This window comes from Lentzea sp. NPDC051208, assembly GCF_040682435.1.
GTDB lineage: Bacteria > Actinomycetota > Actinomycetes > Mycobacteriales > Pseudonocardiaceae > Lentzea > Lentzea kristufekii.
The window spans coordinates 1-51589 of sequence record NZ_JBFBAW010000038.1; the positions used below are offsets into that span (position 1 = coordinate 1).

Annotated in this window: 42 protein-coding genes; 16 read left to right on the plus strand and 26 right to left on the minus strand. The window is 69.7% G+C overall.

Annotation, left to right across the window (positions count from 1 at the left end; all coding sequences use genetic code 11):
- Window positions 1-90: 90 nt before the first annotated feature.
- From AB0M48_RS44690 to AB0M48_RS44750, 13 genes are all read right to left on the minus strand, one after another.
- A complete protein-coding gene (locus AB0M48_RS44690; RefSeq protein WP_363855189.1) occupies window positions 91-852 on the minus strand; it encodes an ABC transporter permease in 762 nt (253 codons plus the stop codon).
- Entirely contained in the window at window positions 852-1634 is a 783-nt protein-coding gene (locus AB0M48_RS44695; RefSeq protein WP_363855192.1) for an ATP-binding cassette domain-containing protein, read from the minus strand. Before AB0M48_RS44695 ends, AB0M48_RS44690 begins: the two co-directional genes overlap by 1 nt.
- A complete protein-coding gene (locus tag AB0M48_RS44700; RefSeq protein ID WP_363855195.1) occupies window positions 1631-2851 on the minus strand; it encodes a cytochrome P450 in 1221 nt (406 codons plus the stop codon). The genes AB0M48_RS44695 and AB0M48_RS44700 overlap by 4 nt, the downstream gene beginning before the upstream one ends.
- Before the next feature lie 102 nt (window positions 2852-2953).
- Entirely contained in the window at window positions 2954-6079 is a 3126-nt protein-coding gene (locus AB0M48_RS44705; protein WP_363855198.1) for a BTAD domain-containing putative transcriptional regulator, read from the minus strand.
- Between the two features lie 46 nt (window positions 6080-6125).
- Window positions 6126-6947 (minus strand): DUF4097 family beta strand repeat-containing protein, encoded by an 822-nt coding sequence (locus AB0M48_RS44710; protein ID WP_363855201.1) that lies wholly within the window; start codon window positions 6945-6947, stop codon window positions 6126-6128.
- Window positions 6948-7090: 143 nt separating this feature from the next.
- Window positions 7091-10393 (minus strand): discoidin domain-containing protein, encoded by a 3303-nt coding sequence (locus AB0M48_RS44715; RefSeq protein WP_363855204.1) that lies wholly within the window; start codon window positions 10391-10393, stop codon window positions 7091-7093.
- Window positions 10394-10418: 25 nt separating this feature from the next.
- Window positions 10419-11849 (minus strand): glycoside hydrolase family 43 protein, encoded by a 1431-nt coding sequence (locus AB0M48_RS44720; protein WP_363855207.1) that lies wholly within the window; start codon window positions 11847-11849, stop codon window positions 10419-10421.
- 26 nt (window positions 11850-11875) lie between these two features.
- Complete coding sequence (locus tag AB0M48_RS44725; RefSeq protein WP_363855210.1) at window positions 11876-14359, minus strand: beta-L-arabinofuranosidase domain-containing protein; 2484 nt, start codon at window positions 14357-14359, stop codon at window positions 11876-11878.
- Window positions 14360-14454: 95 nt separating this feature from the next.
- Window positions 14455-15291: a hypothetical protein gene (locus AB0M48_RS44730; RefSeq protein ID WP_363855213.1), complete on the minus strand. Its 837-nt coding sequence runs from the start codon at window positions 15289-15291 to the stop codon at window positions 14455-14457.
- A gap of 28 nt (window positions 15292-15319) precedes the next feature.
- The gene (locus AB0M48_RS44735) at window positions 15320-16129 is read right to left on the minus strand and encodes a carbohydrate ABC transporter permease (protein WP_363855216.1); all 810 of its coding nucleotides are present in this window, start codon (window positions 16127-16129) and stop codon (window positions 15320-15322) included.
- A 16-nt stretch (window positions 16130-16145) separates the two neighbouring features.
- The gene (locus AB0M48_RS44740) at window positions 16146-17105 is read right to left on the minus strand and encodes a sugar ABC transporter permease (RefSeq protein ID WP_363855219.1); all 960 of its coding nucleotides are present in this window, start codon (window positions 17103-17105) and stop codon (window positions 16146-16148) included.
- 5 nt (window positions 17106-17110) lie between these two features.
- Complete coding sequence (locus AB0M48_RS44745; protein ID WP_363855220.1) at window positions 17111-18385, minus strand: sugar ABC transporter substrate-binding protein; 1275 nt, start codon at window positions 18383-18385, stop codon at window positions 17111-17113.
- Window positions 18386-18413: 28 nt separating this feature from the next.
- On the minus strand, window positions 18414-20318 hold the full coding sequence (locus AB0M48_RS44750) for a beta-L-arabinofuranosidase domain-containing protein (RefSeq protein ID WP_363855222.1): 1905 nt from the start codon (window positions 20316-20318) through the stop codon (window positions 18414-18416).
- Window positions 20319-20507: 189 nt separating this feature from the next.
- Between AB0M48_RS44750 and AB0M48_RS44755 the strand changes: the two genes are divergently transcribed.
- The 3 genes from AB0M48_RS44755 (at window position 20508) to AB0M48_RS44765 (ending at window position 23693) form a co-directional block, all read left to right on the plus strand.
- Window positions 20508-21533 carry a LacI family DNA-binding transcriptional regulator gene (locus AB0M48_RS44755; protein ID WP_363855224.1) on the plus strand — a complete coding sequence of 342 codons (1026 nt, stop codon included), beginning with the start codon at window positions 20508-20510 and terminating at the stop codon, window positions 21531-21533.
- 261 nt (window positions 21534-21794) lie between these two features.
- Window positions 21795-23339 (plus strand): alpha/beta hydrolase, encoded by a 1545-nt coding sequence (locus AB0M48_RS44760; protein WP_363855227.1) that lies wholly within the window; start codon window positions 21795-21797, stop codon window positions 23337-23339.
- 90 nt (window positions 23340-23429) lie between these two features.
- Complete coding sequence (locus AB0M48_RS44765; RefSeq protein WP_319986272.1) at window positions 23430-23693, plus strand: GlsB/YeaQ/YmgE family stress response membrane protein; 264 nt, start codon at window positions 23430-23432, stop codon at window positions 23691-23693.
- A 119-nt stretch (window positions 23694-23812) separates the two neighbouring features.
- Here the strand turns inward: AB0M48_RS44765 and AB0M48_RS44770 are convergent, their stop codons facing one another.
- Window positions 23813-25132, minus strand: a complete 1320-nt coding sequence (locus AB0M48_RS44770) for an alpha-lytic protease prodomain-containing protein (protein ID WP_363855231.1) — start codon at window positions 25130-25132, stop codon at window positions 23813-23815.
- Between the two features lie 210 nt (window positions 25133-25342).
- Here AB0M48_RS44770 and AB0M48_RS44775 point away from each other — a divergent pair, with 210 nt between their 5' ends.
- The 5 genes from AB0M48_RS44775 (at window position 25343) to AB0M48_RS44795 (ending at window position 29440) form a co-directional block, all read left to right on the plus strand.
- A complete protein-coding gene (locus AB0M48_RS44775) occupies window positions 25343-26530 on the plus strand; it encodes a fumarylacetoacetate hydrolase family protein (protein WP_363855234.1) in 1188 nt (395 codons plus the stop codon).
- Between the two features lie 71 nt (window positions 26531-26601).
- Window positions 26602-26997, plus strand: coding sequence for a GntR family transcriptional regulator (locus tag AB0M48_RS44780; protein ID WP_363855237.1), 396 nt, complete (start codon window positions 26602-26604; stop codon window positions 26995-26997).
- Window positions 26994-27893: an ABC transporter ATP-binding protein gene (locus AB0M48_RS44785; protein WP_363855240.1), complete on the plus strand. Its 900-nt coding sequence runs from the start codon at window positions 26994-26996 to the stop codon at window positions 27891-27893. Before AB0M48_RS44780 ends, AB0M48_RS44785 begins: the two co-directional genes overlap by 4 nt.
- Complete coding sequence (locus AB0M48_RS44790) at window positions 27890-28855, plus strand: ABC transporter permease subunit (RefSeq protein WP_363855243.1); 966 nt, start codon at window positions 27890-27892, stop codon at window positions 28853-28855. Before AB0M48_RS44785 ends, AB0M48_RS44790 begins: the two co-directional genes overlap by 4 nt.
- Before the next feature lie 66 nt (window positions 28856-28921).
- On the plus strand, window positions 28922-29440 hold the full coding sequence (locus AB0M48_RS44795; protein ID WP_363855246.1) for a VanZ family protein: 519 nt from the start codon (window positions 28922-28924) through the stop codon (window positions 29438-29440).
- A gap of 76 nt (window positions 29441-29516) precedes the next feature.
- Here the strand turns inward: AB0M48_RS44795 and AB0M48_RS44800 are convergent, their stop codons facing one another.
- Together AB0M48_RS44800 and AB0M48_RS44805 are read right to left on the minus strand one after the other, a co-directional pair.
- Window positions 29517-29966 carry a hypothetical protein gene (locus AB0M48_RS44800; protein ID WP_363855250.1) on the minus strand — a complete coding sequence of 150 codons (450 nt, stop codon included), beginning with the start codon at window positions 29964-29966 and terminating at the stop codon, window positions 29517-29519.
- 87 nt (window positions 29967-30053) lie between these two features.
- On the minus strand, window positions 30054-33491 hold the full coding sequence (locus AB0M48_RS44805; protein WP_363855253.1) for a hypothetical protein: 3438 nt from the start codon (window positions 33489-33491) through the stop codon (window positions 30054-30056).
- Window positions 33492-33576: 85 nt separating this feature from the next.
- On the opposite strand from AB0M48_RS44805, the gene AB0M48_RS44810 reads away from it, so the two are divergent.
- Window positions 33577-34833: a hypothetical protein gene (locus AB0M48_RS44810; RefSeq protein ID WP_363855256.1), complete on the plus strand. Its 1257-nt coding sequence runs from the start codon at window positions 33577-33579 to the stop codon at window positions 34831-34833.
- Between the two features lie 67 nt (window positions 34834-34900).
- On the opposite strand, the gene AB0M48_RS44815 is transcribed toward AB0M48_RS44810, so the two are convergent.
- The 3 genes from AB0M48_RS44815 to AB0M48_RS44825 form a co-directional block, all read right to left on the minus strand.
- The gene (locus tag AB0M48_RS44815; protein ID WP_363855259.1) at window positions 34901-36178 is read right to left on the minus strand and encodes a glycosyltransferase; all 1278 of its coding nucleotides are present in this window, start codon (window positions 36176-36178) and stop codon (window positions 34901-34903) included.
- The gene (locus AB0M48_RS44820) at window positions 36175-38412 is read right to left on the minus strand and encodes a glycoside hydrolase domain-containing protein (RefSeq protein WP_363855304.1); all 2238 of its coding nucleotides are present in this window, start codon (window positions 38410-38412) and stop codon (window positions 36175-36177) included. Before AB0M48_RS44820 ends, AB0M48_RS44815 begins: the two co-directional genes overlap by 4 nt.
- An 86-nt stretch (window positions 38413-38498) precedes the next feature.
- Entirely contained in the window at window positions 38499-39068 is a 570-nt protein-coding gene (locus AB0M48_RS44825) for a TetR/AcrR family transcriptional regulator C-terminal domain-containing protein (RefSeq protein ID WP_363855262.1), read from the minus strand.
- Window positions 39069-39121: 53 nt separating this feature from the next.
- Between AB0M48_RS44825 and AB0M48_RS44830 the strand changes: the two genes are divergently transcribed.
- The gene (locus AB0M48_RS44830) at window positions 39122-40372 is read left to right on the plus strand and encodes an FAD-dependent monooxygenase (protein WP_363855265.1); all 1251 of its coding nucleotides are present in this window, start codon (window positions 39122-39124) and stop codon (window positions 40370-40372) included.
- A 35-nt stretch (window positions 40373-40407) separates the two neighbouring features.
- On the opposite strand, the gene AB0M48_RS44835 is transcribed toward AB0M48_RS44830, so the two are convergent.
- The gene (locus tag AB0M48_RS44835) at window positions 40408-41229 is read right to left on the minus strand and encodes a hypothetical protein (RefSeq protein ID WP_363855268.1); all 822 of its coding nucleotides are present in this window, start codon (window positions 41227-41229) and stop codon (window positions 40408-40410) included.
- A gap of 217 nt (window positions 41230-41446) precedes the next feature.
- On the opposite strand from AB0M48_RS44835, the gene AB0M48_RS44840 reads away from it, so the two are divergent.
- Entirely contained in the window at window positions 41447-41725 is a 279-nt protein-coding gene (locus tag AB0M48_RS44840) for a hypothetical protein (RefSeq protein WP_363855271.1), read from the plus strand.
- A gap of 45 nt (window positions 41726-41770) precedes the next feature.
- Here the strand turns inward: AB0M48_RS44840 and AB0M48_RS44845 are convergent, their stop codons facing one another.
- Window positions 41771-42391, minus strand: coding sequence for a CBS domain-containing protein (locus AB0M48_RS44845; protein ID WP_363855274.1), 621 nt, complete (start codon window positions 42389-42391; stop codon window positions 41771-41773).
- 8 nt (window positions 42392-42399) lie between these two features.
- Window positions 42400-43086, minus strand: coding sequence for a CBS domain-containing protein (locus AB0M48_RS44850; RefSeq protein WP_363855277.1), 687 nt, complete (start codon window positions 43084-43086; stop codon window positions 42400-42402).
- A gap of 160 nt (window positions 43087-43246) precedes the next feature.
- Here AB0M48_RS44850 and AB0M48_RS44855 point away from each other — a divergent pair, with 160 nt between their 5' ends.
- From AB0M48_RS44855 to AB0M48_RS44875, 5 genes are all read left to right on the plus strand, one after another.
- On the plus strand, window positions 43247-43666 hold the full coding sequence (locus tag AB0M48_RS44855) for a universal stress protein (protein WP_363855280.1): 420 nt from the start codon (window positions 43247-43249) through the stop codon (window positions 43664-43666).
- Window positions 43667-43764: 98 nt separating this feature from the next.
- Window positions 43765-44760 (plus strand): nitroreductase family protein, encoded by a 996-nt coding sequence (locus AB0M48_RS44860; RefSeq protein ID WP_363855283.1) that lies wholly within the window; start codon window positions 43765-43767, stop codon window positions 44758-44760.
- Entirely contained in the window at window positions 44757-47039 is a 2283-nt protein-coding gene (gene ppsA / locus AB0M48_RS44865) for a phosphoenolpyruvate synthase (protein WP_363855286.1), read from the plus strand. Before AB0M48_RS44860 ends, ppsA begins: the two co-directional genes overlap by 4 nt.
- A gap of 131 nt (window positions 47040-47170) precedes the next feature.
- Window positions 47171-48181, plus strand: a complete 1011-nt coding sequence (gap, locus tag AB0M48_RS44870) for a type I glyceraldehyde-3-phosphate dehydrogenase (protein ID WP_363855289.1) — start codon at window positions 47171-47173, stop codon at window positions 48179-48181.
- Window positions 48182-48250: 69 nt separating this feature from the next.
- Window positions 48251-48622 carry a Crp/Fnr family transcriptional regulator gene (locus tag AB0M48_RS44875; RefSeq protein WP_363855307.1) on the plus strand — a complete coding sequence of 124 codons (372 nt, stop codon included), beginning with the start codon at window positions 48251-48253 and terminating at the stop codon, window positions 48620-48622.
- Window positions 48623-48673: 51 nt separating this feature from the next.
- On the opposite strand, the gene AB0M48_RS44880 is transcribed toward AB0M48_RS44875, so the two are convergent.
- The 4 genes from AB0M48_RS44880 to AB0M48_RS44895 all read right to left on the minus strand — a co-directional run bounded on the left by AB0M48_RS44880 (window position 48674) and on the right by AB0M48_RS44895 (window position 51357).
- Window positions 48674-49198: a flavodoxin domain-containing protein gene (locus AB0M48_RS44880; protein WP_363855292.1), complete on the minus strand. Its 525-nt coding sequence runs from the start codon at window positions 49196-49198 to the stop codon at window positions 48674-48676.
- Window positions 49195-50550: a DUF4389 domain-containing protein gene (locus tag AB0M48_RS44885; RefSeq protein ID WP_363855295.1), complete on the minus strand. Its 1356-nt coding sequence runs from the start codon at window positions 50548-50550 to the stop codon at window positions 49195-49197. Before AB0M48_RS44885 ends, AB0M48_RS44880 begins: the two co-directional genes overlap by 4 nt.
- Window positions 50551-50938: 388 nt before the next feature.
- On the minus strand, window positions 50939-51232 hold the full coding sequence (locus AB0M48_RS44890) for an HPF/RaiA family ribosome-associated protein (RefSeq protein ID WP_363855298.1): 294 nt from the start codon (window positions 51230-51232) through the stop codon (window positions 50939-50941).
- Window positions 51232-51357: a hypothetical protein gene (locus AB0M48_RS44895; RefSeq protein WP_363855301.1), complete on the minus strand. Its 126-nt coding sequence runs from the start codon at window positions 51355-51357 to the stop codon at window positions 51232-51234. Before AB0M48_RS44895 ends, AB0M48_RS44890 begins: the two co-directional genes overlap by 1 nt.
- Window positions 51358-51589 lie beyond the last annotated feature (232 nt).

A 51589-nucleotide genomic window follows, 5' to 3' on the forward strand; every position in this document is an offset into this window, starting at 1 on the left:
CTTCGTCTGTCGCAAGAAGAAGAATCGACCAAGGGCTTCACCCATGATCACCCGGGGTCTCACCCAGCCACTCAGAGGTTAAAACTCAAGCTAGGAGATCTTGCGGCGGTAGGTGATCGTGGCGAGGACGTATCCGACGACGAGGATGCCGACGCACCAGGCGAGTGCGATCCAGATGTCGCTGCCGACCGGCTGCTCCATGTACAGGGCGCGGATGGCGTTGACGATGGACGTCACCGGCTGGTTCTCGGCGAAGGCGCGCACCGGGCCGGGCATGGTCTCGGTGGGCACGAACGCCGAGCTGAGGAACGGCAGGAAGATCAGCGGGTAGGAGAACGCGCTCGCGCCGTCCACGGACTTCGCCGTGAGACCGGGGATGACGGCGAGCCACGTCAACGCCAGGGTGAACAGGATCAGGATGCCGGTGACCGCGAGCCACGCCAGTGGTCCCGCCCCCGAGCGGAAGCCCATGAGCAGAGCGACGAGCACGACGACCACGAGCGAGAGCAGGTTGGCGACCAGGGAGGTCAGCACGTGCGCCCACAGCACCGACGACCGCGCGATCGGCATGGACTGGAACCGCTCGAAGATGCCGCTCTGCGTGTCCATGAAGAGCCGGAACGCGGTGTAGGCGATGCCGGACGCCACCGTGATGAGCAGGATGCCGGGCAGCAGGTAGTTCACGTACGAGGCGGAGCCGGTCTGGATCGCGCCGCCGAACACGTAGACGAACATCAGCATCATGGCGATCGGCGTGATGACGGTCGTGAGGATGGTGTCCAGGCTGCGCGTGATGTGACTCAGGGACCGTCCCAACAGGACGGTCGTGTCGACGAAGAAGTGCTTGGTCATCATCGCTCCTCACTCGGCGTCGTGTCCTTGCGGGCACCGACCAGCGCGAGGAAGACTTCTTCGAGGGTCGGTTGTTTCTCGACGTGCTCGAGCTTGGCGGGCGGGAGCAGCTGCTTGAGTTCGGTGAGGGTGCCGTTCACGATGATCCGGCCCTCGTGCAGGATCGCGATCCGGTCGGCGAGCTGTTCGGCCTCGTCCAGGTACTGCGTCGTGAGCAGCACCGTCGTGCCCTGGCCGGCGAGTTCGCGGACGGCCTGCCACACCTCGAGGCGTCCTTCGGGGTCGAGCCCGGTCGTCGGCTCGTCGAGGAAGATGACCGGCGGGTTCCCGACGAGGCTCATCGCGATGTCGAGGCGGCGGCGCATGCCGCCCGAGTAGGTCGACACCCTCCGCGCGCCCGCGTCGGTCAGCGAGAACCGGGCCAGCAGATCGTCCGCGATCTTGCCTGGACCTTGGAGGTGCCGCAGCCGCGCGACGAGCACGAGGTTCTCCCTGCCGCTGAGGATCTCGTCGACGGCGGCGAACTGCCCGGTGAGGCTGATGGACTCCCGCACGTTCGGGGCCTGCGTGGTGACGTCGAAGCCGTGGACGCGGGCGGTCCCCGCATCGGCTTTCAGCAGTGTGGAGAGGATCTTCACGACCGTGGTCTTGCCTGCGCCGTTCGAGCCGAGCAGCGCGAAGATGCTGCCCCGCGCCACGTCGAAGTCCACGCCGCGCAGCACGTTCAGCGTTTTGTAGGACTTCTCCAGGCCTTGCACGTGGATAGCGGGTGGTGTCGTCATCGGGCGCTCCAGGTGACCGGAAGTTCGTGGACGCCGTAGATGTGCATGTCGGTCTTGAGCTTCACGTCGCCGGCGGGAACGGCGAGCCGCAAGGTCGGGAAGCGGCGCAGCAGTCCCTCGAAGCCGGCGCGCATCTCGATGCGGGCCAGCTGCTGGCCGAGGCACTGGTGGATGCCGTGCCCGAAGGCGACCTGACCGCGGACCTTGCGGTGCACGTCCAGAACGTCCGGGTTCTCGAACCGGTGCGGGTCGCGGTTGGCGGCCAGCAGCGAGACGACGACGGTGGATCCGGCGGGGATGGTCTCGCCGCCGAGTTCGACGTCCTCCGTGGCGTAGCGGAAGAAGATGTCGGCCACGGACAGGTAGCGCATGAGCTCCTCGACGGCGTCGGGGAGCAGATCCTGGTTGTCGCGCAGCTCGTCCAGCTGTGCGGGGTGTTCCAGGAGCGCGAAGGTGCCGAGCGCCAGCATGTTCGCGGTGGTCTCGTGGCCCGCGAGCAGCAGCAGGAACGCCATCCCTGACAGCTCCTCGATGGTGAGGTCCTCGTCGCGGGCCAGGTCCGACAGGATGTCCTCACCGGGGTCGGCGCGCTTGCTCGTCACCAGTTCGGCGAGGTAGCCGAACATCGCGCCGACCGCGGCGATCTTGTCCTCCAGCGTCACGTTCCTCTCCATGAACTTCGAGGAGTTCGACTGGAAGGTCTCGCGGTCCGCGTAGGGGACGCCGAGCAGTTCGCAGATCACCAGCGACGGCACCGGCAGGGCGAACTCCTTCACCAGGTCGGCCGGCGGGGTCAGGCGAGCCAGTTCGTCCAGCTGCCGCTCGGTGATCGCGATGATGCCCTCTTCGAGCTGCTTCATCCGCTTGACCGTGAACGCGCCGGTGAGCTTGCGGCGCAGCCGGGTGTGGTCCGGCGGGTCCATGCTGACGAACAGGCCCGGTGTCTGCGGGGACGGTTCAGTGGCGACCGGCATACCAGGAGTCTCGTACGGCACGTGGATCACGCCGATGTCCTGGCGGTTGCTGAACCGGGTGTCGGCCATGACCTGACGCACCACGTCGTACCCGGTGACCAGCCAGCCCTCGTGACCGTCGGGGAACACCATGGGGCTGACGGGCCGGGCCGCGCGGACGGCGGTGATCCGGCTGGGCGGGTCGAACGGGCCGGCGTCGCGGTCCGTCGGCAGACCCTGCAGGGCAGAAGCCGTGTGGCTCATCGGATTCCCTTCGTGGTGGTTGATGCCACCACGGTCGCCGACCAGCCGGACACGGGACTGTCACGGCGCTGACACGGGCCGTGCCGGTGTCAGCCCGGCCTGTCAGGAATCGAGTGCGACCGCCGCCAGGTCGTTCCAGCTCGTCGTCGCACCCACCTGAGCCGCCGCGTCGAACGCCGCGTCTCCGAGGTGGCTTCGTGCTGCCCGCTCGATCCGGTCCACGTCGGGGTGGGAACGATCCGGAAGTCCTCGCACGGCGGTGCTCGCCGCGAGCAGCTGGGCGGCCTGCTCGTGCCGGCCGCGGCGCAGTGCCAGGTCCGCGACCGCGACGAGCACCTGCGCGATCGTCGGCGCGTACCCCACCTCGGCCGCCGCCTGGCAGGCGTCGGCGAGAAATTCCCCGGCCTCGCCGAGATCGTCGGTCAGGCAGCCGAGCAGCACGTGTGTCACGGCGCGAATGGTCACCTGCCTCGCGTCGGCGCCCCACACGGCGGTCGCGACACCGAGGTGTTCGTACGCCGCGTCGGCATCGCCGCTCCACCGGGCGAGGTCCGCCTTCGCGAGAGCCAGCATGGCGAGCGCGTCCGGCCAGGTGACGCCTTCCGCACAGCGCCCGGCCTCGGCCATGGCGGCCACGCTCGCGTCCTTGTCCCCCAGCAGCCAGTACAGCTGAGCCTGCCGCGCGCGCATCCGGATGACGTCGTCGATCGCACCGACCTCGACGACGATCGCGATCGCCTCCTCGTAGTGCTCACACGCCTCAGCGAACTCGCCGCGCGTCGCGATCCGCTCCGCCAGCTCGGTCAGGGCGAACGAGATCCCGAACCGTTCGCCGAGCACCCGGAACTCGACGAGCGCCTCCTCCAGGTACTCGTCCGCCTCCCGCCCGCCCTGGCCGACCGCGATCCGCATCTTCCCGAGGTGCAGCCTGCCCATCGCGCGTACCCAGGGATCCTCGCTGTCCAGCGACTCCTCCCACGCGGACGGAGCCGCGTCCGGCTCCCGCAGCATGCGTTCCAGCGGGGCGACCAGTCCCAGCAGCGGGTGGTGGTCCTGACCGGCCTGGTAGAGCTCGTAGGTCCTGTGGATCCACTCCTCCGCCTGGCGTTCGTCGCCCAGCCCGGAGCTCACGAACGTCACGACGAGGCCGTACACCCAGGCCCGGATCTCGTCGGGCACCTCGCCCGGCGTCTCGGTGGCCGCGAGGATCAGCTCCAGGCCCTCGGACTTGTGCCCGACGAGCCACCAGTACCAACCGGCGGCCGCCGCCAGCCGCATCGCCGCGTGCGCTTCACCGGCCGCGAGTGCGCCACGCATCGCGGCACTGATGTTGTCGTGCTCGGCGTTCAGCGTGGCGAGCCAGGTGAGCTGTTCGGCGCGGAGCAGGTGCGGGGCCGCTGTTTCGGCGAGTTCGGTGAAGCAGGCGAGGTGCGCCTGCCGCGCCGGCTCCGACTCCCCCGCCTCGGCGAGCCGGTGCGCGGCGTACTCCCTGATCGTGCCGAGCATCCGGTACCGCGGCGCGCCGTCGTCGCTGACGACCAGCAGCGACTTCTCCGCCAGCGAGGTGAGCAGGTCCAGGACCTCGTGCTCCTCGACCGCGCTCTGCCCACCGCCCACGCACACCCGCTCGGCCGCTTCCAGGCTCGCCCCGCCGGCGAACACCGCGAGCCTGCGCAGCACCACCCGTTCGGCGTTGGTCAGCAGCTCCCAGCTCCAGTCGACCATGGCGCGCAACGTCCGGTGGCGGGGCAACGCGGTGCGGCTGCCCCCGGTCAGCAGGCGGAACCGGTCGTCGAGCCGGGCGGCCAGCTGGTCGACGGACATGGTGCGCAACCTGGCCGCGGCCAGTTCGATCGCGAGCGGCATCCCGTCCAACGCCCGGCAGACGCGCGTCATCGTCGCCACCGTGCCGGCGTCAACCACGAGGTCGGTGCGCACGGCGGCCGCTCGTTCCCGCAGCAGTTGCACCGCCGCCGGCAGGTCCAGTGGCCCGACCGACCACAACGCCTCACCGGTGATGCCGAGCGGCTCCCTGCTGGTCGCCAGGATTCGCAGCCGCCGGCACTCCCCCAGCAGCCGATGAGCGAACGTCGCCGCCGACTCGATCACGTGCTCGCAGTTGTCCAGCACGAGCAGCGCCTCGCGCTCGCGGATCGCGGAGATGAGCCGCTCCAGCGGCTCCGCGCTCGTCGCCTCACCAAGCAGCGCGTCGCGAAGGCTGAGCGCGGCGAGCGCCGGCTGCGCCACGTCACTTCCAGGGCCGGCAGGGGCGAGCTCCACCAGCCACACCCCGTCCGGCAGGTCGCCGAGCAGCGTGCGCGCGGTCTCCGTGGCCAGCCTCGTCTTTCCCGAGCCTCCCGGTCCGATCAGGGTGGTGAGCCGATGGCCGGCGACCAGCTCGCGCACCGCGGTGACATCCGCGTCCTTGCCGATGTAGCTCGTCAACTCGGCGCGCAGGTTGGTCTTGCGGTTCTCCTCACCGCGCCCGACCTCGCCGCGCCCGACCTCGCCGCGCAGCAGCGCGACGTGCAGCGCGGACAGCTCCGGTGAGGGATCGACGCCCAGCTCGTCGGCCAGGGCTTCCCTCGTGCGCTGGTAGGCGTGCAGCGCCTCGCTGGTGCGGCCGGCCGCGACGAGTGCGCGCATCAGCGCGGCGACGAGTTTCTCCCGCACCGGATTCGCGGCCACCAGGTCGGTCAGTTCCGCGACCAGCTCCGCGCCCCGGCCGAGGTTGATCTCCGCGTCGAACCGGTCCTCCACGGCGGCCAGGCGCAGCCCTTCGAGCCGGGTGACCGCGGCGTCGAACGCCGCGCTCTCCTGCAGACCGACGTCCTGCAAGGCAGGGCCACGCCACAAATCGAGAGCGTCACGCAGCCGCTGGACTCGCAGCGATCCCTCGTCGGCACGAGCACGGGCGCCGAGGCGTTCGAACCGCACCGCGTCCACGGCATCGGGATCCACCGCCAGGCGGTACCCGTCCGTCATCCCTTCGACCAACGGGTCCGGCAGCGCCTTGCGCAGCCGGGAAACCAAGCGCTGCAAAGCATTCGCCGCGTCGGCAGGCGGGTTCTCGCCCCAGATCCAGTCGACGAGCGCCGCCTTCGGGACCACGCGACCCGGTTGGAGCGCGAGGGCGATCAGCAGCGCACGCAGCCGTGCACCAGGTACCTCCGCGAGAGTGCCGTCGTCCGCACGAACCTCGAACGGCCCCAGAATCCCGATCTGCACCTGCCCGATCCTGCCACGACCGGCTGACAGTGCCCTGACACCGGACTCAGGCGGCAACGCGGTGGATGACGATGTCGTCGAGCCGCGTGCGGGCATGGACCTCGACCTCGGGGTTGTCCTGCGTGAACACCGTGCTGCGCACCAGGCCCTTCGTGCTCTTCGCGTCGACCTCGGCGGAGGTGCCCTCGCTGACACCGATCTCGATGCCACCGGAGGCGTTCATCGCCTCCACCCGGCCACGCGTGACCCGTCCGATCCGGATAGGACAGCCGGCCGCCTTCGCGACGACGCCACCGTCGGCCCGGCCGATGTCGAAGCTGCCGTTCGAGCCGCCCAGATCGACGTCCGACCGGGCATGGCCGATCCAGACCTTCCCGGTCGTTCCCCGGTACCTGACGACGCCCTCGACCTCACCGATCCGCACACCGGCCGAACTGCCCTCGATCGCGGCGGATCCGCTGACGTGCCCGACCGCGAGCCCGCCCGCCCCGAGGTTGCCCCGCAGCGCGGCGACGCGGTCGAGCCGGACCTGCCCCGACCCGATGTTGACCTCGCAGTCGCCGAGCACTCCGTCCGCCCGCACCTCCGTCCACGCCGTGTTCAGGATCAGGCTCGATCCGGCCGGCAGTTCGATCGTGATGGCGACGGAGCCGTTCCGGTCACCCGACTTGGTCGTCTTGACCGCCAGCACGCCGCCGGCGAAGTCGACCTTGGTCTTCTCGGCGACCTTCACGTCCTTCGGGTTCGCGCTGTCGACAGGCTCGACCCGCACCACCGTGTCCGCCCGCTCACTAGCGGCGATCCGCACACGGGCACCTGCGGTGGTCAGCGTGGCGGTGATCGGGTTCGGCGTGGTGAACGTGGACATGTCGTGTCTCCCGTTGTCGGCTTCCGTGGTTGTTGTTCCACGTTCGCCGACAGGCCGGACACAGAGCTGTCACGGCCCTGACACCGGCGACACCACCGATGTCAGGGCCGTTGGACCGCGGTGATCAGCGGTCCTGACGCCGGTCAGCCGAAGGCCTTCACCTCCAGCACGCCGACCGAGTTCGCGCCGCTCTGGAGCACCGCCCGCAGCCGGGTGGTGCTGACCCCGCTGAAGGTGACCTGGTTGTACCGGTCGATCGTGGCCGGATAGCCGCTCGCTCCCGGCACGTCCGCGTAGGCGGTGCCGGTCCAGTACTGGAGCTTCCACGACGCCGGCAGGCGCACTCCCCCGTTGTCGTCGAAGAAGTAGACCTGCGCGGACTTCACGGTCTGCGCCGTCGCCCAGGTCAGCTCACCCCACTGCTCCCCGGTGTTGGGCCACGTTCCCCACCGCGGGTTGACCGTGTCGTTGGAGGAGGGCGGGTCGATCCCGTCGTTCAAGGCGGTCACGCTCTCCCACGCCGACGTGTAGGACGCCGAAGGGGTCGCGGTCAGCGCCAGGTTCGCCGGCCCAGGCCCCGGATCGGTTCCCCCGCCCCGGTTGTAGACCTTCACCTCGGTCAGCGCCGTCTTGAAACCCGGGGCATGGGTCATCTGCACCCGAATCCGCTGCGCACCCACCGGGGTGAAGCGGACGACGTTGTAGTTGGCCTTCGGGGTGCCGGGCGATCTCGACTGGGCGGCGGCGTCGACCCACGTGCGTCCGTTCCAGTACTGGACGTTGTACGAGGCCGGGGCCCGGTAGCGGTTGCCCGCGCGGTCGTCCCGGAAGTACAGCCGCACCTCGTCGACCGTGCGGGACTGCCGGAGGTCGAGCTCGTAGGAGTCCGTGCCGTTGGGCGAGCCGGAACTCCCCCAGACGGGATCGTTGATCGGGAACCCGTCCACCGCGGCCCCGGCCGAGGTGCCTGAAGCCGTGTACGAGGCGGTCACGGCTGCGCCCTGGGCCAGGTTGGGCGTCGTCGACGTGAGGTCGGCGCCCGCCTTGGCGAACACGTCGACGATGCGGCTGCTGTTCTGCACGACGTTCTGCGGCGCCTGCGCCCCGGAGATCGCCGTGCTGTAGTTGACCACGCCCGCCCCGGACGGGAACGTGACCGAGCCCGTGGCCGGGTTGTAGAGCACCTTGGTGAGGCGGTCGACGGTGAAGGCGCGCGTTCCGTTGAGGTACACCGAATATCCCTGGGGAACGCCCGCGTAGCGGGTGACGCCGTCGGCCGGGTCGTCCCACACGACGCTGAGGTCCATGTTGCGCCAGCGCAGGTTGTTCACCGCGAACTGCGACCAGCCGATGGTGATCGGCGACAGCTCCACCTGGGCGTCGTTGCGCGGACGCAGACCGGCGACGTCCTCGATGATGGTCCAGTTGCTGCTGCCGAGGATGTTGTGGTGGATCCACGACCGGTAGTCGATGGTGCGCGAGCCGGCGTTCCAGTCCGCCCAGAACTCGTTGGCGTCAGGCCACTGCGTGTTGCCGCCGACGTACTGGGACCAGGCGTTCCAGTAGAGCAGCTTCTTGTAGTCCTCGTTCGACATCCACTGGTTCGGGTAGTTGCGCAGCACCGAGGAGTACAACCGGAACTGCACCGTGGAGTTGATCGTGGAGAAGTTGTTGCTGCCGGGGAAACCCGCGGCCGCGGCGGCGGCCTTGTCGCGCTGGTTCGCGGTGTAGAACGGGTAGACCGGGTACTCGGCCGGGTCGTCGAACAGCCGCAGGGCCTCGCGGTACTGCTCGGTGTTGGGCATCAGGCCCACCGAGTACGGGTAGTAGTTGTTGATCTCCTTCCACGGCACGTGGGTGTCGGTGGCGACGTGCTTGTGCTCCAGCAGCCTCCGGCCGGGGTTCCACAGGGTGGAGATCACGCCGTTGCGGATGCGGTCGGCCAGTGCCTGCATCTCGGCGGCCTTGGCGGTGTTGCCGACGGTCGCGTAGGCCTGCTGCGCGGCCACCGCGCCGCTCCAGACGTACGCGGTCTCGGCGCGGTCGAGCTTCCCGGGGCGCCAGTCGAAGGAGACCGCGTCCGCGTCGTTGCCGGTCAAGGCGCCCCAGTCGTACTCGATGACGCCGTTGTTGTTGGAGTCGTAATAGGACAGCTGGCCTTTGGCGTCGCCTTCGGCATATCTGGCCAGGGTGCCCGCGATCACGGGTTGACCCCCGTGGACCTGGTAGCTGCGCCACGCGGCTTCGGAGATGTACTGGGTGTAGGAGTTGGACCAGTTCTCCGGGTCGCCGGGGTTGTCCATGAACCGGCCGCCCCTGGACGTCTGGCCCGCCGACAGCCACGGGCCGTAGGAGTAGACCGGGTCGCGCAGGTACTTCAGGTCGTCGATGTGCATCGGCTGGGTCAGGGCGATCGCGTTGTTGTAGCCGGTGACGCCCTCGATCGACACCGGGAACTGGTAGTCCTGGCCGGGGATGTCGACGTCGAGGTGGTTGTACCGCATCAGCCACCAGCGGTAGTAGATGCTCTTCTTGATGGCCGGGTCGGGCACGTCGATGTAGGGGATGTTGTCGGCCCACCAGCGGTTGTAGGCCCGCACGTGGGTCGCGAACGCCGTCGCGGGCGTGTAGCCGCGGTAGGCGTTGTACTCCGTCGCCGACTCGGGGATCTCGTCGGTGAGGAACCCCATCACGACCTTGGTCGTCGCGGTCTGCCCCGCGGGGACGGTGATCGAACGGTCCAGACCGCCGCTCGCGACGGTGAACCCGTCACCGGACAGGCGCGGGCGGATGGTGGTCAGGTTGTTCTTCACGAGCCTGCTGCCGGTCAGTTCGGAACCGGAGGCGGTGGTCGCGTACGGCGAGGTCGCCCGCAGTTGGAGCGTGGAGGACGCGCTGCCGTTGTTGGTGATCGTCAGGTTCGTGACGGCGACGTTGTTGTGGGTGATGAACTTCGCCATGTCGACCCGCAGCGATCCGCTGGTGAACACCCCTTTCCAGTGGCTGGGCATCTGGACGCGGCCGCTGGTCTGCTCCGCGAACGTCCCGGGCGAGATCGTGACGGCGTAGGCGTTCTGGCCGCTGATGTTGTCCCAGTAGGCGGCGTTGCCGCCGAAGCCGATGACGCCGGGGTTGTGGGTGTTCATGTACAGGCCGCGGCCGCGGGTCATCAGCCACGTGCCCGCCGGGTCGTTGCCGGGCCGGGCGAGCAGCCGGTCCATCCAGAAGTCGGTTCCGGCGCTTTCCGCGTCGTAGATGGCTTTCATGGTGCTGCCGGTGCTGTAGCCGACGGGGGCGGCGGGGATGGCGGGTCCGGAGAACGTGGGGTAGCCGATGGTCTGCGCCGCGTGAGCGGTGGTCAGGGGAACCGTGGCGCCCGCCAGGACGAGGATCGCGGCAGGCACCGCCACCCACCTCGCCCGCTTGGCGCGTCTGATGAGGGTCATGTCGTGCACCTCCGAGGATGAGCGGTCAGGCCTGGAACGCTTGCCATTCCAGGACTCCGGTGGAGTGGTCCGGTGCGGAGGTGATGCTCAGCCTCAGCCGGGTGGTGGTGACGGCGGTGAACGTGGTGGTGTTGAAGGTGTTCCCCGCCACCCCGCAGCCCGACTGGCCGGGCACCGGCACGTAGGAGGTGCCGTTCCAGTACTGGACCTGGCAGGAGGCGGGCAGGTCGATGCCCTGGCCGTCGTCGAACCAGTAGGTGGCGACCTTGTTGATCGACCGGCTCGAAGGCCACGTGTACTCGACCCACTGCGTGCCCCGCTCCGGCCAGTTGCCGTACGCGAGGTTGCCCCGGTCCGCCGAGTTCGCGGGCACACCGCCGTTGTTGATCGCCGCCAGGTTCTCCCAGGCCGAGACGAAGGAGGTGGACCGGGTCGCCGACGGCGCGAGGTTGGTGCCCGGCCCGGTTCCCGTGCCGGGGTTGGGCGGTGGCCCGGTGGTGGTCTGCGTGACCCGTTGCATCGTGCCGTCGGCGTTGAAGTTCAGCAGGTCCACCGCGACGGACCGGCGGAAGTTGCCGCCGCCCGGCGCGTTCGCGTTGTGGTAGACCATGTACCACTGCCCGTTGAACTGGACGACGCCCGCGTGGTTCGTGGTCGAGGAGACCTGGCCGAGCACGACGCCGCGGTGCCTCCACGGGCCGAGAGGACTGGTCGCGGTGGCGTACCGCTGGCACGCGTAGCTCGACGACGTCACGCAGCCGTTGGTGTCGTTGGCGGCGTAGATCATGTAGTAGAGGCCGTTGCGCTTGAACATCCACGGCGCTTCCCAGTAGTCCGTCAGCCCCGTGGGCGTGACGACCGGGCCGTCCAGCTCGATCATGTTCGGCTTGAGCTTCGCCGCGCGGACGCCCCAGTAGCCGCCCCAGTACAGGTAGGCCTGGCCGTCGTCGTCGGTGAACACCGTGGGATCGATGTTGAGGCCCGACGAGTTCGGGGTGCTGTCGCTGACCAGCGGCCCGCCCTTGGCGTCGGTGAACGGTCCGAGCGGACTGTCGCCGACGGCGACGCCGATGTCCATCCACCCGGCGCCGTTGCCGTTGACCGAGGTGTACCAGTAGTACCTGCCGTTGCGGGGTTCCACCTCGCTGGCCCACGCGTCCGCGCCGGCCCACTTGAACGTGCCGATGTTCGCCTTGGCGCCGTGGTCGGTCCACGAGGCGGCGTCGGTCGAAGACAGCACCCGCCACTCGCGCATCAGGAAGTTGTTGCCTCCCGGGGCGGCTTCATCGCGGCCCGCGTAGATGTACAAGGTGTTGCCGACGACGAGTGGCGCAGGGTCGGCGGTGTAGTAGGAGGTGACGATCGGGTTCGACGCGTCTGCGGAAGGCGTGACGAGCGCACTGGTCGCGAGTGCGATCGCGGCGCCCAGCTTCACCGCCCTGTGCCGGAACGGCATGGCTTCTCCTTCAGCTGGAGGACGAGCTACTGGCCGGTCGCGTGCAGGTCCGCGACCTCGGTCGCGGACAGGGCGCGGCTGTACACGCGGAAGCCGTCGACCGCGCCGTCGAGGTAGGGGTCGCCCGCGTACTGCGAGCGGCCGATCCAGTTCTGACCCGTGCCACCGAGCGCCGCCGGGCGCACCGTCATCGCGGAGTTGCGCGCGACCTCGGCGCCGTTCACGTGCAGGACGCCCAGATCCCCCTGCTGCGTCACGGCCACGTGCGTCCACACCCCGGCCGGTAGCGGGGACGCGGAGTTGATCTGCTGCTCCCCCGCGGCGCCGGTGCCGGTGATGGCGAACCTCGCGCCACCGGCGGAACTGCGCGGGGTGAGGAACAGGTACGCGCCGGTGCCCGCCCCGAGGTCGAACACCCGCGCCCACGTGGTGACCGCGTCGAGCCTCACCCAGGCCGCCACGCTGAACGCGGTCGCGCCGGCCAGCAACCCGGCGGGCAGCACGACGTGCGCACTGGAGCCGTTGAGGTCGGCAGCGCCCCCGGAGCGCCCGGTGGTCCAACCGGCGCCGCCTGCCAGGGTGGCGGTGCGGCCGTTGCCCGTGGCGTCCGCGGCGGTGGTGCCCGATCCCGCGTCGAAGGGGTAGTGCGCCACGAACGGCGGCGGTGGGGGTGTCTCCCCGACGTTCCAGTAGACGGTGTACCGCTGGCCGTGCAGCCGGTGGAACGGCGAGAGCGTGACCGGGCCGGTGCTCGCGGTCGCGGTGTACTGCAACGGAGTCTGGGTCGCCCGGAGCGTCGACGGCTGAAGGGTGGGCATCGACGTGAGGTTGGTGGTGCCGTACGCGCCCGCGAGCACGATCGGACCGTGCCTCACCGCCTGCACGGCCGGGTTGTCGGGGGTGCTCTCCCTGGTGAGGGTCATCGGCAGGGTGAGCTCGACGACGTCCCCGCTCGACCACGTCCGGTCGATCCGCGCGTAGGTGCCGGGTGTGGTGGCGGCCTGCGCCGCACCGTTGACGCGAAGCTGGGCGCCCGTGGTCCACGACGGGATCCGGACGCGCAGGTCGATCGCTCCCGCGCCGGTGATGGTCAGCCTCGTGGACGCCGCGTCGGGGAACGTGGTGTCCTGCCGGACGGTGATGCCGCGTCCGGGCCAGGTGAGCACGGAGGGGATGAAGAGGTTGACGTAAAGGGTGTTGCCGGACTGGAAGTAGATGCTGTCGGCGTGCTTGGTGTTGGTCTCCATCCCGGTGCCGTGGCAGCAGGTGAAGTCGTTGTAGTCGTTGCTGTAGGTGCGGATGCCGCCAGGGCGCAACGGCACGTAGTAGCTGTGGTGCCCGTGCTGGGAGTTCGGGTTCTGGCCTCCGAGCAGGTGGTTGTAGAGCGCCTTCTCGTGGAGGTCGAAGAGGTCCGCGCGGCCGGGTTCGGTGCGGAACAGCTGCCGGGTCAGCTTGAGCATGTTGTAGGAGTTGCAGCACTCGCAGGTGCTGTCCGACAGTTCGGAGGCGATCCGGCCGGGGGCTTTGAAGTACTCGCCGTTGGAGTTGCCGCCGATGGCGTACGTGTGTCCGCCTGTGACGATGTTCCAGAAGTTCGAGGCGATGTCGCGGTATCGGACGATCCCGGTGGCGTGGTACTCGCGAAGGGCACCGATCGCCTTGGGGATCTGGGTGTTGGCGTGGTACCCGTTGAGCGCGTCGGTGTTCGCGGCGAGCGGGTCGAAGATCTCCGCGTGGTCGAAGTACTGGGCGCTCGTGAGGTGGTTCGGGTCGCCGGTGACCTGGTAGAGGTTGGTCAGGACCTCGTTCATGCCACCGAACTCCGTCTGCAGCATCGCCTGGCGCCGGGCGTAGGTCAGGGCGCTGTTGCGGGTCCGCACCCAGCCCGCCATGCGGGTGAGCACGGTGAGGGCTTGGGCGTTGCCCACGAGCAGGTGGACGTCCAGCAGGCCGGCCATGATCTTGTGCAGCGTGTAGTAGGGCGCCCACACCGGTTCGCGGGCCTCCACGCGGGCGATGAAGCTCTCGGGGAACGCGGCCAGGTAGCCGGGGGTGAAACCCGCGGTCTGGGCCCGGTCCTGGCAGGTGGCGAGCTGGGTGACGAGGTGGTTCGCCTTGGTGGAGAACGCCGTGTCACCCGTGCTCGCGTAGGCCTGCGCCAGCGCGGTGAGCACGTGGCCGGTGGAGTGGCCGCGCAGTTCGGTGGTGGGTGACTCCCATCCTCCACAAGGGACGGCCGAAGAGGACAGACCGACGTTGAGCCGGAACGTGCGCAGCAGCCGGTCCGGGTCGAGGAACTTCAGGTAGGAGTGGGTGCGAGCGATGTTGGACTGGAACGGGCCCGCGAGCAGCGCCACCGCGCCGAGTGGGAAGGGATCCGCCGACACGCCGGCATCCGGGCGGGCCGCAGCGGCGGTGGCCACCGCGCCGGGGAACGTGCCCGCGGCCGTTGCGGCGACGAGCACCCCCGCCCGCAAAACCGAACGACGACTGGGAGTGGGCAGGGTCATGCGCGTCACCTTTCAGGGGGATGACACGGAAACGGGCAGGGCGAGGCCACCGTCCCGTGACGCGGCAGGGATCACGGGACGGTCGCGCGGGTGGATCAGAGGCCGTAGCGGTTCTTCAGGTGACGCCACCAGTCGCGCAGCATCCACTTGTCGAACTCGGTGATGGTGGCGGAACTGCCCGCCTTCATGATGAAGTTGCTGACGCCGGACGGCGTCCAGTCGTAGAAGTCGTCCAGCCCGAACGTGTGGCCGACCTCGTGCAGGAAGATCGTCACGCTGTCCGCGTCGAGGTTGTTCAGGAAGTACTCGCTGCCCATCCGCTGGCCCCAGTCACCTCCCGCTCCCCCGCCCATCCCGGCGGTCAGCCAGAGCGACTGGTCGTAGTGGCGGGCCACGCCGCCGGGGCAGTTGCGGTACTGGCCGTCGCGGACGAAGAACCGGCCGCACGGCTCGGCGCACTGCGGCGCGTTCTCCCGGATGTTGTTGACGTAGATGTCGACCGAGTTGTCCGTCCACTGCAGCTGCGCGCGGTCGCGCACCGCCCAGCCGACGACCTTGATCGGCACGGTGGCGTAGGGCCAGTTGTTGTGGCCCGCCATGACGTCCATCCACTTCTTGTACTGGCGGGCGAGCTGGGCGTGGATCTGGTCGCGCTGGGCGGCGGAGACCTTGGCGGGCGAGTCCCACCGCACGCAGAAGTTCAGGTAGCCGCCGTTGGCGAAGACCTGGTCCCAGCCGTAGTTGCGGAAGCCGTACAGGTTGCCGTAGGTGCTTTCCTGGTGCGACCACACCTGATTGAGCGGTGTGACCAGGTCGGCGGGTGGGTTCCAGGTGTCCGCCGCCGTGACCGGGGCGGGACCGGCCTGGGCCACACCGGCGCCGCTCGCGACGAGGACGCAGGCGAGGAGGAGCTCTTTCCACAGTCGTATCACCGTTGGTACTCCTTGTAGTAGCAGGGATTCAGCCTTTCAGTGCACCGGAGGTGAACCCGCGCACGTAGCTGCGCTGCATGAAGGCGAACAGCACCAGGCAGGGCACGGCCATGAAGACGACGCCCGCCTCCAGCGCGGCGTAGTCGATGGAGCCGTGGCTCGCGGTGCGCAGGTTGACCACGGCGAGCGTGGTGGTGAACTTGTCGGTCGAGTTGAGCAGGATCAGCGGTGCGAAGAACTCGCTCCACGACGTCAGGAACGCGAAGAGCCCCACCGTGATCAACCCCGGCCGGACGGCCGGCAGCATGATCCGCACCAGCGTGCCGAAGGTGTTGCAGCCGTCGACCCTCGCGGCCTCCTCCAGTTCCAACGGGACGGCCTCGAAGGAGTTGCGCATCATGAAGATCGAGAACGGCAGCTGGAACATGATCAGCACCAGGCTCAGCCCGATCAGCGAGTCCTCCAGCCCGAACCAGCCCAGCAGCACGTACAGCGCGATCAGGATCGTCGCGTACGGGACCATCAGGATCGCCAGGGTGAGCAGGAACAACGCGTCACGGCCGGGGAAGCGGAACCGCCCGAACGCGTAGCCGCCCAGCGTCGCGACGACCAGCGTGCCGCCGACGGTCAACGCGCTGACCGCGAGGCTGTTGAGGACGTGGTGAGGCCGGATGCCGTTGTCGGAGGTGAAGAGCCGGTCGTAGTTCTCCAGCCCGAACCCGGTGTCGGTGCGCACCGACGCCCACCCGCTCCACAGCAGCGGGAACAGGAACAGGATCGCGAGTGCCGCGCCGGTGACGTAGTAGCCCCACCGCGAGGCGGTGCTGGATCCGGGCATGGATTCGGAGCCTCTCTCACTCGGAGCGACGGCGCAGCACGCCGAACTGGACTGCGTTGAACACGAGGAGCACGGCCAGCAGCAACACCGAGATGCCCGCGGCCGAACCGAGGTCGAGGCGGATGAACGCCTCCCGGTAGATCACCATCACCAGCGACGTGGTGCTGTTGTCCGGGCCGCCGCGGGTGAGGATCCAGAACTGGTCGAACGCGAGCAGCGACCCGGTCGACATCAGCGTGAGGACCAGGGCGATCGTCGGCCGCATCAACGGCAGGGTGATCCGGCGGAACGTCTGCCAGCGCGACGCCCCGTCGATGCGGGCGGCCTCGTAGACGTCCACCGGGATGGCCTGCAGACCGGTCAGCAGGATCAGCATGTTGAACCCCGCGAACCGCCACAGCACCAGCACGACCGCCGAGCCGAGCGCGGACCCGGCGCTGCCGCTGGTCCACGAGACGTAGCCGTCGACGACGCCGAGCCAGGACAGCAGATCGTTGACCGGGCCGATCTCGTCGCTGAGCAGGCCGAGGAACAGCAGCGACGCGCTGGCGAAGCCGACGGCCATCGGCAGGAAGAACGCCGCCCGCAGGAACCCGACGCCGGGCCGGCGGTGCTGGACCAGCAGTGCCAGGCCGAACGCCACCACGAACAGCAGCACGGTCATGATGGCGGTGTACTTGAGCGTGAACCAGGCCGCCGACACGACCAGTTCGTTGTCGGCGATGCCCGCGTAGTTGTCCGGCGCGTTGAGCGTCGGCTTGCCCAGCAACGGCCAGCGGTGCAACGACATCCAGCCGACGAGCCCGAGCGGCACCAGGAAGAACACGCCCACCATCACCGCTGTCGGCGCGGCGTACGCGACGCCGGCCAGCGCGCGCCACCGCCTGCCGCTCATCGAACGGCGGGTCGCGCGAGGTGTGGGCCGGCGCCCCGGCTCCAGCCGTTCCCGCGGTGGTGACGTCGTCGTCACGGCCATGGGACTCAGCCCTGCTGGAGCGACTTGGTTATGGCGGAGTTGCCTTCGGTGAGCGCCTTGTCCGCGTCGCCGAACAGCGCACCCCGGACGGTCCTGAGCCACGGGCTCTGCGAGTCGTTGAAGGAGGCGTTGAAGTTCTGCGCGTACGGCGTCCTACCCTTCGACACCAGGCTGTTGATCGTCACGAGCCGCGGATCGACCGAGGAGTACTTGTTGGACGCCAGGTCGGTGCGCGTGGGTACGCCCTTGTTCTTCGCGACGACCTCGACCTGCGCCTCGTCCGACATCGTCCAGGCCAGGAAGTCCCACGCCTGCGGGGTTCTCCCGCTCGTGGCGCCGATGCCGATCGTGTCGCCGCCGACGAACGTCGACTCACCACCGGTGATCCCGGTGATCGGCGCGACCCCGACCTTCACGCCCTTGCCCTCCATCGCCCCGAGCCACGCGGACGGACCGGGCGCGATGCCGACCTTCCCGCCCTGCAATGCCCCCAGCCAGGTCGGACCCGCCTCGTCCTTCGACGCGGGCGCCGCCACGCCGTCCTCGTACAGCGAGCGGTAGAGCGCGAACACCTCGGCCATTTCAGGCGAGTCGACCTTCGCGTTCCTGCCGTCCCCGTCGAGCACCTCGCCGCCGGCCGCCCACACCGACGGCCACAGCGTGAACTCGACGCAGCCGCCGCAGTTGCCGCCGAAGTAGGTGCCGTTGACCTCCCCGCCGAGCTGATCGATCTTCCGCGCGTGGTCGGCGAACTCCCGCAGCGTGGCCGGCGGCTTCTCCGGGTCGAGGCCCGCCTTCGCGTACAGGTCCTTGTCGTAGAGCATCACCGACATGTCGATGGTGTGCGGCACCGCGAAGTTGCGTCCGTCCCAGGTGGCCGCCTTCACGTGCGAGGGCGCTACGCTTCCCTTGGCGGGGAAGGCCGCGAACCGCTCTGTCAGGTCGGTCCACAGGCCCTGGGAGGCGTACTGGGCGGCGAACACCACGTCGGCGGCGAACAGGTCCGGCAGGGCTTTCGCGCCCGCGGCCGAGGCGAGTTTCGCCGGGTACTCCTCGTTCGGGTACGCGGTCACCTCGACCTTGTTGCGATGCGTCGCGTTGTAGGCCTCGGCCAGGGCCTTCGACACCGGCTCGGTCGCGGCGCGGGTCCACAGGGTCAGGGTCGACCCGTCGTCGGCGCTCGCGGCGGTGGAGTCCGTCGCGGTGCCGTCGCCGCAGGCCGTCAGGGCGAGCAGGCCCGCCGTCACGGCGGCGGCCAGTCGAAGACCTCTCAAGTTCACCGGTGTCCCCTTTGCGTCGGCGGGTGGATCAGGTGGTCGGGAGCCACACGCGCATGGTCGACGGACCTCTGCGGGCCCAGCGGTGGTACGGCACCAGGTGCAGCGACGTCGTGCCGGTGCCCGGGGTCGGTCCGGTTGCCCCGTACGGCCACGGCGCCTCGTCGGGGACGTCGAACCGCGCTCGCACCGCGACTCCCCCGTCGGTGTCGGCGGGCTCGACGGTGACCTCGACTCGCAGGGTGTCGAGGTCACCGCTCTGGCCGTCGACCGATTCGGCGCAGAGCACGATCGGCCCCCGTTCGACGGCGACGCAGCCGCGCACCGCGTCGATGCGCGGGTCGGGACGGGTGAAGCGCGGCCGCATCGGCAGTTCCAGGCGGACCTCCTCCCCTGCCACGAAGTCCCGGCGCACGACCAGGTCGCCGGCCGGGACGGTGCGGCGTCCCTCCGCCGTCACGAGCACCGCGCCGTCCGCCCACTGCGGCACCCGCAGGGTCAGTGGCCACAGCCCGCCGTCGGTCCGGGTGATCCGCACGGTCACCGCGCCGTCGTCGGGGTAGTCCGTGCGCATCGTCAGCGCCACCCTGCGTCCGTCCGCGAGTGCCGTGTCGATCTCGGCGTCGGCGTACTGGTGCACGCGCAGGCCGGCGTCGTCGGCCGTGACCAGGTAGGTCGACAGGCTCGCCAGGAGGCGGGCGATGTTGGGCAGGCAGCAGGACACCTCGAACCACGGGGCTCTCGGCCCGCCGCCGAATCCCAGCTGCTCCTCGTCGTCGGGCAGCGTCGCCGTGGGGACGCGCTGGTGCAGCGTGTTGGCGTAGAAGAAGGAGCGGCCGTCGTCATCGATGGCCGTGGCGACGACGTTGTAGAGGACCCGTTCGATGAAGTCGCCGTAGCGCCCCTCGCCGGTCGCGAGCAGGAGTCGCCAGGCGAGCATGGTCGCGGCGACTCCGGCGCAGGTCTCGGAGTAGGCGCGGTCGGCGGGCAGGACGAAGTCGTCGCCGAACGCCTCGTCCTCGTGCCGCGACCCCATCCCGCCGGTCAGGTAGGTGCGCCGGGCGAGGGTGCGGTCGAACTGCTCGGCGACGGCGGCCAGCAGTTCGTCGTCGCCGTTCTCGACCGCGACGTCGACCGCGCCGCACGCCAGGTACAGCGACCGCACGGCGTGTCCACGCAGGACGGTCGCGGTCAGCACGGGGACGTCGTCGTTGGAGTAGGCCCAGCCGAAGTGGTGGGGCGGCAAGGTCCGGTGACCACGCCGTTCGACGAACAGCGCGGCCTGGTCGAGGTAGCGCTGCTCACCGGTCAGCCGCGCCAGTTCCACCAGCGCCACCTCGATCTCCGGATGACCGCACAGCCCCCACACCCCGTCCGGCCCGAACGTCCGGCACACGTGGTCGGCGGCGCGGCGGGCGACGTCGAGCAGCGGAGTCCCGACGTCGGTCCGCGCCGCGGCCACGGCCGCCTGGAGCAGGTGGCCGGTGCAGTACAGCTCGTGCCCCGACGCCAGGTCGCTGTACCGCGGCCGCTGACCTTCGCGGCCGAACGCCGTGTTGAGGTAGCCGTCCGGTGACTGCGCCGAGGCGATGGCGGCGGTCAGCTCCTCGATGTCGGCGACCATGTCGCGGTCGCCGGTGCGGGCGACCTCCCAGGCCATGGCCTCGACCAGCTTGTAGACCTCCGAGTCGGAGAACTCCCGGCCCCGCCGGTCGGGCGATCCGAGCCCGCCGGTGGTGAAGTTGCCGATCCACCCGAGCCGGTCCATCCACGACCGGGCGTGGCGCATCGTGGCGTCACCGTTGACCTGCTGGCGCGCGGCCCAGAACCCTCCGGTGATCCGCACCTCGCCGAGCCCCAGCGGGCGCAGGGCCCCGCGGGACGGCACGACCGGCCGGCCACCGACGAGATCGGCGTTCCGCGACGTCACAGTCATCCGGGATCCTCCTGCCACCTCGTGCTGGGAACGTTCCCAACCGTCGTGCTGCAGTCACCATGGCGACCGAAATCGTTTTCGGCAATCTGCCATTCGTGTCACGGGAATGTCACCCGCTGCGCTCTCTACACAGGTAGTCCGGCATGACTACAGTCGAATCAGTGGTCGAAAACGTTCGAAAGGTTTTCGGTGAAGAAGAGACGATCCGACGTGGTGACCCTCGGCGACGTGGCCAAACTGGCCGGTGTCTCGATCGCCACCGCCTCCAAGGCGCTCAACGCCCGTGCCCAGGTCGCCCCGGCCACCCGCGAGCGCGTGCTGCGCTCGGCGGCCGAGCTCTCGTTCCAGCCCAACGCGCTCGCCAAGGGGCTGATCTCCGGACGCACCCGCACCATCGGGCTGCTCACCGACGAGCTCGCCGGGCGGTTCTCCATCCCGATCCTGCTCGGCGCGGAGAACGCGCTGGCGAACGAGCAGATGTCGGTGCTGCTCTGCGACGCCCGCGGCGACGCCATCCGCCGCCAGCACTACATCCGCACCCTGCTCGCCCGTCAGGTCGACGGGTTCATCATCCTGGGCGACAGCAACGACCTCCGCCCCTCGCTCACCCGTGACATCCCGGTGCCGGTCGTCTACGTCTACGGCGAGTCCACCGACCCCGGCGACTTCTCCGTGCTCGCCGACGACGAGGGCGGCGCGAGACTGGCCGCCGAGCACCTGGTGTCGTTGCGGCGCAAGCACATCGCCCACATCACCGGCCCCGAGTCCTATCGGGCCGCGCGCGACCGGGTCACCGGCCTGACCGACGTGCTGGCCGAATACGGCCTCACCCTCGCCGGCGGCGCGCCGCTGCACGGCGAGTGGTCCCAGCGCTGGGGCAGGCAAGCCGCCCGGATGCTCCTGGCCACCAGCCCGGAGGTCGACGCGATCTTCTGCGGCAACGACCAGATCGCGACCGGCGTCGCCGACACCCTCACCGACCTCGGCCGGCACATCCCCGACGACGTCGCCGTCGTCGGCTACGACAACTGGGAGATCTTCGCCGCCGACTGCAGGCCCCCACTGACCACGGTGGACCTCAACCTGGAGCGACTGGGCACGACGGCGGCCACCCACCTGTTCGCCGCGCTGGACGGGCAGGCCCGCTCCGGCGTGATCCGCCAGCCGTGCAGGCTCGTCGTCCGCGAGTCCACCGCACCACTGCCCGCCCGGTGATCCTCCCGGCACCGCAACGGCCGTCGCGCGATGGTGAGGGTCCGGGTGCGCAGAGAGCGCTCTCATCCGTCTGGATCGGCAGGCCGCTGTCCCCCGTGAGGACTACAGAAAGGTGTCCACCCCAAGGGGATTCGTGGCGCCGCGGTCTTTCATAGGTTTCGTTGCGACGGCGTCAGTGCGTCGCAACGAAACTGGAGGGCAAGGGCGTTGAAGACCATGCAGCGGTCAGCAGGAACCGGTATCCCCCGGAGAGTCACCAGGATGGTGATCGCGGTGGCCCTCACCGCCGCCGCGGTGGCGGCCTGCGACGCCGGCGCGGCGGAGAACGCGCCGGGCGAGGACGCACCACCGGTCGTCGGCGAGGCGGCCGCCACGCCGCGCATCGCCTGGGGCACATGCCCGGCGTTGGCCGAGGGCGCCAGTCGCGACCCCCGGCTCACCTGCGGGACGGTGAAGGTGCCGCTCGACTACCGCGACCCCGATGGGGAGAAGATCGAGGTGGCCGTCTCGAAGCTGCCGGCGGCGAAGTCCCGCGACCGCCGCGGTGTCCTGCTGCTGAACCCCGGCGGCCCGGCGCTGCCCGGCCTCGACGCGCCGAGAGCCGTGGCGCCGACCCTGCCGCAGTCGGTGCTGGCGGCCTACGACCTGATCGGCTTCGACCCGCGCGGGGTCCAGCACAGCACCCCGCAGAGCTGCCGCCTCGACGACCCGTCTCTCGTCGGCCTCTTCCCGTACCCGGCCGCGGACGGCTCGATCACCGCGAACGTCGACCGCGCCCGCACCGCCGCCGAACGGTGCGCGACGAACGCCGGCAAGAAGCTCCGGCACTTCACCACCGCCAACACGGCCCGCGACATCGACCGCATCCGCACGGCGCTCGGTGAGGAGAAGATCTCCTACTGGGGCCAGTCCTACGGCACGTACCTCGGCACCGTCTACGAGTCGCTGTTCCCGGAGCGCGCCGATCGGGTGATCCTCGAAGGCAACGTCGACCCCACGAAGGTCTGGGCTCACGCGAAGGACAACTGGGGCAGGGCCATGTCGGAACGCTTCCCCGACGCCGCAAGGGTCGCCGCGGCGCAGCACGCCACGCTCGGACTGGGCGGCACCGTCGACGAGGTGACCCGGAGGTACCTCGCACTCGCCGACCGCCTCGACCGCACCCCCGCGCCCGTGCCCGGCACTCCGCTGGCCCTGACGGGTTCGATGCTGCGCACCGTCACCTACAGCCTCCTGCTGGACAACAAGACCCTCCCGGTGCTCGCGCAGTTCTGGAAGGCCGCCGTCGCGCTGGCCGACGGCACGCTCACCGAGGCGGACAACCAGGTGCTGCAACAGGTGTTCGCCACGCCGCCGCCGACCCCTGGCGTGCCGGCCGACAACCAGGCCACCATGTTCCTGGCGTTAACCTGTGGTGACGCGCGGTGGTCCGGCGACATCGGCGAGTACGCCCGCCGCACCGCCGAGGACCGCGCGGCCTGGCCGCTCACCGCGGGGATGCCCGCCAACATCTGGGCGTGCGCGTTCTGGCCGAAGCCGATCGAAGAGCCCGTCCGCGTGACGGGCAAGGGACCGCGCAACACGCTGATCCTGCAGAACCGCAGGGACAACGCCACACCGTGGGAGGACGGCCTTGGGCTGTACAAGGCCCTCGGCAGGCGAGCGGCTTTCGTCGGCGCGGACAACGGCGGGCACTACGTCTACCACCAGGGCTCCACGTGCGTGGACGAGGCGACGGTGACGTTCCTGACCACCGGCCGGCTGCCGGACGAGAAAGTCCACTGCACCGACGTCGCCCCGCGGTGACGCTGGACAACATCACCTCGGCGAGCGGTTGAACGATGATCCGGTCGGGTAGCCGAATCGAGCAAGGCAATCGACCACCAGGAGGCTGACGTGATCGGGTTCATCGTCGCCGGCCTGATCATCGGTGCACTCGCCCGACTGATCAAGCCCGGCAAGCAGAACCTCGGCATCGTAGCGACGCTGTTGCTGGGGCTGGTTGGCTCCGTCATCGGCGGAACCATCGCCAACCTGCTCGGCACCGGGGACATCTTCGAGCTCAACGTGCTGGGCTTCATCGTCGCCGTGATCGCCTCCGTGCTGCTGATCGGCGTCGCAGAGGCCGTCGTCGGCCGCAACCGCACGAGCGTGCGGTAACGCCGGACTGACCCCCACGGCCCCGGTCACCGCACAGGTGACCGGGGCCGTTCCCTGCCCGCACAAGAAGCCGCCCCCGGCGGCTGCAGCCGTCGGGGGGCGGTGGGAGCGCGTTGCCGTCAGAGCCGCTGCCAGAGGGCAGGGGTGTTCGGCGGCTCCCATCCGGGGACGGACGTGTGCGGCTGGATGACGCGGTAGGACGCGCCGCCGTAGGTGACCTGGGCGCCGTCGCCGTAGTTGGTGTACGGGGCCCACGAGCCGCCACCGCCGGGAGGCGTGGTCGTCGTGGTGGTCGTGCCGGTCGGCTGGGTGGTCGTGGTGGGGCCGGCGGAGGTCACCAGACGCAGGTTGTAGACCTGCAGGATCTCGGTCAGCGGCTGGAAGTAGATGGTGCCGCCGGACTGGCAGTTGCCGGACCCGCCGGAGGTGACGCCCTGGGCCTGGTCGCCGGTCAGCCACGAGCCGCCGGAGTCACCGGGCTCGGCGCAGGCGTTGGTGCGGGTCAGGCCGGTGATGGTGCCCTCGGGGTAGGTGACCGAGGCGTTCTTCTGCTGGATGGTGCCGCAGCGCCAGCCGGTGGTGGAGCCGGAGCGGCAGACCGAAGCGCCGACCGGAGCCTCCTGGGAGCCCGCGACCGGGACGGTGCCCGGGTAGCGGTTGACCAGGGCGCGCGGGGTGTTGCCCGCGTCGGTGCGGACCCAGGCGTAGTCGTTGCCGGGGAAGCTGCTGCCCTGGATGGTGCCGCCGGGGTTGGAAGTGCGGCCGCCGGTGGATCCGCAGTGGCCCGCGGTGACGAAGCCGCCCTCCACGGCGAAGCCGATGGAGCAGCGGCCGCCGCCGGGAACGCCGTAGGGGTTGCCGCCGATGACGTCGATCAGCGGCTTGGGGTCCTCGGTGCTGGCCTCGAAGGCGACGATGTCGCCGCGCAGACCTGCCTCGGCCGTCCACGCCTTGGCCTGCGCCTCGCCGCCGGCGCGGGCGAGCACCACGATCTTGTTGGTGCGCACGTCGACGTACCAGCCGGGGACGGCGTCGGGTGCGGTGGTGGCCTTGGCGTCCAGCTTGATCTTCGCGCTGTCCAGGGCGGACGCACTGTGCTTCGCCGTGGTGGCGACGGCGCCGCGCGAGCGCACCGCGTTCGCCAGCGCCGGGTCGGTGACCGCGACGGTGAGCGTGCGGCCGGTGCCGTCCAGCCAGGACCCGGCGTACGCCGGGCCGAGGCGCGACTTCAGCGCGGCGTCGGTCTGGCCTGCGACCTTCTCGGCGTCGAGGCGCTCACGCGCCTGCTCAGAGGAGATGCCGAGGTCTCGGGCCATCGCGGCCAACATGGCGGGATCAGCCGTGTCGGCCGCGGTGGCGCTGGTTGTCAGCGCCACCGCGATGGTCAGCCCGGCCGCCGTGACCGCCGCTGTGGCGGCGGCGATGAGCTTGCGGTTCATGTCGCTCCTTGCATGCAGGGTGATTGCGCGCACACCGTACGACGGGGATCGGGTAAGTGGTACATACCAATTGGCCATAAGGGCGGGGCGCGCTCACGACCCCTGCGGGGTTCCACTCGCCGATAGCGTGGGGACCTGCAACCGGGCTCTGCGACCGGGCGGCTCCGGTCCCCAGGCGACCGGACATCGGTGCGAGCAGGAAGGATTTCCATGGGGATCTCGCTCGACACCGTGACCGTTCTTCCGCAGGACGCGGCGACCGCAACTCTTGTCGCGCGGGTCTTCGACCCGTCTGCGGGCGGCGCTTCCGTCGTGACGATCCGCGGCGAGGAGGTCGTCGACCTGTCGCCGCTGGCAGCGACCGTGTCGTCACTGCTCGAGCGCCCGGACGCGCTGGAGATCGTCGGGAACCACCCTGGCGGCACGTCGTGGCCACTCGCGGAGGTGCTGGCCGCTACGACGAACCCGGCCGGTGCCGTTCCCCGGTTCCTGGCACCGGTCGACCTGCAGGTGCTCAAGGCCGCCGGCGTGACCTTCGTCCGCAGCATGCTCGAGCGGGTCATCGAAGAGCGCGCCGACGGGGATCCCACGCGGGCCGAGGAAGTCCGCCAGAAGGTCGGCGCGATCGTCCAGGGCCACATCTCCCACCTGAAGCCGGGGTCCGCGGAGGCCGCGGAGGTGAAGAGGGTTCTCCAGGCCGAGGGCCTGTGGTCGCAGTACCTCGAGGTCGGTATCGGCCCGGACCCGGAGATCTTCACCAAGGCCCCGGTGCTCTCGGCGGTGGGACTGGGAGCCGACATCGGCGTTCTCGCCCGCTCAGCCTGGAACAACCCCGAGCCCGAGCTCGTCCTGGTGGTGGACTCGCGCGGGAAGCCGGTCGGCGCGACGCTCGGCAACGACGTCAACCTGCGCGACTTCGAGGGCCGCAGTGCTCTTCTGCTCACCGAAGCGAAGGACAACAACGCTTCCTGCGCCATCGGACCGTTCCTCCGGCTGTTCGACGACGGGTTCACCCTGGCGGACGCCAAAGCCACCGAGATATCCCTGGAGGTCACCGGCCCCGACGGCTTCGAGCTGCACGGCGTGAACCCGGTCTCCGAGATCAGCCGGGAGCTCGAGGACCTCGTGTCCCACGCTTTCGGCGCCCACCACCGCTATCCCGACGGCTTCGTGCTGTTCACCGGCACGATGTTCGCTCCGACCGAGGACCGGGACCAGCCCGGCGAAGGGTTCACCCACAAGGTCGGGGACGTCGTACGCATCTCTTCGCCTCGACTGGGCGCGTTGACGAACGTCGTGAACACCGCCGAGGACGCGGAGGACTGGACTTTCGGCATCACCGCGCTGATGGAGAACCTCGCCACCCGCGGCCTGCTGGGCTCACGCACACAGGCGTGAAGCCGCTTCTCCGGCTCGACCGCCTCTTTGCTGCTTTACTATGGCACTAGTAAAGCAGCAAAGGGGCTACCGTGTTCGTCTTCCGGCTCGACACCCACTCCGGCGTGCCGCCGTACCTGCAACTCGTCCAGCAGGTCCGCCAGGCGGTGCTGCTGGGCTTCCTCCAGCCCGGTGACCGCCTCCCGCTCATCCGCGAGGTGGTCGAGGACCTGGCGATCAACCCGAACACCGTCGCCAAGGCGTACCGGCAGATGGAGCAGGAGAACCTGGTCACCGGCCGGCCCGGCCAGGGCACGTTCGTCGACGAACAGCAGTCGGCCGCGATGTCCGCATCGACGTACACGTCGCTGCACCGCGGCCTGGCGACCTGGTTGCGCCGCGCCTACGCGGCCGGCCTCGACGAGCAGGCGGTCAACGCGCTCTTCACCTCCGTCCACCAGCAGACGAGGAACGAGGGCGTGGCGTGACGGCGACCGGGTTCGCGCTGCGCACCGACGGTGTGGGCAAGCGGTACCGGAAGGGCTGGGCGCTGCGCGACTGCACCCTGGCCCTGCCGGCGGGCGGCGTGATCGCCCTGGTCGGGCCGAACGGCGCGGGCAAGACCACGCTGCTGCGCCTGGTCGTCGGGTTGCTGGCACCGAGCACCGGCACGGTGGAGGTCCTCGGCCACGACGTCACCGCCAGCACCCCGCACACCCTGTCCCGGATCGGGTTCCTGGCCCAGGACCACCCGCTGTACAAGCGCTTCACCGTCGCCGAGATGCTCCGCTTCGGCCGGGCCTGCAACCTGCGGTTCGACCAGGGGCTCGCCGAGCGCCGGCTGGCGAAGCTGGGCATCCCGCTCGACCGCAGGGCCGGCACGCTCTCCGGTGGGCAGCAGGCCCAGGTCGCGTTGGCCCTTGCCCTGGCGAAGCGGCCGGACCTGCTCGTCCTCGACGAGCCGGTGGCCAGCCTCGACCCGCTGGCCCGGCACGAGTTCCTGCAGGTCCTCATGGGCGCGGTGGCCGAAGGCGGGGTCACCGTCCTGTTCTCCTCCCACGTCGTGCACGAGCTGGAGCGCGTCTGCGACCACTTGATCGTGCTCAACCAAGGCCGGGTCACGCTCACCGGTGACATCGACACGCTCCTCGCCGAACACCGGCTGCTCGTCGGCCCGCGCACGGCCACCGACGTCGACCGGGCCGGTGCCGTCGTGGAGGCCGTCCACAGCGACCGGCACACCACCCTGCTGGTGCGCGACGGCGGGATCCCGGCCGCGCCGGGGTGGCAGGCCGAGCCGGTCTCGCTGGAGGACCTGGTGCTGGCGTACCTGCGCCGGCCGTCCGAGCCGAGCACCGCGGTCACGTCGGAGGTGCCGGCGTGACGTGGTTGATCTGGCGCCAGCACCGGACCGAGGTCTGCGTCCTGGGCCTGCTCGTCGGCTTGTTCGCCATCGCCCTGCTCGTGCTCGGGACGCAGGCCCACGACCTGTTCCCCGGCGGTCCCGCCCGGTGTGCGGGAGAGGCCGGTGCCGACGAGGCCTGCACGGCCTCCTTCCGCCGGCTCGACGAGAGGTACGGGTTCGTCGAGAACCTCCTGGCGGCCTTCTACCTGGTCCCCGTCGTCATCGGTGCGTTCCTCGGCGCGCCGCTGCTCGCGCGCGAACTGGAGGACGGCACCTGGCAGCTCGCCTGGACGCAGGCCGTGCCGCGGATGCGCTGGCTGGCGGCCAAGCTCGCGGCACTGGCCGGCGTCACCGTCGCGCTCACCGGGATGTTCACCGCGGTGCTCACCTGGTTCCGTCGGCCGTTCGACGCGTGGGAGGGGCGGTTCCAGTACGACGCCTTCGACCTGGAGGGACTTGTCCCGGTGGCGTACGCGCTGTTCGCGTTCGGCGTCGCCACCGCCGCGGGGGCGGTCCTGCGGCGCAGCCTGCCCGCGTTCGGCGTCGCGTTCGGGGCGTTCCTCGCCGCCCGGATGTCGGTGGCGCTGCTGGCCCGTCCCGCGTACGCCACGCCGCTCACCACCACGGAGCCGATCCCCGTCGGCGGCTCGAAGGGCCAGGCGGGACACCGCTCCGCTGACTGGGTGATCGAACACGGCTACGCGGACGCCACCGGGCGCAGGCTGAGCTCGACCGAGTACTACGAGCTGGAGGGCGCCGCCGACCGGGCCGGCACCAACCTCGACCAGTTCCTGCACGCGCAGGGCATCCAGCAGTTCCGGGTCCACCACCCGGCCGACCGGTTCTGGACGTTCCAGCTCATCGAGGCGGCCCTGTTCATCGCCGTCGCGGCGGTCCTGATCGGTGTGGTGGTGTGGCGGGTACGGCGCCGTGTGATCTAGTGCGCCGACCCGCCGCCAGTAGGCTTCCAAGTTCGGATTCCGTTGTGGGGCGAGGGGTTCTGAACTGTGCTGGATCAGGTGCGGTGGGCACTGGACGCCGTCGTCTTCGTGCTCTCGGATCCGCTGACCGCGGGCGGTGTGGTGGTCGGAGCGGTGGTGCTGGGCACGAGCGCGTGGTTCGCGGCGCGGAGGTCCGGGTGGCGGCCGGTTCCCTCCGTGTTCGCGGGGATCTTCCTCGGCCTGGTGCTCGCCCTGACGTTCTCGCGGTCCCAGCCGAGCTGGGCGTTGGTCGGCACGCAGTTCTGCCTCCTCAACGGCTTCTCGCTGAACGGGGTGTCTGAGCTCTTCAACGCGCTGCTGTTCGTGCCGCTGGTGTGGTGCGCGGTGCTCGCGACGCGACGGCCGCTCGCGGTGCTGATCGCGGCGGTGGCGTCGAGCGCGCTGATCGAGGTCCTGCAGCCGCTCGTCGGGCGCGGTCTGTGCGAGACGCAGGACTTGTTCAACAACAGCGCCGGAGCCGTGGTGGCGGCTGCTCTTGCGGCCGGTTACGTGGCGTTGCGCGACCGCACGGCGGTACACCGATGAACGGGCCTGGACGAGGTTCCCGGCTGACCACCCTCGTGGGTGTTCCCGGCGAGGGAACACCCACGAGGGGTTCGTGTCAGGACTCGCCGAACGCCCTGCCGGAACAGATCGGCGTCTCGCCGGACTTCACCAGGCAGACCCGGATGGCCACCGGGGTGTTCTCCCCGATGTTGCCGCTCGCCCAGCCACTGCAGTAGGGCGACGCGTGGCCGCGGGTGTTGACGACGCGGTCGGTGTCCCAGGTCGCGCCGGGGTTGATGTCCAGCTGGGTCTCGATGCCCCAGCCGTCCGCCAGCGTGTCGCAGGCGCGGATCGCGTCGCCGGGCACGCTGCCGTCCGGGTCGGCGTTGAAGTCGCCGTACCCCGCCAGGGCCGATCCCGCGTAGATGTTGATCCCGGCGTCCGCCGACTGGATGCCGAGCTCGAATCTCACCTGCGACTCCGGGGCCGCGCTGGCCTGACCGCCCACCAGCACCAGGCCCATCGTGCTGGCCAGGACCGCGAGTGCCGTGAAGGTGCGCTTCATCCGTTTTCCTTCCGTCGAACGGGTTTGTGCACCGCCATTCGTAGGGGGTCGCGGTGTTGTCCAGCAGCAGGTCACCGCCCTGGCCAATCAACAGCGGCCAACGCGGGCCCCGCAGATGCGGGCGATCACGGCGTCCGGGTCGAGGTCCCACCTGATCACGCGGGGGTCGGCGCCGGTGGACGCCAGCGTGTCGCCGTGGAACGCGACGGAGTTGACCGGACCGGTGTGGCCGGTCAGCGTGGCCACCTGCTCGCGGGTTCCGGTGTCCCACAACGTGATCACCGTGTCGCTGCCGGCGACCGCGAGGCGCGTTCCGGTGCCGTTGAGCGCGAGTTCCCGCACCGCGCCGCGTTGACCGGGCAGGGTCGCGCTCTGCCGGCGGGCCGCGACGTCCCAGAAGATCACCGCGCCACTGGCGTCCCCGGTGATCAGCGTCCGGCCGTCGGGCGTGAACGCGATGTCCCGCAACGCGTTCCCGAGCTCACCGAGCACCGCGAGCTCACGGGAGTGCTCGACGTCCCAGAGCACGATCCGGCCGTCGTTGCCCCCGGAGGCCAGCACCGCGCCGTCCGGGCTGAAGTCCAACGCCTCCACCGCGGCCGTGTGCGCGACCGGGAGGTTGCGCGGCGGCGCGCCGGAAGCCGGGTCCACCAGCCTGATCGTGCGATCGGCGCCGCCGGAGGCGACCAGGTTCCCGGCCAGCACCAGGCTGGTCACCGGACCGTCGTGCCCGGCGATGGTGCGCACCGGCTTTCGCGACTCCAGGTCCCACGCGGTGACCGCGCCGTCCTCCCCTGCCGACACCAGGGTTCCGCCGGGGTGGAACGCGACCGACTTCACCGTCGCGGGCGCGTCGAGCTCGGTGATCAGCGTCCCGGACGGGTCCCAGACCTTGATGGACCTGTCCGCGCCCCCGGTCGCGATCCGCCCGTCGGCCGCCGTGGACACACCGAACGGCGGAGCCGCATGTCCGGTGAACGCGGGCAAAGCGACCTGCCACACGCTCACGCTGTCGTCGCCGCCCGCCGCCAGCTTCGTCCCGTCAGGGCTCAGCCCCGCTGCGAAGAACGCACCCGTGCGCGAGATCAGCCCGGTCAGCCAGCCGCCGTCGGGCACCGACCACCACCGCACGCTGCCGTCGTCGGCCGCGGACATCAGCATCCGGCCGTCCGGTCCGAACCTGACGGACCTGATCCCCGCGGTGTGCCGCCGCAGGAAACTCGGCTCTCCCCCGGCCCGCAACACGACCTGGCTGTCCGCGCCACCACTGGCCAGCGCACCGCCATCCCTGCTCAACACCACCGCGAGCACCGGTCCGCGATGGTCCTGGTGGACCTGCTGCGCGCCCGTGGCCCGGTTGTGCACGAGCACACCGTTCCTCCCGGCCAGCGCGACCAGGTCACCGCCCAGCGCCACGTCGTGGACCTCTTCGAGGGAATGCGGGATCCGCACCACCTCCCGGGCGCCTTCCCACACGATGACCGTGCCGTCCTGCGACGCGGACGCCATCAGCCGGCCGTCCTCGCTGTAGGAGATGCTGTTGATCCGGCCGTGCGCCACGGGAAGGACGTGCGCGGCGACCTTCTTGTTCAGGTCCCACAACACGATCTGCTCGTCCTCACCACCAGAGGCGAGCGCCGGAGCGGAGGGGTGGAACGCCAGCGCGCGCACCGGCTTCGAGTGCTGGGTCAACGCGATCGGCGCAGCGGTCCCGGAAGGCGAGCGGACCAGCACGGATCGATCGTCCCCCGCGGACGCCAGCAGCGTGCCGTCCTGGTTGAACGCAACCGCCCGCACCGCACCGCGGTGGTCCTTCAGCAACACCCGCGGTGGTTTGTAGGCGGCGGTGCTCAGCAACGCACCGCGCGCCTCGACCGTCGGTGACGTGCGGAAAGCCTGCACGGCAAGGGCTTGGGCCGCGTCCGGCCACGACCCGCTGAGGTCCTGCGCCTGCAACGCGAGCTGCCGGGACAACGCGACCTTCTCCCCGGCGACGGCGGCACGGCGCTGCACGACCGCGACACCCGTGATCACCAGGCACGCCACCAGCAACACGGCCAGGGACTTGACGAGGGTGCGCAACCGCCGCGACTGCCGCCGGACACCGGCGCGTTCGGCGGTCTCGTGCGCCTCGCTCGCCGCGACGAACTCCCGTTCCAGCTGCGACAACGCGACCGGCGAGTCCGCGGCCAGCGACCGCGCGACCTCCAGCCGCACACCTCGGTACAGGGCACCGGAATCGCGGTCGACGGCGTCCCAGGCGTGCGCGGCCGTCGTGAGGTCCTGGTGCTGCTGAAGGCGTTCGCGGTCTTCCTCGAGCCACGTCCGCAGCCGCGGCCAGGCCCTGGTCAACGCCTCGTGCGCCAGCTCCACGCTGCCGTTCGCCACGACCACGAGCCGCGCGGTGACCAGGGCGTTCAACGCCGGCCCCATCACCTCGTCCAGCGCGACCCGCCGCCGCAGGTCGCAGGCGCCCTGACCGGGCTGCACCAGCCTCAGCAGCAACGATCGAGCCGCGGCCTGATCAGCGGGACCCAGCTCCGTGAACGCCTGCTCGGCGGTGGCCGCGATCGCACCGGACACCCCGCCGCTCGCCCGGTACCCGGCCAGGGTGAGCCTGTTGTTCTCCCGTCTTCGCCACGTCTCCAGCAAAGCGTGGGACAGCAACGGCAAGGCACCCGGCTGACCGTGCGCGTCGATCACCGCCGCCGACACCATGTCCGGTTCGACCTTCAGGCCGGCGGAGGTGGCGGGCTCGACGACGACCCGCCGCAACTCCTCCGGCGTCATCGGCCCGACCAGCACCTGCGCGTCCCGCAGCGCGGTCACCAGCGCGGGGATCGCCGCGCACCGGTCCAGGAAGTCGATCCGGCAGCCGATGACCACCTTGGCGTCACACGACAACAACGCCGCGACGAACGCGTCGCGCTCGTCCGGGTCGGCGCACAGCGTGAACATTTCCTCGAACTGGTCCACGACGACCAGTCCCGGCTTGTCCGCGGTCTTGGCCGTCAGCTCCCGCACCGGGTGGGCGGTGGGCGTCAGCACGGCCGACGACAACGACAGCGAGGGCACCAGACCGGCCCTCAGCAACGACGACTTCCCCGATCCGGACGCCCCGAACACCCCCAGGAACGACCGCTTCCCCACCTCCCCCGCGAGATGCTCGACGAGCTCCTCACGCCCCCGGAACAGCGACGCGTCCTCGGGCTGGAACGCCGCGAGGCCGAGATAGGGAGCGCTCTCGTCACCGGGCCCGAGGACCTCGGCGACCACCTCCCGCCACTGCCGTTCCCAGTACTCCGCATCCCCCTCGCAGGCTTCGACGTACCCGAGCGTCACGGCCAGCGTCGGCAGCTGCGTGCCACCCGCCGCCTCGGACAACGCCGTGGACGAGAAATGAGCCCTTCTGGACAACTCCCGGTAGCTCGGAGATCCGGCCTTCTCGCGCAGCCGGCGCAACTCCCACGCGAAACGCTGGACCGGGCCTTCGTTCGGGTCGAGCGGACGTTCTGGCCGTCCCACCCGCACCTCCTCTGTTCGACTACGAATGATTGTCCAGGCCCATCAACCGTTGCTGGACAACTCCCACCGCATGAACGTGGACGCCGTGAAACGACTCGGGTTCATCATCGCGGTGTTGTTGCTGGCAGCGGGCACGCCGGCCACGGCAGCGCCCAACCAGATCACGGAACGGGACGGTTCCGCGTTCTCGCTGACGCCGGACTGGTCATTGGACGCGCAGGCCGCGGGGCTCGCCTCCACGCTGGGTTCCCGCCTGCCGGTGTCGGACGTGCTGGCGGCGGCCAACCGGTCCACGAACGACTGCTCCGCCAGTCGCAAGCAGGCTCAGCCGGAGTACTACGACCGCACGGACATCCCGTTGCAAGCAAACCAGATCCTGCGCAGCAGCGACCGGTTCTGCTGGGACGACAGCGACAGCAAGGTGTCCTACTGGGTGCCCCAGGGCGTGACCGGATCGTCCGACGCGGACGACGACGGCCAGTGGGGACCGAACAAGGTCATGGCCGTGAGTTGGCACTACGACACCGCGAAGGCCGGGACGCCGACGGACCACGGGGCACGGCTGTCCCTGGTGGACCGGGTGAGCGGCAGGTACCGGCACGTGCTGCTCGTGGAGCCGACCAGCTCGTCGAACTTCCGCGCGGTGCCGATCCACGCGGGCGGACTGGCGTGGCTGGGGCAGTACCTCTACGTCGCGGACACCTCGCGCGGCCTGCGGGTGTTCGACATGGAACGCGTGCTGGAGGTGGCCACCGACCAGGACGACGTGATCGGCAAGAGCGGCAGCAAGTACTACGCCTACGGCTACCGCTACGTCCTACCGCAGGTGGCGACGTACCGGCAGGCGATCACGCCGCCGTCTCCGTGCGTGCCCCAGCCCAACGCGCTGTGCTACTCCTCGCTGGGGCTGGACCGCAGCACGACGCCGGACACGCTGGTCGTCGGTGAGTACCGGGACGGCCGCAGCACCGACCTGTCCGTCGACGGCGGCCGCGTCGTGCACTACGACGTCGACGCGTCGACCCGCAAGCTCGCGGTGTCCTCGGGCAAGGCCGTGCCGAGCAGGGCGGTGACCACGCCGAAGAGCAACGTCCAGGGCGTGCAGACGTGGCAGGGCGACTACTACCTGGGCCGCAGCTCAGCCGACAAGCACAGCTTCCTGTTCGCCGGGTCCGCGGACATGAACACCTACAGCTGGGCGGTCGGCGGCGAGGACCTCTATTACGAGCACGGCAGCGGTCTGCTGTGGACGGCCACCGAGCACGCCTTCAACGCCGCGGGCACGTTGATCGACAAGCGGGTCGTGTTCGCCGTCCCGCTCGCCGGGATCACCCCGCGATGAGCGTTCGGGCTCCCGTGTCCTGGGGGCACGGGAGCCCGAACGCTCGGTTCACCGCGGACACACGGGGTCATCCCGTCAGGACGACAGCCGGGCCGGACGTGGCGAAAAGGCTGTCGAACACCTGGGCGCGGTCGAAGGACAGGGCGTGCTCGCGTGCCCGGTCCGCCATGAGTCGCCGTTCCCCGGTTGACATGTCGAACACCACCCGGTCGATCGCGGCGGCGATGTGGGTGGCGTTCCCGGCCTCGACGAGAACGGCCGTGCTGCCCACCGCTTCGCCGACGCCTCCGGTGGTGGTCGTGATCACCGGCCCGCCGCCCGCGAGCATCTTCTCGGTCAGCGCGATGCCGAAGGTCTCGACGAAGTCCGGTTCGGGCTTGGTCGGCAGCGCGTACACGGCGCAGCCGTTCATCAGCAGCGGCTTCTCCTCGTCCTCCACGTCGGTGAGCAAGAGGATCCGGTCGTCGTGCCGGGTGATCGCCCGGAGGTGCTCCAGCTCGGGGCCGTTGCCGGCGATCACGAGCTTCAGCCGTGACCTCGCCCGGCACCGGGCGAACGCGTCCACCAGGTCGTAGATGCCTTTGGCCCGTGTCAGCCGGGACAGGAACAACACGTACCCGTCGCGTTCCAGGCCGCGTCGCTTCAGGGCGGCGTCCACGACCGCCGGATCGAGCCCGAGGTACGCCGACGTGTCGATCGGCGGGTAGCTGACCGATATCCGGCGCACGCACTGGTGGGCGAACCGGGTGCCGCAGTGCGCGTCGACGGCCTCCGCGCAGGCGATGATCTCCTGCCTGGTGTACTCCGACACGGCGATCACCTCGTCGTTGGCGAGGAACCGGGTGAACAGGACCACGGCTGCCCCGAACCGCTTCTCGGACAGGCACGAGCGGATCACGTTGGTGACGTCCGAGCCGACCGCCTTCGCGATGGTGTGGACGTCAGGTGCGTAGCCGGCCGCGCGTGCCGCGTCGACGGCGTCTCGCACCACGGCGTCGTGGGGAGCGAGGTACATCGACACGCAGGTGGTCGGGACCGGCTCGGCGAGCAGTTCGACCAGGCGTCCCGTCAGCCCGGCCAGGTACCGGCCGTCGGGCACCCGGTAGTCGCCGACCGGCTCGGGCCGCTCCACGGTGATGCCCTCGCTGTAGGGCAGGATCCCGTCCAGCGGCTTGAGCGGCAGACCTGCCGCCTGCAGCACGGGTATCGGCCAGGTCAGCAGCCGGACGTCGTCGAAGCCGCGGGTGAGCGCGACCTCGGCGAGGTTGCGGGCTTCTCCGGAGTGACCGCAGATGACTGGGTCGGCCCGGACCACGATGACGAGACGGCGGCTTGGCCTGCTCATGTGCGAGTCCCCCTTCCGAGCGGATCGGACATTGATGGCGGCAGGATCCTGCGTCCCCACTCCGAGGGGTGCGGGCCGAGTTCGAGCAGCAGCCGGCCGCCGGCGTGGACGTCGGACGCGCGCAGGTGCGCCGCGTCCAGTGGTTTGCCGTCCAGCCGGGCGGACTGCACGTACTGCGGCGGCGGGTCCGCCTCCAGCCCGTCGGAACTGATGGACGTCTCGCGGTGTCCACGCGTCTCGATGACGAAGTCGCGGTCCCCGAGGTGCAGGGTGGCGTGGCTGAAGGCGGGCGCGTTGACGAGGAACAGGTTCTGCCCGGCGACCGGGAACAGGCCGAGCGAGGCCCACACGTACCAGGAACTCAGCCCGCCCGAGTCGTCGTTGCCCGGCAGGCCGCCGGGACCGGTGCCGAACTGCCAGGTCAGTGCCGCGTGCACGATCTCGGCCGTGCGGTCCGGCCGAGCCGCGTAGTGGTAGGACCACGGCGCTTCCATGTCCGGCTCGTTGTTCAGCCCCTCGAACCGGTTCAGCAGGTATCCGGCCGCCATCTCCGCCGGGTCGGGCCGCTTGCCGGGCTGCGCCACACGCGGGGCGCCGTAGCCGAAGAAAGCGTCGAGCGTGCTGACGAAAGCCTCGTTCCCGCCGACCATCGCGATTCTCGCGGCCATGTCGTGCAGCAGCCGGAACGAGTAGTTCCACTTGCCGCCCTCGTAGAACGAGGAGTCGAGGAGCAGGCCGGTGTCCGGGTCGAACGCGTTGGACCACAGGCGGCTGCGCGCGTCGAGGTCGTCGGCGAGCTGGACGTCGTTCAGGGCCCTGGCCACGCCGGCGGTGCAGTGGCAGGCGTAGGCGAGGTCGAGCGTGTGCGAGATCGGGTGCACGACGCCGTGCTCGTAGAAGTCCTCGCCGTACATCCGGCGCAGGTCGTCGTACATGTGCACCAGCGCCCAGGTCCAGTCCAGGTCGCCGAGGCCGAGGGCGTGCACGTCGGCCAGCGCGGTGTGGACCAGCGCGCTCGCTTGCCGGAAGAACCTGTCCGCGCCGCGAGCCATCCGGTATCCGATGGGGAAGTTGCCTTCCTCCTCGCAGACCCGGATCAGCGACTCCAGGAGATCCACCGACCGGTCCGGGCAGAGGGCCATGAGCAACGGCAGCTGGGTCTTGTAGATGTCCCACATCGTGCAGATGTCGAACACGAAGGGCCCGGAGGACGGCCAGAACGGGCTCTCGTCGTCGGCGAAGCACGGCTTGATCAGGGAGTGGTACAGGGCCGTCGCGAACACCTGCCGCCTGGCCGGTGACCCGCCCTCGACCTCCACCCGGCCCACGTGGTCGCGCCACCGGGCCTTGGTCTGCGCCCGGACGACGTCGAACGCCGGCCGCCCGTCACCGCATTCGCGGTACAGGTTCTCCCTGGCCTGTTCACAGCCGCGCAGCGAGAACCCGATCTGGATCTCGACGCTCTGCCCGGCGGTGGTGGGGCCCATGTAGAGCATCCCGAACGGGCGCAGCGTGGTCTGCCTGATGCGGTCGAAGTCGAGCCGCGTGCCCCCCTCGATCAGCCGGCGGTCGTGCCAGAGCATCTGCCGCCAGCCCGGACTGTCGACCCTGATGTACACGGACAGCGGCACGCCTTCGACGACCACCGTTCCCTGGGCGCGGCCGTTGCCGAGGCTTTCCACGTGCGCCCGCAGCGGCACCGTGCGGCCGAGGTCGATGGCCAGCCCGCCGCAGGACAGGTCGACGACGATCCGTGCGCTGCGGTGCTCGGGGAAGACGTACCGGTGGACGGCGACCTTGGCGCCGACGGTGACCTCACATCGGATGCCGGTGTCGAGAGCGGCCGCGTAGTACCCCGCTTCCGCGTTCTCGTCGTGCAGCGGCCAGGCCTCGCCGAGAACGTCCAGCGGCTGCACCATCGGGGTCACCCGCACGTAGTTGTAGTACTTGCGGATCGCGCCGGTACCGGACTGCTGGAAGTGGGTGAACCCGGACGCCTGCGGCCGGTCGAACATCTCCTCCGGCTGCCCCTCGGTGTTCTTCGCGTAGAGGCCGTACCCGGTCGGATAGGCACCGGAGTAGGCGCAGGCGGACACCATGCCGAGCGGGGACGTCGCGCCGGGGTGGGTGTTGCCGACCTGCGCTTTCGGCCACCACCAGGTGGCCGCCAGCCCCTGCGCCGCAGGCAGTGAGGTGGCAGCCGTTCCGATGAAAGGATCGATCTCGTCGAGGATGACGCGACACTATGTGAGCGCGGGCACCGCGTTGGTTTCAGCGATATGAACATGTGGCCAGGTGCGCGGAAGTGGTCGCGCTGATCTCATCGGGCAAGCAGCTTGGCGATCCCGAACTCGAACCGCGCGTCGAACGACTCCTCGGCGAGGAAGGGAAGAACGCGCTGCAGTGACGGCCGTTCCCCGACGGCGAGATCGCCCGAGCCGTGGGGTTGCGCCTGCTCCTCCTGCGCCAGGCCGAGGACGAAGTAGATGACGCTCCAGCACGTCCACGCGGCATCGCGCGCGGTCAGTCCGCCGTCCAGCAGTGCGGCGACGAGCGCTTCCGCCGTGTCCAATGTGGCCGGTTCCGCCGCGTAGGTGCCCGCCACGACAGCGGCGCCGTCGCGGTGCGCCAGCAGCGCCTGCCGATAGCGGCGCGCGATCTCGGCGGCCCGGTCGCGCCAGTCCTCCGGCAGGCCGTCGAGGGAGACGCCGGCGACGATCGCGTCGGCCATCAGCTCTTCCAGCCGCGCCTTGGTCTTGACGTGCCAGAGGACGGTGTTCATCCGCACGTCGAGCTTCTGCGCGATGGCGCGCATCGACACCGCCTCGGCGCCGCGCTCGTCGAGGATCTCCAGCGCGGCCCGCACCACGTCCGCTTGACTCTTGGTCACTGACCTAGTCTACTCGACGACAAAGCATTGGTCAGTGACCAAGGGAGAGAGTCATGCACGACGTCGTCATCGTGGGCGCGGGGCCGACCGGGCTCTGGCTGGCAGGAGAGCTGCGGCTGGGAGGGGCCTCGGTCGTGGTGCTGGAAACGCGGCCCCGGCGGGACGAGAACTCCAAGGCGCTCACGATCCACCCCCGCACGATCGAGATCCTCGACTGCCGGGGAGTGGCAAAGCCGTTCCTGGCGGAGGGCGTCCGGATCCCGAACGGGCACTTCGGCGGGCTGCCCGACCGCATGGACTTCTCCGTGCTGGACACGCCGTACCCGTTCACGCTGGCATTGCCCCAGGCTCGCACCGAGGAACTGCTCGAACAGCGCGCCGTCGGCACGGGCGCGGCGGTGAGACGGAGTTGCCGGGTGGTGGGCCTGTGCCCTGAAGGGGTCGAACTGGCTGATGGCGAGATCGTCGCCGGGCGCTACGTGGTCGGCTGCGACGGCACGCGCAGCACCGTGCGGGAAGCCGCGGGCATCGACTTCCCCGGCACCGACGCCACGACGTGGGGGTGGCTGGGCGACGTCGTCCTCGACGCCCCGCCCGAGCGCGGGTTCGCGAGCGTCACGGGCCCCGCCGGTGGCCTGATGATCGTGCCGCTGCCGGGTGGCGTGCACCGGATCGTCGGCGGCGACCCGGCCACGAACCGTCCCGGATGGCCCGGTGACCTGACGCTGGACGAGCTGCGCGCCACCGTCGAGGTGATCGCCGGTACCGACTTCGGCATGCGCGACCCGAAGTGGTTGTCGCGCTTCGGAAACGCCACCCGGCAGGCCGCCACCTACCGGTCCGGTCCCGTCCTGCTGGCGGGAGACGCCGCGCACATGCACTTCCCGACCGGCGGGGTCGGCATGAACGTCGGCATCCAGGACGCGCACAACCTCGGCTGGAAACTCGCCGCCGTCGTCACCAGCCGCGCGGACGACGCGCTGCTCGACACCTACCACTCCGAACGGCACCCGGTGGGCGCCGATCTGCTCCGGCACACCAGGGCCCAGACCGCTTTGGTGACGGCGTACTCGGCCGAAGGGCAGGCGTTGCGCGCGGTCGTCAGCGACCTGATCGCGTCCGCGCCGGACATGTCCAAGGTGCTCGCCGAACGGCTGTCCGGCCTCGACGTCGCCTACGCCACCGGCAGGCGTGTGCGTGACCAGCGGCTACCGGACGGCGGCACGCTCTTCACACGACTGCGCGCCGGCGGTCACGTGCGCACCGACGCGGGACTCGTGCGGCCCGACGGGCACCTCGCCTAGCTCCGGCCGAGTGCCGACCTGGTTCTCCACGTCGGTCACCTCCCGGGCTTCCGGCCGTCCACGGAGACGGAGAAGTTCTCGATCGCGTTGCCCGCACCTCCGCGCCACAGGTTGAACCCGGCCTCGACCGCGATCAGGTACCAGTCCGGCGAGACCACGCCTCGTCCGACGGAGTCCCCGGTGAACGCGCTGATGTCGAGGTCCTTGACGGTGGTGGCCTCACCGACGCGTTCGTAGGTGATGCGCACACGGCCCTGGTCACGTGCCAGCCACACGTTCCACCGGGCGTCCGAGATCGGCACCTCGCGGGCCAGCAGAACCCCGCCTGGCCGGACACCGCCGACGCCGCGGAGCCAGATCACCATCTCCGCACCGTCCGGCGTGCCCTCGGCGACAGGTCCGGTGTGGAACCACACCACGTAGGCGGCGTTGAAGACCCCGGCGTCGACCTGGCTGCTGACCCAGTCGCTGGTGACACGAGGCATCGCCGACACCTGCACCGGCAGGCCGCCGACATCGGTGCACTCCTGCCAGTGACACCCCCTGACCAAGGACGGGGTGGCCGCGGGAGCGCCGTCCGGCGACACGTCGTGCTCGGCGCTCTCGATCCGCAACGACTGGTCCCCCACGGTGATGCACTGGGGCGTTTCGGCGTTCCACACGTTGTTCTGGGCGAAGTAGTCCGTCCCACCGGCCGGAGCGACGCCGTCCCGGGAACAGAGGGAGAGGGTCGAGCCCGCCGCGGGTCCCACGTTCGACAGGACCAGGCCGACGATCGCGGCGATCAACGCTCCGCCCAGTCCGAGCGCCACGAACGCGCCGGCGACGCGGAAGGCGATGTGAGCGGCGGGATTCATCCGTGCTCCTCCTTCGATGGCCCGAAGACACCGGCGCCACGGTGCACGACGCCCTGCAGAGGCATACGCCTTGCCCGGCGATGGAGTTCATCCCGGCTCGCGGACCGACACCGGCCATCGGCACGCGGTCCCTGCCACGTCGGGACGTTGTGCCCTGGGGCGGCTGCTCCGAGCCACGCAGGATGCGTGGGTTCCCACGGCCCTCAGGAGGCTTGCGGTGCACCAGACCCGCGACAGACGCACGCCCGTCTCGCTCGCCCGGTACTTCGACAGCGTCGTGGACGCCCTTGCCCGCGAAGGCATCGACGTCGCCCAGGTGGTGCTGGAACTCACCCCGGCAAGTCCGATGCGCGGCCAGGTGATCACCGGACGCGGTCCGGTGCTGCGCTGGCGTGAGGACCTCGGGTGGAGCAACGGGATCAGGACCACGAGCCCGGCCGCACACCCCGGTGAGGTCGCCGCGCTGCTCGATCAGCCGCCGCCAGGACCTGTGTGAGGTCCTCGCCGACGCCCTCTGCTGTCCCTCAGCTCCCTGCCACCGTCAACTGCCCGCACGTGCGGGTTCGGCGGTGAACTCGACGTCTGTCACGCCTGCGACCGCGCGGACCAGCACCTCGACCACGTGCCGTTCGGTGGCGCTGTTCCCCTTGTCCACGATGGACGCCTTGCCGCCGGTCACCGCGACCTGCCACCGCTGAGCGCCACCGACCATCCCGAGCCGGTTGTGGATCTCGGCCTCGACCACCCAGTCCGCGCGGGTGATGGAGCGCAGCATGTCGCGGCGGGTCACGATGCCCACGAGGTGGCCCTCGTGCACGACCGGCACGCTGCGCACACCGTGATCGAGCATCAGGCCGGCGACTTCGGCCAGGTCGGTGTTCGGGCTCACGGTCACCGGGGACTTCGTCATCACCTGGGCGACCACCTCCGCAGGCGCCTGCCTGGCTTCGACGGGTTCGCCGTGCACGAGCCACCTCGGGTCCTGCGGCAGGCGGTTCCGCAGCAGATCGGCTTCACCGACCACGCCGACCAGCGCGCCCGAGGCGTCGACCACGGGCAGGGCGGTGAAGCCGCGTTCGGCGATCAGCCGGGCGGCGTCACGCGCAGGTGTGTCCTGTTCGACGACCACGACGTCCGTCGTCATCACGTCTCGAGTCCTCATGGCGCTCCTCAGCCGAAGATTTCGGTCTGACGGGCGTGCGTGGTGTCGTTCCACCCAGCCCGCAGTTGGTTCCGCACGTCCACCACGCCGGGCAGAGCGCGCACGAGGTGTCCGGCGATCTCGACCTCGCTCTGACGCTCCAACCTCCCCAGCACCGTCACCACACCGTCGGTCACCGCGACGTGGACCAGGTCGGGGTCGATCCACAGCATCCGGCCGAAGACCTCGTCGCGAATCGTCGTGCGCAGCTCCTCGTCCGCACGCACGAAGAGCTTCAGCAGGTCGCGGCGGGACAACACGCCGACGAGCGCGCCGTCGGAGTCCATGACGAAGAGCCTGCGCACACCTGTTGTGGCCAGTTCTCGTGCCGCTGCGCTCGCGGCGAGGTCTGGAGCGATGGTCTTCACCGGCGAGGTCATCACGTCACGGGCGGTCACGCCGTGTGCCTGTTCCCACCGGTGCTTCGTCGCACGGCCGGCGAACACACCCGGTGCGTCCTCGGTACCGCCGCGGAACTCCTCCTTCGGCATCAGGTCGGCTTCGGAGACGACGCCGACCGGATATCCGCCGTCCAGCACGGGCACGGCACTGACCTTGTTGTCCTGCAGCAGCTGCACGAGGTCCTTGAACGGGCACTCGACGTCTGCGGTGATCACCTCACGTGTCATCAACGAGGCGACTGTCGGTTCACGCATGACACCCTCCGGCAATCCTCGGTCCGTCTGTGACCAAGCCTCGTCGGCGGCGCAGCGGTCAGACACCTGCCAAGGGCGCGGATGAGCCGGGCGTTCTGACCCATGGTGACAGGACCCAAGGACCCTGAACCCGAGCGCACGTCGCCAGCACGCTGGAGTCATGAGCGAAAAGTCACGCATCGTCGTCGGGATCGACAAGTCACCTGCCGCCCGCGCCGCACTGTCCTGGGCAGTGCGGGAAGCCAGGCGCACCAACACCTCTGTGCTCGCTGTGAGCGTGTGTCAGCTGGGTTTCGACGCGGCTCACAAGGAGGATCTGCGGGCAGCTCTCGAATCGCTGGGTCCAGAGGCGGACGGAGTGCAGGTGGAGTTGCAGACGCCGCACGGCACTCCAGGTCCGGCCCTCGTGGAGCTGTCGAAGCACGCACCGTGCCTTGTCGTGGGCGGAACCGGCCATCACAAGCGAGATCTGCTGGTGTTCAGCTCCGTCACCTCCTTCTGCCTGCGGCACGCGCTGTGCCCGGTTGTGTTGGTTCCGGTCGCTGAGGAGCAGCACGCGGGTCCGTTGATGCTGCGGTGAGTGACGCCGGTCCCGGTCAAGCCAGGACGTAGGCCCCTCACCCGCAGACGCCCGTGCTGCGAGTTTCAGAACAGGACTTCTACGTGGAGGTGAGCGGGATGGACCGCGGTCAACCGGACGAGACGACGGTGCGAGCGGCGGTGGCACTCGCCGGACGGGCGCCGTCGGTGCACAACTCCCAGCCATGGCGCTGGGAAGTGGGTACGCGCAGCCTGCACCTGTACGCCGATCGCACGCGCACACTGCCTGCGACCGATCCCCAGGGCGCCGACCTGGTCGTGAGCTGCGGAGCCGCGTTGCACCACCTGCGGGTCGGTCTCGCGGCGCTCGGCTGGCGCGCGAAGGTCCACCGTCTGCCCAACCCCGCCCTGCCCGACCACCTGGCCGCGATCGAGTTCGAAACGATGGAACCGCGGGAGTCGCACGTTGCACTTGCCGCCGCGATTCCCCGCAGGCGTACCGATCGACGTGCGTTCTCCTCCTGGCCCGCCCCTGACGAGATCCTCCAGCAGCTCGTGGTGACCGCTCGCGCCGAAGGAGTGGACGCCCATGTCATCACCGGCAAGGCGCACGACGAACTTCTGATCGCGATCGGCAAGGCCGCCGCCGTCCAGGAAGCCGACCCCGCGTACCAGGCCGAGATCCGGCAGTGGAGCGGCGTCTACCCCGGTGCGTCGGCCGGTGTCCCCGCCGCGAACATCCCCGTGGGCTCCCACCAGTACGGCGACCTCCGAATGCGCGAGTTCGCGCCCGGCTCCTTGCTGCAGGGCGGCCGCACCGTGCTCGACGAGGGCGCAGGCACCCTGCTGGTGCTGAGCACGTCGTCCGACGACGACCTGTCCCGGCTCCGTGCGGGCGAAGCGACCAGCGCGGTGCTGCTGGAAGCCACCGCCGCAGGCCTCGCGACCTGCCCGCTCAGCCAGCCGCTCGAAGTCGTCGAGACCAGGGAACTGGTGCGCGACGAGGTTCTCGGCGGCGCCGCCTGCCCGCAGCTGGTGATCCGCGTCGGCTGGGCCGCGTTCAACGCCGACCCGCTGCCCGCCACACCCCGCCGACCCGTCATCGACCTCCTCCGCGACCAGGAGCAGAAGTGACCACCTACATCCGCGACTTCACTGCACTCGGCAAGAACGACACCTCTGTCGCCGGTGGCAAGGGCGCCAACCTCGGCGAACTCACGCGCGCCGGACTTCCTGTGCCTCCCGGCTTCGTCGTGACCGCCGAGGCGTTCCTGACGTCCATGAGCCAGGTTCGCGACGACCTCGCCGCGGAGCTCAGGATCGCGCTCGACCGCGGTACCTCGCCGCAGCGGCTGGAGGAGTGCGCCGAACGGATGCGGGACCTGGTGCGCAAGGTGGGGATCTCCGACAACGTGCGGCACGCGGTGCTGGAGGCATACCGCGGCCTGGGCAACGACGAGTCCGTGGCGGTCCGGTCCTCGGCGACCTCCGAGGACACCGCCGGTTCGTCCTTCGCGGGGATGAACGCGACGTTCACCAACACCCGAGGCGCACACGCGCTGCTGGACCGGCTGCTGGACTGCTGGGTGTCGTTGTTCGGCACCCGTTCGATCGCCTACCGCGCGGAGCAGGGCATCACCGATGAGCCCGCGATCGCCGTAGTGGTGCAGAGAATGGTGAACTCCGAGCGCTCCGGCGTCATGTTCACCGCCGACCCTTCGACCGGCGACCGGGACAAGCTGCTCGTCGAGGCATCGTTCGGGCTCGGCGAGGTGGTGGTCAGCGGGCAGGTCGAACCTGACACGTACGTGTTGCGTCGCAACGGCGACGCAGTCTCCCTCGTCGACACGAGGGTTGGTCGCAAGACGCACAAGATCGTGCGGGGCGCGAACGGCAACGACGAGCGCATCGTGCTCACCCCCGAAGAGTCGCACGCGCAGGTGCTCACCGAGGCTGAGGCCATCGCGATCGGCCAGTTGGGCATGCGCGTACAGCGCCACTACGGCGAACCCCAGGACACCGAGTGGGCCATCGCCGACGGCAAGACCTGGCTTGTGCAGTCCCGGCCGATCACGACGTTGCCGGACGAAACGGTGCCTGCCTCAGGCCCCCTGGTCGCTGGCCTGGCCGCCTCACCGGGCATCGCCTCCGGCCGCGTGCGCGTGCTGCGCTCCCCTGACGAAGGTGGCCGGTTGCGCGACGGTGAGGTGCTGGTCGCCGAGATGACCAATCCCGACTGGGTACCCACCATGCGCCGCGCGTCTGCGGTCGTCACCGACGGCGGCGGCATCACCTGTCACGCCGCCATCGTCGCCCGCGAACTGCGAGTGCCCTGTGTGGTCGGCACCGGTTCGGCCACCACAGTGCTGAAAGAAGGCCAGCAGGTCACCGTCGACGGCAGCACTGGCGAGGTGCGCGCCGGGTCCGCGCCGATCACGACCGCGCCGCGCATCGTCGCGCCCGCCATGCCGTCCACCGAAGCCCTCGGCACGCGTGTGTACGTGAACCTCGCGCTGCCCGAGCACGCTGCCGAGGTCGCCGCGATGCCGGTCGACGGTGTCGGGCTGCTGCGGGCGGAGTTCATGCTCACCGAAGCGCTGGGTGCCGAACACCCGCGCCGGTTCCTCGCCCAACGCGGCCCCGATGACTTCATCAACGCCATGACGTCATCGTTGCTCCAGATCACCCACGCGTTCGCGCCACGTCCTGTCGTCTACCGGACGATGGACTTCCGCACCAACGAGTTCCGCGAACTCAAGGGCGGCGAAGAGTTCGAGAAGCACGAGCACAACCCGATGATCGGTTACCGCGGCTGCTTCCGGTACGTCGACGACCCGATGTTGTTCGGTCTGGAGCTCGAAGCCCTTGCCCGCGTGCGAGAGCAGACGCCGAACCTGCACCTGATGATCCCGTTCGTGCGCACCAAGTGGGAGCTCGAAGCCTGCCTGGAGCAGATCGACCGCAGCCCGCTCGGCCGCCACCGCGGCCTGCACCGCTGGGTCATGGCCGAGGTTCCCTCCGTGGCGTACTGGATTCCCGAGTACGCGCGGTCCGGCATCGACGGCGTCTCCATCGGCAGCAACGACCTCACCCAGCTGATGCTCGGCGTCGACCGCGACTCCGAGCTGTGCGCGGACCTGTTCGACGAATCCGACCCCGCCGTGCTCGACATGATCGGCCGCATCGTCGGCGCTGCCCGTGACGCCGGCATCACCTCGTCGCTGTGCGGGCAGGCACCCTCCAACAAACCGGAGTTCGCCGAGAAACTCGTCGAGTTCGGCATCACCTCGATCTCAGTCAACCCTGACGCGGTTCCCGCCGCCAGAGCGGCGATCGGATCGGCCGAACGGCGTCTGTTGTTGCGGCAGAGGCTTCAGCACCAGATCAGAAGGGACCGCTCAGTCGAGTCGTAACTCCCTGTTGCCCCGAAACACCATTGAGGACGCTGGAGAACGGCGGCGGCGTGCGACACAGATCGTCACGATCAAACCGAAAGCGCGCCGCCGTACCCCTTCGGTCGTCTCCCATCTGCAGGAGGCCACCCATGACCACCCGAGTCGCCATCAACGGTTTCGGCCGAATCGGCCGCGATGTCCTGCGCGCCGCCTTCGACCGGCGCGACACCGCGATCGAGATCGTCGCCGTCAACGACATCACCAGCCCGGAGACCCTGGCTCACCTACTGGCCTACGACTCGACGTACGGCCCGTGGACCAAGCACGTCTCCGTCGAACACGACACCCTCACCGTGGACGGCCACAGCATCCTGGTGACCGCTCAGCCAGATCCGCAGGACCTCAACTGGGACCAGCTCGGCGTCGACATCGTCATCGAGGCGACCGGCCGCTTCCGCACGCGTGAAACTGCAGGCGTCCACCTCGAACGCGGTGCACGCAAGGTGATCATCACCGCTCCCGGCAAGGACGTCGACGCCACGATCGTCTTGGGCGTCAACGACGACATCTACGAGGCGGACAAGCACCACATCGTCTCGAACGCCTCCTGCACCACCAACTGCGCCGCCCCGATGGCGGCCGTGCTGAACGACGCGTTCGGCATCGTCGAGGGCCTGATGACGACCATCCACAGCTACACCGGCGACCAGGCGTTGCTGGACCGCCCGCACAAGGATCTGCGCCGGGCCCGCTCCGCCGCGGTGAACATCATCCCGACCTCCACCGGTGCCGCCCGCGCGATCGGGCAGGTGATCCCGGCGCTGGACGGCAAGCTCGACGGCCTGGCCGTGCGGGTGCCCGTCGAGGACGGCTCGCTCACCGACCTCACCGTGCGCCTGGCCGAGCCGGCGACGGCAGAACAGGTCAACCGAGCGTTCGCGGAAGCAGCCGAACAGCAACTCAAGGGAATCCTGCGGTACACCACCGCACCAGTCGTGTCGCGGGACATCATCGGTGACCCGGCCTCGTGCGTGTTCGACTCCTCGCTCACCAAGGCGCAGGGACAGGTTGTGAAGGTGATGGGCTGGTACGACAACGAGTGGGGCTACGCCAACCGCACGCTGGACCTCACCGACCGCATCGCGCGGACCATGCCATGACCGCGGCCGTCACCCTCGACGAGCTGCCGTTGCTCGCAAGCCTCACGCACACGTGCGGCGCTGGCGGGCATCAGCACGGTCAAGACGTACGAGTCCGGTCACCGGTTGTTCGACGAGGGCGGCATCGCCGACCGGTGCTGGGTCGTGCTCAGCGGGTGCGTAATGATCGACTCAATGACACCGTCCAGCGGTCGCGCGGCGCTGCAGAGCCTCGGCCGCGGCGAACTGGTCGGCTGGTCGTGGGTCGTCCCGCCGCACCGCTGGCACTTCGGCGCCACCGTCGTGACACCAACCCGTGCGCTCGTGGTAGACGCCGTGCGGCTGCGCGAGTTGGCCGACGCCGATCCTGAATTCGGCTACCGCATCGCGCTGATCATGGTCCGAACGCTGGCCGACCGCTTGCAGACCACCCGGATCCGGTTGCTGGACCTGCAGAACTAATCCTGACATGCGCACACGACGAAGCCGGGCACCGCACGGGACCCGGCTTCGTCAGCGGCTGGCCGCCTCGATCTCGGAGAGCGCCTCGGCGATCGAGGAACTCCACATTTCGATGGCCGGCCACTCACGGAAGTCGCCGAACCGGCCACCGACGGCACGGAACACCAACGCCCCGAACCATCCGAACCGCTCGGCGCTGACAACGCCGGTGAACAGCCGATGGTCGATCGGAGCGACGTGGTCGAGCAGCCCCGCCAGGAGATCGGCCTCCGCCAGGCTCGCCCACCTGCGCCACGGCCCACTCAGCGCCCCCGGCATACCGACGCTGAACAGCCAGACGGGCTTGCCGCACAACGCCTTCCGTTGTGCGGCGAGAAAGTCCCGTCCCAATGGCAGCCAAGCTTGGTCACGCACAGCACTTCCCAGAACGTACGCGTCATAGCTTCGCGCGTCGCTCACTTCGTCCATGGTTCGGGCCACCACCTCATGACCGCGCGCATGCAGTGCCGCGGCGACCGCTTCGGCGATGCTCGCCGTGGAGCCGCCTCCACTCGCGTACCCGACCAGAACTCTCACGACCGCCTCCGCGCCCCGAGTACGGCTGCGGTCACCAACAGCGCTCCCAGCAGCGCGAGCACCGCACCGCTGACGGCGAGGCCGATCGACAGCGGTCGCAGGCCTGGCACGGTCGCCTGCGCGGTCAGCTCGGTGTCGACCGCGCGAGAGCCATCCACATTGAGCACGACGGCGCTCCAGCTGCCGGCTTCCGGATGCCAGCTCACCGTGCCGACGCCCGAGGCGGCCCAGAACGTCTCGTTCCCAGGAGCAGGCGCGGCTGCACCGTCTCGGTGGACGTAGGTGACCTGGCCGTCCGCCATGTCGACCTCATCGTGGTCCACACCGGACAGATAGCGCGCCACCTCATCGGTGCGTCCGATGCCGATGAACTCGTCCTCAGCGGCCTTCAGCCGCACGTCGCCGAGCCACCGGTCCACGACCGTCCAGTCACCCTCGGCCCGGTGCAACTCCAGGGTGCCGAACTCCAGCGCATAACCGTTGCTGTGGAAGGATTGCGGTGGTGTGCTGAGGTAACCGGCGGAGTCACGTTGCGTCGCGTCTGCCCACAGTGTGAACCCACCAGTGCCCCCTACTGCCGCACCGGTGATGAGGAGCAGCACGCCGATGATCGCCGCTGCGGTCCTTCCCGCCGACCAGCCACTGGCGCTCGGAGGAGCGGGAGGTGGCGACTGGTCGATCGTCGTTCCCGGCTCATCGCCACCCATGTCGAAGCGGAAGGGCGGATAGACATCGGTCATCAGGCCCGCATACGCGGCCACGCGCAAGGCCCAGCGGTCCATGCCGAGGACGAAGTCGAACAGGCCCTTCGGATACCGGCCGGTGAACAGCAGAGCGACGCCGGCGAACAACGCCAGGAGGCCGACGAGACCTCCGCCGGAGTTGTAGACCGTCTCGCCCGTTTGGTAAGCGACATAGCTACCGCCGCCGAGGAACACCCCGACGATGATGTAGTGCGGAATGGCGAGCAGCCACCACTTCACCAGCACCAGCCCACGAGAGAGCTTCTCGGGGTAGGCGATGTCGAGCGTCGCGGGATAGTCAGGCTCGGGGCGGAGGCTGAATGGTGGGTACCTGTCCGTCGCCAACGCACCGTAGGCGTAGTAGGCGACGCGCCAGGTCCACCGCAGCACGCCGACGTTGTAGTCGAACAGGACTCGGGGGTACCGGCCGGTGAACAGGATCGCGAAGAAGGCCACCGCACTGAACACCACGAACCCGAGCCACAGGAACGCGAGCACCACGTAGTGCGGGATCGCGAGGAACCACTTCACCAACCAAAGCCAGCGGCTCAGGCCGGAGTCGCGCCTCGCGTGCACCTGTACCGGATCACCGGCGGGCAAGGTTGTCATCACTACCTCCTCTGACAACCAGCCTCATCCGTGAACACACCCAGCACGAGTAACCGGCGGCCCGTCACAGCTGAGCCCAAGGGCCCTGTCCGTCCCTGCATGACCGGCCGATGGGTGTGGGTATGACTGAGATCCTCGTCGCCTGCACGAGAGAGGCTCTTGCTACCAAGGAGATCGCTGAAGCGATCGTGGTCCGGAACCGCTCCGCCTCGTACGAGGTGACCGTCGAGAACGCTGCGGATGTGAGTCAGACTGCTGACACGGAACGAGAAGAGCGGGCCGCTGTGGCTCTTCCACAGCGGTCCGCTCTGCATCGACCTCACGGTTCAGCAGGCGCCGCACAAGGTGCGCGAGACCGCCCAGTGGCTCGTCGCGGCGCGTTGAGTGTTCAGTTGTGCATCTTCACCAACTGGCGGTGCAGGTGGTCCCGGACGGCGTCGATCGCCTCGGTGGCCGTTCCCGCCTCTGCCTGCGCCACCACCGGTGTGCCGTTGACATCGAGGTTCGCGTGCACCTCGATGGTGCGCGGGCCGGCGTTGACGATGCGAACGTGTGCGTAGTTCGTCAGTTCGGGCGCGAACCTGGCGAGCGGTGCGATCCGGTCGTGCGCGTATTCCCGTGCTGTCGGATCACCGGCCTCGACCACGACGTTGGCGATCTCCTGCTGTCCTGCGTTCTTCATCAGTGCTCCTTGTGAGAATCGACGGCCTGTTGCGCCGATGTCCCTGTGCCGCAACGTGACCAGGCCGGTCGAAGCGGCCAGGTCGAGACCATCCGCACGCCGGACAGGGCGATGGTTGCCGTCATGCGTTCGAAGCTAGGTATCCGGCGACACCCGGAAGAGGGGCCCGTGGCACGTCCGCGCCGGGCCGAAGGTCCCTGCCCGGCACAGGGCCCAGTTCACCGGATGCCGGGAACCGGACTTCCTGGCCACCTGACATGCCCCTAGTGTCCTGATTCATTAATTCGTGTGCAGGCGTAGGGTTCGGTGGCATGCCGAACCCGAAGCTGCCTGAGTTGCTGCTGTCCGATGACGAGG

Excerpts from the sequence above, each read along its gene's own strand:
- AB0M48_RS44800 (WP_363855250.1), bottom strand. The coding sequence starts at position 29,966 with ATGAAGCGCACCTTCACGGCACTCGCGGTCCTGGCCAGCACGATGGGC.
- AB0M48_RS44725 (WP_363855210.1), bottom strand. The coding sequence starts at position 14,359 with ATGACCCTGCCCACTCCCAGTCGTCGTTCGGTTTTGCGGGCGGGGGTG.
- AB0M48_RS44695 (WP_363855192.1), bottom strand. The coding sequence starts at position 1,634 with ATGACGACACCACCCGCTATCCACGTGCAAGGCCTGGAGAAGTCCTAC.
- AB0M48_RS44750 (WP_363855222.1), bottom strand. The coding sequence starts at position 20,318 with ATGACTGTGACGTCGCGGAACGCCGATCTCGTCGGTGGCCGGCCGGTC.
- AB0M48_RS44860 (WP_363855283.1), top strand. The coding sequence starts at position 43,765 with ATGGACCGCGGTCAACCGGACGAGACGACGGTGCGAGCGGCGGTGGCA.
- AB0M48_RS44690 (WP_363855189.1), bottom strand. The coding sequence starts at position 852 with ATGACCAAGCACTTCTTCGTCGACACGACCGTCCTGTTGGGACGGTCC.
- AB0M48_RS44830 (WP_363855265.1), top strand. The coding sequence starts at position 39,122 with ATGCACGACGTCGTCATCGTGGGCGCGGGGCCGACCGGGCTCTGGCTG.
- AB0M48_RS44895 (WP_363855301.1), bottom strand. The coding sequence starts at position 51,357 with ATGACGGCAACCATCGCCCTGTCCGGCGTGCGGATGGTCTCGACCTGG.
- AB0M48_RS44855 (WP_363855280.1), top strand. The coding sequence starts at position 43,247 with ATGAGCGAAAAGTCACGCATCGTCGTCGGGATCGACAAGTCACCTGCC.
- AB0M48_RS44775 (WP_363855234.1), top strand. The coding sequence starts at position 25,343 with ATGGGGATCTCGCTCGACACCGTGACCGTTCTTCCGCAGGACGCGGCG.
- AB0M48_RS44760 (WP_363855227.1), top strand. The coding sequence starts at position 21,795 with ATGGTGATCGCGGTGGCCCTCACCGCCGCCGCGGTGGCGGCCTGCGAC.
- gap (WP_363855289.1), top strand. The coding sequence starts at position 47,171 with ATGACCACCCGAGTCGCCATCAACGGTTTCGGCCGAATCGGCCGCGAT.
- AB0M48_RS44710 (WP_363855201.1), bottom strand. The coding sequence starts at position 6,947 with ATGTCCACGTTCACCACGCCGAACCCGATCACCGCCACGCTGACCACC.
- AB0M48_RS44720 (WP_363855207.1), bottom strand. The coding sequence starts at position 11,849 with ATGCCGTTCCGGCACAGGGCGGTGAAGCTGGGCGCCGCGATCGCACTC.
- AB0M48_RS44815 (WP_363855259.1), bottom strand. The coding sequence starts at position 36,178 with ATGAGCAGGCCAAGCCGCCGTCTCGTCATCGTGGTCCGGGCCGACCCA.
- AB0M48_RS44885 (WP_363855295.1), bottom strand. The coding sequence starts at position 50,550 with ATGACAACCTTGCCCGCCGGTGATCCGGTACAGGTGCACGCGAGGCGC.
- AB0M48_RS44845 (WP_363855274.1), bottom strand. The coding sequence starts at position 42,391 with ATGAGGACTCGAGACGTGATGACGACGGACGTCGTGGTCGTCGAACAG.
- AB0M48_RS44835 (WP_363855268.1), bottom strand. The coding sequence starts at position 41,229 with ATGAATCCCGCCGCTCACATCGCCTTCCGCGTCGCCGGCGCGTTCGTG.
- AB0M48_RS44770 (WP_363855231.1), bottom strand. The coding sequence starts at position 25,132 with ATGAACCGCAAGCTCATCGCCGCCGCCACAGCGGCGGTCACGGCGGCC.
- AB0M48_RS44890 (WP_363855298.1), bottom strand. The coding sequence starts at position 51,232 with ATGAAGAACGCAGGACAGCAGGAGATCGCCAACGTCGTGGTCGAGGCC.
- AB0M48_RS44700 (WP_363855195.1), bottom strand. The coding sequence starts at position 2,851 with ATGAGCCACACGGCTTCTGCCCTGCAGGGTCTGCCGACGGACCGCGAC.
- AB0M48_RS44850 (WP_363855277.1), bottom strand. The coding sequence starts at position 43,086 with ATGCGTGAACCGACAGTCGCCTCGTTGATGACACGTGAGGTGATCACC.
- AB0M48_RS44735 (WP_363855216.1), bottom strand. The coding sequence starts at position 16,129 with ATGCCCGGATCCAGCACCGCCTCGCGGTGGGGCTACTACGTCACCGGC.
- AB0M48_RS44715 (WP_363855204.1), bottom strand. The coding sequence starts at position 10,393 with ATGACCCTCATCAGACGCGCCAAGCGGGCGAGGTGGGTGGCGGTGCCT.
- AB0M48_RS44740 (WP_363855219.1), bottom strand. The coding sequence starts at position 17,105 with ATGGCCGTGACGACGACGTCACCACCGCGGGAACGGCTGGAGCCGGGG.